49 protein-coding genes (2 of these 49 only partly in view) are annotated in these 57,671 nt (G+C 45.3%); 25 read left to right on the forward strand and 24 right to left on the reverse strand.

The features are described from left to right. The 3 genes from J7623_RS18070 to J7623_RS18080 all read left to right on the forward strand — a co-directional run. Positions 1–1,346: the 3' portion of a glucosaminidase domain-containing protein gene (locus tag J7623_RS18070; RefSeq protein WP_291922911.1), read on the forward strand. It extends 115 nt beyond the left edge of the window; 1,346 of the gene's 1,461 nt are visible here — the last part of the coding sequence; its start codon lies off the left edge, out of view; it ends in the stop codon at positions 1,344–1,346. Positions 1,347–1,398: 52 nt separating this feature from the next. Next, entirely contained in the window at positions 1,399–1,935 is a 537-nt protein-coding gene (gene hpt / locus J7623_RS18075; RefSeq protein WP_291922914.1) for a hypoxanthine phosphoribosyltransferase, read from the forward strand. Positions 1,936–2,043: 108 nt separating this feature from the next. Then, positions 2,044–3,789 carry a von Willebrand factor type A domain-containing protein gene (locus tag J7623_RS18080; RefSeq protein WP_291922916.1) on the forward strand — a complete coding sequence of 582 codons (1,746 nt, stop codon included), beginning with the start codon at positions 2,044–2,046 and terminating at the stop codon, positions 3,787–3,789. Positions 3,790–3,793: 4 nt separating this feature from the next. Here the strand turns inward: J7623_RS18080 and J7623_RS18085 are convergent, their stop codons facing one another. The 3 genes from J7623_RS18085 to J7623_RS18095 form a co-directional block, all read right to left on the reverse strand. Continuing rightward, positions 3,794–4,735 (reverse strand): class I SAM-dependent methyltransferase, encoded by a 942-nt coding sequence (locus J7623_RS18085; RefSeq protein ID WP_291922918.1) that lies wholly within the window; start codon positions 4,733–4,735, stop codon positions 3,794–3,796. 136 nt (positions 4,736–4,871) lie between these two features. Continuing rightward, on the reverse strand, positions 4,872–6,041 hold the full coding sequence (gene dnaJ / locus J7623_RS18090; RefSeq protein WP_291922920.1) for a molecular chaperone DnaJ: 1,170 nt from the start codon (positions 6,039–6,041) through the stop codon (positions 4,872–4,874). 110 nt (positions 6,042–6,151) lie between these two features. Next, entirely contained in the window at positions 6,152–6,727 is a 576-nt protein-coding gene (locus J7623_RS18095; RefSeq protein ID WP_291922922.1) for a nucleotide exchange factor GrpE, read from the reverse strand. Between the two features lie 198 nt (positions 6,728–6,925). Between J7623_RS18095 and J7623_RS18100 the strand changes: the two genes are divergently transcribed. Continuing rightward, positions 6,926–8,098: a class I SAM-dependent rRNA methyltransferase gene (locus tag J7623_RS18100; protein WP_291922924.1), complete on the forward strand. Its 1,173-nt coding sequence runs from the start codon at positions 6,926–6,928 to the stop codon at positions 8,096–8,098. 79 nt (positions 8,099–8,177) lie between these two features. On the opposite strand, the gene J7623_RS31770 is transcribed toward J7623_RS18100, so the two are convergent. From J7623_RS31770 to J7623_RS18115, 4 genes are all read right to left on the reverse strand, one after another. After that, positions 8,178–8,540, reverse strand: coding sequence for a T9SS type A sorting domain-containing protein (locus J7623_RS31770; protein WP_366839307.1), 363 nt, complete (start codon positions 8,538–8,540; stop codon positions 8,178–8,180). A gap of 187 nt (positions 8,541–8,727) precedes the next feature. Beyond that, positions 8,728–9,759 (reverse strand): PorP/SprF family type IX secretion system membrane protein, encoded by a 1,032-nt coding sequence (locus J7623_RS18105; RefSeq protein ID WP_291922927.1) that lies wholly within the window; start codon positions 9,757–9,759, stop codon positions 8,728–8,730. A gap of 18 nt (positions 9,760–9,777) precedes the next feature. Next, on the reverse strand, positions 9,778–12,630 hold the full coding sequence (locus J7623_RS18110; protein ID WP_291922929.1) for a PKD domain-containing protein: 2,853 nt from the start codon (positions 12,628–12,630) through the stop codon (positions 9,778–9,780). Positions 12,631–12,780: 150 nt separating this feature from the next. Next, positions 12,781–17,655 carry a PKD domain-containing protein gene (locus J7623_RS18115; protein WP_291922931.1) on the reverse strand — a complete coding sequence of 1,625 codons (4,875 nt, stop codon included), beginning with the start codon at positions 17,653–17,655 and terminating at the stop codon, positions 12,781–12,783. A gap of 129 nt (positions 17,656–17,784) precedes the next feature. Here J7623_RS18115 and J7623_RS18120 point away from each other — a divergent pair, with 129 nt between their 5' ends. Both J7623_RS18120 and J7623_RS18125 read left to right on the forward strand, forming a co-directional pair. Continuing rightward, positions 17,785–18,369, forward strand: coding sequence for a methyltransferase domain-containing protein (locus J7623_RS18120; RefSeq protein WP_291922933.1), 585 nt, complete (start codon positions 17,785–17,787; stop codon positions 18,367–18,369). Continuing rightward, the gene (locus tag J7623_RS18125; protein WP_291922935.1) at positions 18,366–19,058 is read left to right on the forward strand and encodes a rhodanese-like domain-containing protein; all 693 of its coding nucleotides are present in this window, start codon (positions 18,366–18,368) and stop codon (positions 19,056–19,058) included. Before J7623_RS18120 ends, J7623_RS18125 begins: the two co-directional genes overlap by 4 nt. A gap of 107 nt (positions 19,059–19,165) precedes the next feature. Here J7623_RS18125 and J7623_RS18130 read toward each other — a convergent pair whose 3' ends face one another. After that, the gene (locus J7623_RS18130) at positions 19,166–20,680 is read right to left on the reverse strand and encodes a carboxypeptidase M32 (RefSeq protein WP_291922937.1); all 1,515 of its coding nucleotides are present in this window, start codon (positions 20,678–20,680) and stop codon (positions 19,166–19,168) included. A gap of 60 nt (positions 20,681–20,740) precedes the next feature. Between J7623_RS18130 and J7623_RS18135 the strand changes: the two genes are divergently transcribed. The 5 genes from J7623_RS18135 (at position 20,741) to J7623_RS18155 (ending at position 27,072) form a co-directional block, all read left to right on the forward strand. After that, complete coding sequence (locus J7623_RS18135) at positions 20,741–21,835, forward strand: Nif3-like dinuclear metal center hexameric protein (RefSeq protein ID WP_291922939.1); 1,095 nt, start codon at positions 20,741–20,743, stop codon at positions 21,833–21,835. Between the two features lie 3 nt (positions 21,836–21,838). Beyond that, positions 21,839–22,591, forward strand: coding sequence for a C4-type zinc ribbon domain-containing protein (locus J7623_RS18140; RefSeq protein ID WP_291922941.1), 753 nt, complete (start codon positions 21,839–21,841; stop codon positions 22,589–22,591). A 279-nt stretch (positions 22,592–22,870) separates the two neighbouring features. Continuing rightward, positions 22,871–24,358: a tetratricopeptide repeat protein gene (locus tag J7623_RS18145; RefSeq protein WP_291922943.1), complete on the forward strand. Its 1,488-nt coding sequence runs from the start codon at positions 22,871–22,873 to the stop codon at positions 24,356–24,358. Positions 24,359–24,390: 32 nt separating this feature from the next. Next, positions 24,391–26,043, forward strand: a complete 1,653-nt coding sequence (recN, locus tag J7623_RS18150) for a DNA repair protein RecN (RefSeq protein ID WP_291922945.1) — start codon at positions 24,391–24,393, stop codon at positions 26,041–26,043. A gap of 216 nt (positions 26,044–26,259) precedes the next feature. Continuing rightward, entirely contained in the window at positions 26,260–27,072 is an 813-nt protein-coding gene (locus tag J7623_RS18155; protein WP_291922947.1) for an SDR family oxidoreductase, read from the forward strand. A gap of 286 nt (positions 27,073–27,358) precedes the next feature. Here J7623_RS18155 and J7623_RS18160 read toward each other — a convergent pair whose 3' ends face one another. Beyond that, complete coding sequence (locus J7623_RS18160) at positions 27,359–27,580, reverse strand: DUF2795 domain-containing protein (RefSeq protein ID WP_012794455.1); 222 nt, start codon at positions 27,578–27,580, stop codon at positions 27,359–27,361. Positions 27,581–27,680: 100 nt separating this feature from the next. Between J7623_RS18160 and J7623_RS18165 the strand changes: the two genes are divergently transcribed. Then, positions 27,681–28,331: an ABC transporter ATP-binding protein gene (locus tag J7623_RS18165; protein ID WP_291922949.1), complete on the forward strand. Its 651-nt coding sequence runs from the start codon at positions 27,681–27,683 to the stop codon at positions 28,329–28,331. 45 nt (positions 28,332–28,376) lie between these two features. Here J7623_RS18165 and J7623_RS18170 read toward each other — a convergent pair whose 3' ends face one another. Genes J7623_RS18170 through J7623_RS18180 form a run of 3 tightly spaced genes read right to left on the reverse strand, consistent with a single transcriptional unit; the run spans position 28,377 to position 32,435 of the window. Next, positions 28,377–29,279, reverse strand: a complete 903-nt coding sequence (locus J7623_RS18170) for a histone deacetylase (RefSeq protein ID WP_291922951.1) — start codon at positions 29,277–29,279, stop codon at positions 28,377–28,379. A 17-nt stretch (positions 29,280–29,296) separates the two neighbouring features. Then, the gene (gene pdeM, locus J7623_RS18175) at positions 29,297–29,944 is read right to left on the reverse strand and encodes a ligase-associated DNA damage response endonuclease PdeM (RefSeq protein WP_291922953.1); all 648 of its coding nucleotides are present in this window, start codon (positions 29,942–29,944) and stop codon (positions 29,297–29,299) included. A gap of 40 nt (positions 29,945–29,984) precedes the next feature. Further along, positions 29,985–32,435, reverse strand: coding sequence for a ligase-associated DNA damage response DEXH box helicase (locus J7623_RS18180; RefSeq protein WP_291922955.1), 2,451 nt, complete (start codon positions 32,433–32,435; stop codon positions 29,985–29,987). A 51-nt stretch (positions 32,436–32,486) separates the two neighbouring features. Between J7623_RS18180 and J7623_RS18185 the strand changes: the two genes are divergently transcribed. Next, positions 32,487–33,812, forward strand: coding sequence for an NCS2 family permease (locus tag J7623_RS18185; RefSeq protein ID WP_291922957.1), 1,326 nt, complete (start codon positions 32,487–32,489; stop codon positions 33,810–33,812). Here J7623_RS18185 and J7623_RS18190 read toward each other — a convergent pair whose 3' ends face one another. The 4 genes from J7623_RS18190 to J7623_RS18205 form a co-directional block, all read right to left on the reverse strand. Then, the gene (locus J7623_RS18190; RefSeq protein ID WP_291922959.1) at positions 33,813–34,844 is read right to left on the reverse strand and encodes an LD-carboxypeptidase; all 1,032 of its coding nucleotides are present in this window, start codon (positions 34,842–34,844) and stop codon (positions 33,813–33,815) included. It abuts the gene before it with no gap. Between the two features lie 27 nt (positions 34,845–34,871). Beyond that, complete coding sequence (locus tag J7623_RS18195) at positions 34,872–35,270, reverse strand: ester cyclase (RefSeq protein ID WP_291922961.1); 399 nt, start codon at positions 35,268–35,270, stop codon at positions 34,872–34,874. 61 nt (positions 35,271–35,331) lie between these two features. Further along, positions 35,332–36,192 (reverse strand): AraC family transcriptional regulator, encoded by an 861-nt coding sequence (locus J7623_RS18200; RefSeq protein ID WP_291922963.1) that lies wholly within the window; start codon positions 36,190–36,192, stop codon positions 35,332–35,334. A gap of 100 nt (positions 36,193–36,292) precedes the next feature. Continuing rightward, complete coding sequence (locus J7623_RS18205) at positions 36,293–36,850, reverse strand: porin family protein (RefSeq protein WP_291922965.1); 558 nt, start codon at positions 36,848–36,850, stop codon at positions 36,293–36,295. A 191-nt stretch (positions 36,851–37,041) separates the two neighbouring features. On the opposite strand from J7623_RS18205, the gene J7623_RS18210 reads away from it, so the two are divergent. Further along, complete coding sequence (locus tag J7623_RS18210) at positions 37,042–37,626, forward strand: hypothetical protein (RefSeq protein WP_291922966.1); 585 nt, start codon at positions 37,042–37,044, stop codon at positions 37,624–37,626. A 105-nt stretch (positions 37,627–37,731) separates the two neighbouring features. On the opposite strand, the gene J7623_RS18215 is transcribed toward J7623_RS18210, so the two are convergent. From J7623_RS18215 to J7623_RS18225, 3 genes are all read right to left on the reverse strand, one after another. After that, on the reverse strand, positions 37,732–38,397 hold the full coding sequence (locus J7623_RS18215) for a hypothetical protein (RefSeq protein WP_291922968.1): 666 nt from the start codon (positions 38,395–38,397) through the stop codon (positions 37,732–37,734). A 90-nt stretch (positions 38,398–38,487) separates the two neighbouring features. Beyond that, the gene (locus tag J7623_RS18220; protein WP_291922970.1) at positions 38,488–39,093 is read right to left on the reverse strand and encodes a hypothetical protein; all 606 of its coding nucleotides are present in this window, start codon (positions 39,091–39,093) and stop codon (positions 38,488–38,490) included. Between the two features lie 27 nt (positions 39,094–39,120). Next, positions 39,121–39,615 carry an Lrp/AsnC family transcriptional regulator gene (locus tag J7623_RS18225; protein WP_291922972.1) on the reverse strand — a complete coding sequence of 165 codons (495 nt, stop codon included), beginning with the start codon at positions 39,613–39,615 and terminating at the stop codon, positions 39,121–39,123. 135 nt (positions 39,616–39,750) lie between these two features. Here J7623_RS18225 and J7623_RS18230 point away from each other — a divergent pair, with 135 nt between their 5' ends. Beyond that, complete coding sequence (locus tag J7623_RS18230; RefSeq protein ID WP_291923445.1) at positions 39,751–41,106, forward strand: MFS transporter; 1,356 nt, start codon at positions 39,751–39,753, stop codon at positions 41,104–41,106. Here the strand turns inward: J7623_RS18230 and J7623_RS18235 are convergent. The 4 genes from J7623_RS18235 to guaA form a co-directional block, all read right to left on the reverse strand. Then, entirely contained in the window at positions 41,080–42,684 is a 1,605-nt protein-coding gene (locus J7623_RS18235; protein WP_291922974.1) for an ATP-dependent DNA ligase, read from the reverse strand. The two genes, J7623_RS18230 and J7623_RS18235, sit on opposite strands and share 27 nt — an antisense overlap. A gap of 3 nt (positions 42,685–42,687) precedes the next feature. Beyond that, complete coding sequence (locus tag J7623_RS18240; protein ID WP_291922977.1) at positions 42,688–43,695, reverse strand: ligase-associated DNA damage response exonuclease; 1,008 nt, start codon at positions 43,693–43,695, stop codon at positions 42,688–42,690. Between the two features lie 74 nt (positions 43,696–43,769). After that, entirely contained in the window at positions 43,770–45,080 is a 1,311-nt protein-coding gene (locus J7623_RS18245; protein ID WP_291922979.1) for an ABC transporter substrate-binding protein, read from the reverse strand. Positions 45,081–45,248: 168 nt separating this feature from the next. Continuing rightward, on the reverse strand, positions 45,249–46,787 hold the full coding sequence (guaA, locus tag J7623_RS18250) for a glutamine-hydrolyzing GMP synthase (RefSeq protein WP_291922981.1): 1,539 nt from the start codon (positions 46,785–46,787) through the stop codon (positions 45,249–45,251). Positions 46,788–46,879: 92 nt separating this feature from the next. On the opposite strand from guaA, the gene J7623_RS18255 reads away from it, so the two are divergent. From J7623_RS18255 to J7623_RS18300, 10 genes are all read left to right on the forward strand, one after another. Then, a complete protein-coding gene (locus J7623_RS18255) occupies positions 46,880–47,617 on the forward strand; it encodes a head GIN domain-containing protein (protein WP_291922984.1) in 738 nt (245 codons plus the stop codon). 324 nt (positions 47,618–47,941) lie between these two features. Further along, the gene (locus J7623_RS18260; protein WP_291922986.1) at positions 47,942–48,862 is read left to right on the forward strand and encodes a hypothetical protein; all 921 of its coding nucleotides are present in this window, start codon (positions 47,942–47,944) and stop codon (positions 48,860–48,862) included. Between the two features lie 180 nt (positions 48,863–49,042). Beyond that, positions 49,043–50,179 (forward strand): beta-ketoacyl-ACP synthase III, encoded by a 1,137-nt coding sequence (locus tag J7623_RS18265; protein ID WP_291922987.1) that lies wholly within the window; start codon positions 49,043–49,045, stop codon positions 50,177–50,179. Positions 50,180–50,204: 25 nt separating this feature from the next. Beyond that, a complete protein-coding gene (locus J7623_RS18270) occupies positions 50,205–50,603 on the forward strand; it encodes a hypothetical protein (RefSeq protein WP_291922989.1) in 399 nt (132 codons plus the stop codon). 131 nt (positions 50,604–50,734) lie between these two features. Next, entirely contained in the window at positions 50,735–51,739 is a 1,005-nt protein-coding gene (locus tag J7623_RS18275) for a BtrH N-terminal domain-containing protein (protein ID WP_291922990.1), read from the forward strand. Positions 51,740–51,756: 17 nt separating this feature from the next. Further along, the gene (locus J7623_RS18280; RefSeq protein ID WP_291922992.1) at positions 51,757–52,506 is read left to right on the forward strand and encodes an ABC transporter ATP-binding protein; all 750 of its coding nucleotides are present in this window, start codon (positions 51,757–51,759) and stop codon (positions 52,504–52,506) included. 52 nt (positions 52,507–52,558) lie between these two features. Continuing rightward, on the forward strand, positions 52,559–53,851 hold the full coding sequence (locus J7623_RS18285; protein ID WP_291922994.1) for an ABC transporter permease: 1,293 nt from the start codon (positions 52,559–52,561) through the stop codon (positions 53,849–53,851). Positions 53,852–53,943: 92 nt separating this feature from the next. Continuing rightward, entirely contained in the window at positions 53,944–54,201 is a 258-nt protein-coding gene (locus J7623_RS18290; protein ID WP_291922996.1) for a phosphopantetheine-binding protein, read from the forward strand. A gap of 12 nt (positions 54,202–54,213) precedes the next feature. Then, on the forward strand, positions 54,214–55,428 hold the full coding sequence (locus J7623_RS18295; RefSeq protein ID WP_291922998.1) for a beta-ketoacyl-[acyl-carrier-protein] synthase family protein: 1,215 nt from the start codon (positions 54,214–54,216) through the stop codon (positions 55,426–55,428). Further along, on the forward strand, positions 55,418–56,461 hold the full coding sequence (locus J7623_RS18300) for a beta-ketoacyl synthase chain length factor (RefSeq protein WP_291922999.1): 1,044 nt from the start codon (positions 55,418–55,420) through the stop codon (positions 56,459–56,461). The genes J7623_RS18295 and J7623_RS18300 overlap by 11 nt, the downstream gene beginning before the upstream one ends. Before the next feature lie 184 nt (positions 56,462–56,645). On the opposite strand, the gene J7623_RS18305 is transcribed toward J7623_RS18300, so the two are convergent. Then, positions 56,646–57,671, reverse strand: the 3' portion of a protein-coding gene (locus tag J7623_RS18305; RefSeq protein WP_291923001.1) for a PDDEXK nuclease domain-containing protein. It continues 3 nt past the right edge of the window; the window shows 1,026 of its 1,029 coding nt (coding positions 4–1,029); its start codon lies off the right edge, out of view — the gene reads right to left on this strand; it ends in the stop codon at positions 56,646–56,648.

The raw sequence follows: 57,671 nt of genomic DNA on the forward strand, positions 1-57,671 counted from the left end.
TTGAGGAAATGCGCCGCTCCGGCGTGCCTGCTGCCATTAAACTGGCACAGGGCATTATTGAAACACAGTCCGGCAACGGTACTTTGTGTTTACAATCTAATAACCACTTTGGTATTAAATGTAAAAATACCTGGACAGGAAAAACCATCAAATACGATGATGACGCTGCCCAGGAATGTTTCCGGGTATACGATAGTGCAAAAGATTCCTACCGCGATCACTCCGACTTTTTGCGTAACAATCCCCGTTATGCATTTTTGTTCCAGTTTGATGGAGATGATTATAAATCCTGGGCATTTGGCTTAAAACAAGCCGGATATGCTACCAATAAAACCTATCCGCAGCAGCTGATTAAAGTGATTGAGGACTATAACCTCCAGCAATACACGATGATCGCAATGGGAAAAGCACCTGCTTCTACTGTCGATCAAACAGAATATGCAGAAGTAACACCTAAGCGCGAAGAGAAAGCTCCTTCCGGGAAAAATCATCATAACAACAACTATAATAAACCAGTTGCCGGCAACTATCCCAAAGGGATATTTGAAATCAATGGCCGCAAAGCCGTTTATGTAAAAGCTGGTACCTCCCTGATCCAGGTGGCCGATCAGCGTAATATGCGCCTTCGGAAACTGGTACGCTTCAACGATCTCGAAAATGATAATCCGCCTGCAAAAGACATGATTATCTTCCTGCAAAAGAAAAGTAAACGTGGTAGTAAAGAGTTTCACCCGGTAGTGAATGGCGAAACCATGCACGACGTAGCCCAGGCAGAAGGAATCCAGCTCAGATGGCTGCGCCGCCGAAATAAAATGAATGAAGGGGAAGAGCCGGCCGCCGGACAACGTCTCACCCTGGACGGTTTCGCCAATAACGCTCCCCGCTTAGCTAAAAATACCCGCGTACTGAAGGAAGAAGACCAGGAACCACCGGAAGATTTTTCTCCACGCAAAGCGCTGGACGGTATCAAAGAAGAGGTAGCCAAAAATGCATCCGGCGCCTCCTCCGTACCGGACAACAGGCCGGCACAACCTACCCAGCAACCTAAAGGAGGTGTACCGGTAGCAATGATAGAAGACCTGAAAAAGGCAGGCGACGTAACTACCACAGGTACTGCCACCACACCAAAGGCCTCCATGCCACAGCCAACAACTGCGCCGGCTACTCCAAAGCCCGCACCGGCTCCGGCTCCGAAGGCAGGCACGCAGTATCACGATGTACAGCCAAAGGAAACGCTGTATGGTATTGCTAAAATGTACAACCGGTCAGTGACACAGTTACAGGAATGGAATAATTTGCAGGGCTTCGATATCAAAATCGGTCAGCGTCTGTTGGTAAATAAATAAGCAGCGATCTTTTTGCGCTTATAATTGTTAAATAAGGAAATGTAGATGTATTATGTCAGTAATTAAGGTGCATGACAAGCAGTTTCAGCCCTATATCCCTGCTACAGAATTGCAGCAACGTATTAAGGAAATGGCGGAACAAATTAATAAGGATCTGGAGGGAGAGCGCCCTTTGTTTATTGCCATATTGAATGGCTCTTTTATGTTTGCCGCAGATATGTTCAAGTACCTCACCATTGAGGCGGAAATATCCTTTATTAAACTGGCGTCTTACAAAGGCACCAAATCAACCGGTAATGTAGTACAGGCGATCGGGTTAGACGAAGACCTCTTTGGTCGTACTGTAGTAATCCTGGAAGATATTGTGGATACCGGTAAAACCCTGAGCCAGTTTCTTCCTCAGCTGGAACACCAACAGCCTAAGAAACTAATCGTGGCTTCCCTGCTGACCAAACCGGATGCAATGGTGCATCCTATCAAAATTGATTACCTGGGCTTTTCTGTACCGAATAAGTTCCTGTTGGGATATGGCCTCGACTATGATGGTTTGGGCCGCAATTTACCCGCTATTTATCAGCTGGTAGAGTAGACGTAACACAGAAAGATCACAAAGGAGTAAAGCCGCAATAGAGTCATTAGCACCCTTGCTGCTTTGCTCCTTTGTTGCTTTCTGCAGAAAAAAATAGTATCTTAATACATGCGGAAGTTCCTTTTACTCTTACTTTTCTGGGGTGGAGGGCTGCAAGCGCAAACAATCTGGGTATCGGGAGCGGTCGAAGACAGTATATCGCATCGCCCTGTTTCCGGCGTACAGGTGAAGGTGATAGACGACACAACCAATGTGGTCACAAACGCTTTCGGTCTTTTTAAAATTGTAATCCCCAGGGCAACTGCCACGTTATTGCTGACGCAAAACGGTTATCTGCCTAAAGAGATAACGGTAAGTAAGTACGATAGATTGTTAATAACGTTATCGCCTCTACGAAAAGATACAGATCCCATTGCACTCGCCAAGGCGCGGTCAAAAATGCTGCATAGCAGTAATCCCAATTACGGTAATACCAGTATGGGAATCCACTCTTTTTACAACGAAACCTACGGCACTACCTACGAAAATAAGTTTGTGCGTACCGAAAGCCATCCGTTGTCCACTTTTGCTATTGACGTTGACAGGGCGGCCTACAGCAACATTCGTCGTTTCCTGCGATTGAAGGAACCCGTACCGGTAGATGCTGTGCGGATTGAGGAAATGATTAACTATTTCCACTACGATTATCCGTTGCCGTTGCAAGGACAGGATATGGCGTTGTATAGTCATTATACCACCTGTCCCTGGGAGACCAGCCATCGGCTGTTGCAGATTGCCATCCGCGCCCGTGCATTGGAAACAGACAGCTTTCCCGCCAACAACCTGGTTTTCCTGATAGATGTTTCAGGCTCAATGGGTACCCCTAATAAATTACCTTTATTACAGGCAGCATTCCGCATATTGGTCAATAATCTCCGTCCTGCTGATAAAGTAGCCATTGTAGCCTATGCCGGTGAACCAGGCGTGCTGCTGCCTGCTACCGGAGGAGATCAGAAAGCCAAAATCCTGAATGCGATCGATAACCTCAATGCCGGAGGATCTACAGCCGGTGAAGCTGCTATAAAAATGGCCTATCGTATTGCAGTGGAGCAATATATCCCGGATGGCAACAACCGCGTTATATTGGCCACAGACGGCGATTTTAATGTAGGCCTTAGTAGTGATGAAGAAATGGAACAACTCATCCTCCAGCAAAAGGAAAGTGGTGTACTGCTCACCTGCCTTGGATTCGGGATGAAGAATTATAAAGATTCCAAACTGCAATCCCTTGCCAGTAAAGGGAATGGTAATTTTGCGTATATAGATGATCTGGAAGAAGCCAATAAAATATTTGCCCGTGAATTCGGCAGCACACTGTTTACCATTGCCCGTGATGTGCAATCGGAAGTTTGTTTTAATCCTGCCCTGGTAAAATCGTATAGACTTATTGGTTATGAGAATAAAGTGTTGCCCCCTGATACCACTATTAAAACGGAATACAGTGGAGGCATCATTGGCAGTGGGCATTGCTCCGTAGCTTTATATGAAATTGTACCCACAGCAACAGCCCTCCCGGCAGACACCATACTGGCTCACGTGAAAATCAGTTATCGCGCTCCGCAGGATACGGCTGTCAGGTACCTCTCTGGCGATATTCCGGCGGCATGGAAAAATTTTGACCAGGCTTCTGAAGATTGCCGTTTCGCTACAGCGGTAGCTTTATTGGGAATGGTGTTACGTAAATCCGCTTACTGTGGTAAGGGAGATACCGATATGGTGATGGAGATGGCCCGTAATGCCCTTGGTAAAGACGAGGGGCATTACAGGGAAGAGTTTTTGAAGATGGTGAAAATGGTACGTAAGGTAAAGCGCTAGCACTTTACTTGGTTAACCGGTAACATTTTCTAATCAGCTTCTGTTGAAAATCAAACGGGAGTGTTTGATTAGTGATATCCTTGATACTGGCGGCATTGATCTTTTCTGTATCCATCACAAACCGGCGGTAGTTATTACTGAAATATACTACACCATCTTTTTTCGTTGCCAGCAATACTTTATTGAGCATGTCGGCATGGTCCCGTTGTATGTCCAGGAAATCTTTCATGCGTTTGCTGTTGGAGAAAGTGGGAGGATCAATAATCACCAGGTCAAACGTATTCAGCTTCAAGGTATCCAGGTATTGCAATACATCGGCGTGCACGAAGGTATGTTTTGGACTATCGAAACCGTTGAGGCGCATATTTTCCTCCGCCCAGGCCAGGTAGGTTTTGGAGAGGTCTACAGATGTTACTTCTGCAGCACCGCCCGCAGCTGCATACACGGAAAATGATCCGGTATAGCAGAACAGGTTGAGTACTTTTTTATCTTTCACTTCGTTTCTTACCATACCCCGCGTAATGCGATGGTCGAGAAACAGACCTGTATCGAGGTAATCGGAGAGGTTTACTTTGAACTGGAGTCCTGCTTCGTGAGCCGTCATAATATGACTTTCCAGGCTAAGCTTTTCGTATTGGCTCTGCCGGTTTTCCTTGCGTTGCCGTTGTTTTACCCAGATTTTATTGGGGGCTACATCAAGTACTTTACTGATCAGTTCCAGGCAGGTATCCAGCCATTCTTCGTGGGCATCTTCTTCCATGCCGTGTCTGCGGTTGTATTCAGCAATGTACACGTGGTCTTCATATATTTCAATGCTGAATGGGAATTCAGGAATATCATCATCATATACCCGGTAGCAGGTAATATTTTGCCGTCTGGCCAGTTTGGAAATATGCCGGAATACTTTCGTCAACCGGTTTTCGAACATCTGCAGTTTTGAGTCCATCGTTTCTATTCTATGAAAGCTTGAAGCAAAAAGTGTAAAGCAAAAAGCTATTTTCGGGGATGATCCTGCCGGAGGTGATACTCTCCGGTCATCATCCGCGAAAATAGCTTTTTGCTTTATGCTTTCAGCTTTCCGCTCAACTAAAAATGTCTCTTACTTTCTCAAAAAATCCTTTTTCGGATTTTTCAGGATTAGGTTTAAAGTTATCGGAGGCTTGTAATTTATCGAGCATTGCTTTTTCTTCTGCGCTCACAGTTTGTGGTGTCCAAACATTCACATGAATCAGCTGGTCGCCTTTTTCATAGGAATTCACGGAAGGGAATCCTTTGCCTTTCAGGCGGAATATTTTACCACTTTGTGTACCGGCAGGAATTTTTATTTTGGCTTTACCGTCGATGGTAGGCACTTCCAGGGAGGTACCATATACTGCATCCGGGAAGGAGATGTGCAGATCATATGCTACGTTGAGGCCATCGCGTTGCAGTTCCGGATGTGGCTCTTCCTCGATGAGGATGAGCAGATCGCCGGGGGCGCCACCTCTTTCGCCTGCATTACCTTTTCCACTCATGCTCAGTTGCATGCCTTCCTGTACACCTGCTGGTATGTCGATGCTCACCATTTCTTCACCGTACATACGACCTTCCCCTTTACAGTGGCCGCATTTGCTGGTAATGATCTGGCCTTCACCATGACAGGTAGGGCAGGTAGTAACGGTTTGCATTTGTCCGAGGAAAGTTTGTGTTACTTTCCTTACCTGGCCGGATCCGCCACAGGTATTACAAGACTGGAATGCGTTTTTATCTTTAGCACCCAGGCCACCACAGTGTTGGCAGGGTACATATTTTTTTACTTTGATTTTTTTGTTGGCACCTTTTGCGATTTCTTCGTAGGTGAGACGGATTTTTACCCGGAGGTTAGAGCCACGGGTACCGCGTCCACGGCGATTTCCACCACCTCGTCCGCCACCGCCACCGAAGAAGCTGCCAAAAATATCATCGCTACCGAAAATATCACCGAAGTTGGAGAAGATGTCATCCATATTCATTCCGCCTCCGCCATATCCACCACCACGGTTGCCATTCATGCCGGCATGGCCAAAACGATCGTATTGAGCTCTTTTATCAGGATCACTCAATACTTCATAAGCTTCAGCTGCTTCTTTGAATTTATCTTCTGCCTCTTTGTTATTCGGGTTGCGGTCAGGGTGAAACTGCATGGCTACTTTACGGTAGGCCTTTTTAATTTCATCCTGGGAGGCAGATTTGGCAACAACCAATATTTCGTAATAATCTCTCTTGGTAGACATTATAATAATCACTTAATGCTGGTGCAAGGCACCAGCTTTTGTTCAGTAAAAAAATAGTTTTACGTCAGCTTAGCATAGGCAATCATTAGAAATTATGCCACATCGTCATTTTATTTGCCGACAATTACCTTAGCATGACGGATTAATTTGTCATTCAGGTAATAACCTGGCTGCAATACGTCTACTACCTGTCCAACCAGCTCTGGTGTGGGTGCAGGTATTTCAGTGATCGCTTCCTGTAAATCAGGATCAAATGGGGTATGGATACTCTCCATTGGCTTCAGTCCTTTCGCCTGCAGGGTATTCTTCAGTTTATTGAACACCAGCAGGGTTCCGTCTTTTACTGCGGCGAGATCTGTGGCTGTTTCCAGTTGTTTGGTAGCCCGCTCGCTATCGTCCAGCACATCCAGTAAGGATATAATAAGTTCTTTACTGGCTGTTTGCATCAGTTCAATACGTTCCCTGGCAGTTCTTTTACGATAGTTGTCAAATTCAGCCTGCAGTCTGAGGTATTTATCGCGTATTTCGTTTATTTCCTGTTCTTTCTTCTCCAGTTCTGTTACTTCATCTGACTCATTATTCGTATTTGAACTTTCGTTTATATTTTCTTCTGGCATGCCTTTTTCGTTTTCGCTACCAGCGTTAGCCTGTCCGTTTGTCTGCATGTCTTTTTCGTTTTCTGTCATAATAAGTAATAATTGTCTGCGGGGTTTACCAGTCAATTTCTTTGCCAACCGCGGTTTAGCGGACAAAAAGGCAGAATTGAAACAGCCTTTAGCTTTTAGCAGTTGGCAATTGTCGATTTAACTATATTAACCCGGCTAAAAGCTAAAAGCTAGTAGCTAACTGCTAAATAGCTACCTTTGCCCCTCGAAATACAATAAATGACTAAAGTTTTTTTAAAAAAGCAGATACAAAACAGGGTATTACAAGGGCATCCCTGGATTTTTGGCAATGAAGTAGCCGAAATAAAAGGAGATGTAAATGCCGGTGATATTGTAGATGTATATACGCATAAAGGTTTTTTCCTGGGCCGTGGTTATATCAATCCTCAATCCCAGATACTCGTACGCCTGCTTACCCGTGATAAGAACGAAGAAATAAATCCTGAATTCTTTTACCACCGCCTGTTGAAATGCTGGGAATACCGGCAGAAACTGGGCTATGTGGAAAACTGTCGCCTCGTGTACGGTGAAGCAGATGATCTGCCTGCATTGGTGATCGATAAATTCAACGATTACTTTGTGATCCAAACGTTAGCCCTGGGTATGGAAAAGTGGAAAGACGCTATTGTGGATGCCATTAACCGCATTTTCTCACCTAAAGGCATCTACGAAAGAAATGATGTGCCGGTAAGAGAACTGGAAGGCATGACTCAACAGAAAGGCTTTCTCAGCGCACCTTTTGACACCAACCTGGTAATTAATGAAAACGGATTGAAGTTTCATGTGGACGTGGTAAATGGCCAGAAAACCGGCTATTTCCTGGATCAGCAGGACAACCGTCGTGAAATTAAACATATCGTGAAAGGGGCAGATGTTATGGAAGCATTTTGCTATACCGGTACATTCTCCTGTCATGCCGGATTTTATGGCGCGAAAAGTGTACTGGGACTTGATATTTCAGAAACTGCCGTAGCTACGGCCCGCAGAAATGCGGCGCTGAACAACCTGCAGGACATCTGTAAATTCCAGGCAGTAAATGCTTTTGATCAGCTCAAGCAATGGACGAAAGAAGATAAGAAATTTGATGTAGTGATCCTGGATCCGCCGGCGTTTACCAAAAGCCGCGAGAATATTCAGAAAGCAGTGACTGGTTACAAAGAAATCAATTTGCGTGGGATGAAGCTGCTGAAACCAGGCGGATTCCTCGTTACCGCTTCCTGCACCAACCTGGTATCACCGGATTTATTCCTGCAAACTATTGATGCAGCTGCCAAAGATGCAAAGAAAAGATTGCGCCAGGTGACCTTCCAGACGCAGGCACAAGACCATCCGATTTTAAGAAATATTGAGAATACCACTTATCTGAAATTTCTGATTGTAGAAGTTTCCTGATGAGTATCTCATTAGCATAAAAAGAAAAAGTCACGATGTGAATCGTGACTTTTTCTTTTTATGCTAATGCAGATGTAAACTACTTGACGACGTTGAATTTCCCTGATTCTATCAGATTTCCCCGCTGATCACGTAACTGGAAAATGTAGATACCATTGTAGTAGTTATCTAAATTCATAGTTGTACGTGATCCCACGCTTTTTAACTGATCAATTTTTTTTCCGAGAAAATTATATACAATAAGATCATATACCTGATCGTTATTGTTTTGTTGAATGACGAAATTGATAATAGATGTAGCAGGATTAGGATACAACTTCACTATTTTGCTCGCGTTTTTAACTCCCCCGTCCTGAGGCTGGGATTTTTCGCTTTGAGCCTTGCTAACGAAAGAAAGCAAGCTGAAAACCGTTATGAGAATTAGGGTAGAGGTTTTCCACATAGTATTATAAAAATAAAGTTTTTTTCAAATATTTCCTAATTTTTTGTTTGATAAAATCAGCTCATCGAAGCCTGTCCTTCACACATAAAAATAACAAACGGCCTGCCATTTTGTTATCTTTTTTCCCATTTTTATGTAAATTTTAACGCTTGACAACCTTTTTCTTAAGTGGCTGATTTATAGTCATTTAGAATCTTGGGCAATTCACACTTTCCAGCGTAGTATTCCGGCTGTTCAGGAAACCCTTGAAAACCAATGAAATTTCGAAGCCGCCGAAAGTCTGACTGGCGGTCCGTAATTTCGAAATATTGGCGTCGTAACTCATCCCGATCTCATATTTGTCCATATCTATTTTGATGGTAGGAACAATCGCATCGTTCCATCTGAGGAAGAGCCCGCCATAAATAGCCCGGGTTGACTCCAGTCCCTGATCCATCAATCCATAACCTATTAATGCGCCACCGATATATTCAGAATAGGTTCCCTGATGTAATTGGTTGTAATGCGCAATTACTTTTACCCTGTCGTCTACCGGAATGGTAATACCCGCATTAAAAGTCAGCTTGGGCTGCATTTCTATTTTCTGGTCCCGGTAAAAAGAAATCTTCGCCCGGTTGAAATGGAAGTAGCCGGCGCCGATAAAGTAGTTCACATCTTCCCCAATCACACTGTTATAACTCAATCCTACCCCGGCATCCAGGTAGCTATAGCCTTTAAAAGCCAGCTTGCCTTCTTCTCCGGTAGGTGCTGCCGGATCAAAGCGGCCATTGGTATATTGGTTGTTAAAGGTCATATTGGTAGGATCAAACTGGCGCTGCACAAAGCCGCCCATAAAGCCTAACGAGAGGAAACTGCTTTTATCCTCGTTGAGCGACTTATGGTAGTTAATAGCCGGAAAGATTTGTGTAGACTGTAACCTGGAAGTACCGGCCCGGTCGTAGGTGAGCTGCAGACCTGTAGTCACATAATCGTTGCTGCGGCCTACCGGGAATTTTATTTCCCCACTCACTGTACCGGTTTGGTAAGGAATGGTAACGCTGTTCCACTGATTACGGTAAACAGCCTGCACACGTACATCTCCGTTGAAAATACCTATCAGTGCGGGGTTGCGTAGTATAGGTGTTTCATAAAATTGCGAGAGATGTATATCCTGTGCATACAATGGTGTTGCTCCTGTAATGCAAACGATCGCCAGTAATATGCGGTATACGGTTTTCATGTTAGCCAGGTTAAATAATTATCTGAGTAATGTTACATTTCCTTTTAGCCGGAAAAATTCGTTTGTATCACAATAGGCTTCGATGAAATAAATATATACATCGGCCGCCTGTGGTGTTCCATTGAATGTGCCATTCCATCCTGCACTGATATCATCTATATTGATCATTTCCCGGTGAAATACTTCCTGTCCCCAACGATTGAAAATGCGGAAGGATTTAATAAAGTTGATACCTCTGCCACGGGGATAGAATACATCATTTTGTCCGTCGCCGTTAGGACTGAAGGTATTGGGAATAAATACCACGTCTGTATTGCAGATGAGGTCTATACTCATCACATCCGTTTTTTTGCAGCCATACTGGTTGGTGCCGGTAATGCTGTAGGAAATAGGTTTGCGTATAGCCGCCGTTACATAAGGAGAGCTGGGATTATCCAGGTAATCTTCCGGGCTCCATTTCCAGCTTACAATATCAGGGCTGCCGCTGGCCATTAACTGTACCACATCACCAACTGTTACGGTTTGATCTTTCCCTGCACTAACAGTGGGAACCGGCTTCACGGCCACTTTTACAGATAGCGGGGCACTCATCGGGCAAATGGCATCGTTGGTACCGGTCACCTGGTAAGTAATGTCAGTAGAAGGCGTAGTAAAAGGATCCGCAATGGTATTATTGCTTAACCCGGTTACCGGCGTCCAGTTGTAGATGGTGGCGCCTGTTGCCTTCAATTGGGTAGAAGAGCCATAGCAAACCATGGTATCCGGACTCACGGTGAGATTTACTTTTGGTACCACGGATACATCTGTGGAATCAGACACCGTACAGCCGTACTGGTTAGATGCAGCAACTATGTAGCGTGTATTCGTTACCGGTGAAGCTACCGGGTTATTGCAGGCCGTACAACTTAGTGTATTGGAAGCCATCCACTGTACAGTGCCATCCGATAAGGCGTTCAGGTCAACGCTGCTGCCTTCACATATTTTCGGTTGTTTGGCAGATGCTTTCACGAATGGGGTGGGATGAATGTTAATGGTTTTACTGACAGAGTCCATGCAATTGCGGGCATCCGTTACTACCAGTTTGATGAGTTGGCCGCCGGAGGCAGTATACTTTATAGGAGGCGGCGTTTGGGAAGTGGAATTTTGTCCGTTGCCCAGATCCCAGTTCCAGACAGCAATAGGAATATTCGGAGACGTAATTGTGTTATTGATAAAAGATACCGGCTGGCCGGCACAGGTGGCGGGGCCGGTGGTGAAATCTGCCTGTGGTGCCAGTATATTGATATCGTTGGGCTTAGTTACAATATCATCGCAATAAGCCGGATCATTATAGTGGATAATGAGTTGGTTGTCGTAAGTACCGCTGGTGCTCCACGTTTTTACATATGTTTGATTGGTGGTATTATAAATTTCTCCATCTCCAAATTGCCAGGTATAACCAGACACCAGGCCTAAAGGCACATTTAGTATTTCATAGGTTGCCCTGCTGCCGCGGCAGATAGAGCTTACACCGGCGGTGAAGTCGGCCCTGAAATAATAGATCGTCCGGAAGCTGCTGTGGTGGCAGTTGTTGCCATTTTCTCCGATGGTTAAGCGTACGGTATAATTACCCGGAGTAGTATAATTATGTACGGCGTCCCTGGTATTTACCAGCGAGCTATTATCTCCAAAGTCCCACTCATACGTAGTATTGGCACCAGTGCCGATAGAGCTGTTAGTAAAAATGAATTTGCTTTTGTCGTTGCAATCACGCACCGCGGTGAATTGTGACACGGGGCCGGTTACCACTACGGTTGCCGGAGGTGCTGCAGTGAAGCAGCCATTGCTACCCGCTTTCATTTGCACCGTCAATGTACCATTGGCATTGAAAGCGTGCCTGATATCGTTATTGGTTCCGGCTTCGGTGGTGCCATCGCCGAAATCCCAGCTGTAGGTATCAGCATAGCTGGCGTTGGCCAACAGTCTTACCGGATCGCCTACACAGGTACTCGTGGGTGATACGCTGAAGCTCACATTAGACGGAGGATTGCCGGTATGTACGTATTTATCAAATGATTTGGTAATAACGCATTGACTTTGGGTAATAACGGTAACGCCTATATTGTAAGTACCGGTTTGTGGATAAGCATGGCTGACACTACCTGTTGTAGTGGTTTGTGTATTACCATCGCCGAAGTTCCAGGCCCAGGAAGTGATCGGATCGTTAATACTGTTGGTGGAGCTAGCGGTGAACGCTGCGGTAAAGGGCACGCAGCCAGACAGTGGTGCCGACAGCGTAACGTCTGGTAAAGAGATATCGATATAAGCAGGTTTCTTTAAGGTAGACGTACAGCCGTTGCTGTTAGTAACGGATAAGGTTACATCAAATTTGCCGGCGCGGGTGTAGCTATGAGAAATATAGGCATTGCTGGTAGTGACAACGGTACCATCCCCAAAGTCCCAGGTACGGCTGGTGGCATCCAGGGTAGCATCCGTGAAATTGGCGCTGTATAATTTACAGCTTTTGGTGACGTCCGCAGAAAAGGCTACCTGTGGCGTACTACCTACTACAAAGGTGCGGAAATACGTACTGGTAGTGGTGCCACCAGTTACTTTATAGGTAGCTTCGAGCGTAATTTTTACAGGGCCTCCGCTGCTATAAGTTACTTGAGGATCAGTATCATGTGACGTTCTTCCATCTCCAAAATCCCAGTTATACGCTATGGGAGTTCCGGTGCTGGTATTCTTGATGGTAATGGTGACAGGTGAACACAGGTTGCCCGGAGCAGCTGTATAGGTAAAGTCCGCCTTCTGCGCCAATAAGTTATTTGCCTGCAGCAGAGATATCAGGAGCAGCAATGTACGTAAACACTTTGCCTGTAGGTATTTCATAGGGTACACAGGTTTTCCATTAACTGAATAGCTCCACAAATTAACAAAAATTACATATATAAATTTTTTTGATTTTCAGATTTTTTAACATGGGAGGTGTTTTATGCCGGTGGGAGCATAAAACACCTTATCCAGTGAATTGAAAATCATTTACCTGATCAGGGTCACGTTACCTTTTAAGAGGTTAACGCCACCCTTATCGCATACCACTTCTACATAATACACAAACACATCAGGATTTAGTGGAACACCCTTGAACCGGCCATCCCATCCTTTGGAAGGATCATTGGAATTAACGCCTGCCCGCTCAAACACCAGTTGTCCCCAGCGGTTGAAGATCCTGAATACCCGGATGGTTTGCATCCCATGTCCGCGCACATAGAACACGTCATTTTGCCCATCTCCGTTAGGGGAGAAGCTATTGGGAATGAAGATGCTGCCTTCATCACAAACCAGTTTAATGGAGATATCATCAGAAGCGGTGCATTCATTCCGGTTCTTCACGGTTACATGATAGGTAATATCATCGGTAGGCGTAGCGGAAGGAGTGAGACAGTCGTAGCAACTGAGTCCCTTTACCGGTGTCCATTGAATTTCCGTAATATCTGCACTGCCTTTTACGGGCAGTTGAATAACGGAGCCGGTAGCTGTGATGATATCCGGGCCGGCATTGATCACCGGCTTGCTGTGCACATATACTTTAGCCAATACTGTATCCGTAAAGCAGGTGCTGTTGTTATAGCCTACCACCTGGTAAGTAATATTACCGTCAGGAGTCGCAATTGGATCCGGAATGTCTGAACGATTGAGTCCACGGGATGGAATCCACTGATAACGCAGGGCGCCGCCAGCATTCATCTTCACACTTTCCCCTTCGCATATCTGGAAGTCCTGTGCATAGATATGGAAAGGCTGTGTTACGGTCACCGGTATTTCTCCCTGGTTCGTACAGCCGAACTCGTTAGTTGCGATGACATGATACACGGTATCAACATCCGGCTTTACTTCCGGGGTAAGACTGGTAGCATCTGAGATATTATAGTTGCTCCACTTCACTGTTACATTGGTGGTAGTATTAGCCTGTAATTGCAGGCGCGCGCCACGGCAAATGGACGCAGTAGCCGGAGACGGATTTAATACGGGGGAAGGGTTGACCACCATGGTAGCGTTGGTAGTAGCCGGACAGGAGCCATCGGCATTAGTGATGGTCAATGTTACCGGCACGGTACCCGGACTGTTGAGCGTGATTTCAGGCGGTGTAGGCTGATCAAAGGTTTTATCCGGACCTACCTGCCATAGCCATTTGGTACCAGGTACATTTTTAGTATCGTTTCCCTGCAACTGTATTTTTCCGGATACGCACAGCGGCTGAATAGGCGCTATCACAGGTACCGCCTGCGGAGGAATCACCACCGGCAATTTTTTTTCATCTATGCAACCATAAGCGCTGGTAACAACCAGTTTTACATCCGTGCTGCCTGGCTGTGGATAAGTGAATTTCCCATCTACCGTGCTGGCAGTATTACCCGGGTTACCAGGTACGCCAAAATTCCACGCGCTGGTAAAGTCCAGTGCCAGCGAGTCTTTCGTCAGCGTTTTACTTTTATTGGTAAAGGTGACCAATCCGCCGCCACAAACCTGGAAGTCGTTGGTGCTAAAATCAGCAGTCGCTTTATCCACAATAATTTTATCATTTCCCTGTGCTTTCACTACACAACCTTCGTTGTCCACTAAAGATACCCTTGGGTAATAAATACCTGATTTTACGTAGGTATGCGGCGGAGAAACAGGTGTGGTGGAAGTGAGTACGGTGCCATCATCAAAATCCCACATGTAGCTGTCTGTTTTTACAGAGGTAGCGCTGATGCTTACATCCATAGGCACACAACCTTGTGTAGGCGTAGTTTTCATAGTGCCATCCGGACCTTTGATCGTAATAGGCAAGGTACTCGTGCTGGAGCATCCACCTTCTGAATAGACCGTTAATACCACATTGTAGGTTCTGGCGCGGACATAAATATGAACGTCGGGATCGTTTTTCGTAGAGGTACCATTATCGCCAAAATCCCAGCTGGCGTTTTTATAATCCGTGGAAGTATTGGTAAACAATACTTTTACCGGCGGGCATAGATCCAGCTTGTCCGGAATAGTAAAAGACGCTTTGGGGTTTGGTACTGTTATCACATTTGGTTTAGTGATTTCATCGGTACAACCTGCACCAGTGGTAACTTTCAGGGTGACGTTATAGGTGCCCGGCGCCGTGTATATTTTCACAGGTTTGTTACCGGTACCGGTGGTATTGTCTCCAAAATCCCAGGCATAAGTTTGAATATTACCTTGTGACTGATCTACAAATGTAAACGACTTATCAAGACAGGCGATATTGGTAGGTACCATGAAATCAGCCTTTACACGGTCGAATGGAATCACTTTTTGCGCTTTTGATATACAGCTGAATTTGTCTGTTACGGTTAATGATAACGTATAATCGTTTGCGTTAGTATAGGTGTGTTTGATGCCCAGCGGTTGGGTAGAATACGTTTCTTTAGCGCTGCCATCGCCGAAATCCCATTCCCAGTTGAGTATCTGGTTACCGGTATTGGTAGTGGATTTATCAGTGAAAGTGAATATTTCATCTTTACATCTTTTACCAACATAATCAAAATCCGGATCACTCCCGTTTACATCAATAGATATTACGGGGGCATCTTTCACACAACCATTTTTATCCGTGATGGTGAGTTTAATGGTGAAGGTCCCGGTTTTGTTATATTGATGTGCTATACCCTTTGTTGGATCAAAGTTATAGGCAGGGATAGCTTGTATTGCACTTCCATCTCCCCAATCCCATTTATACTCATTGATGTTATTATTGTTCAGAGGCCCCAGACTGATATTTATTTTCTCTGTTTTACAGATCCGTGGTTTATCGGAGGTAATCAGTGGTTTTTCGTCTATAATATTTACCGACAAAGAATAGGTATTGGTACAGGTACCATTGTCTATGGTCAGTTTCACCTGTTTGATACCCGTGGTTTGATAAGTGAAATCAGGGTTTTGATCGGTAGACGTAGCACCGTTTTCCCCGAACTCCCACAGCCATGTTTTTACGGCAGTAGGAATAGGTCCGAAGGTGGAATTGTCGGTGAACTTACGATGATATGGATCAGTACAATCCGGTGTAGTAGTGAAACGCGCAATGGGTGGAATAATCTGGATATAATTTCTTTTGATCAATTGCTCCCGGCAGCCGTTATTATTTACTTCCAGGATTACATCATGGCTGCCAATTTCATTGAACTGGTGGTTGGGATTTTCAACGGTGCTGTTACTGTTGTCCTGCACAAAGGTCCAGATCCAGGAAGTACCACGGGGTACAGAAAGATTGGTAAACTGCACCGGATCTTTAGCACAGGATTTCAGTGGGGTAGCAATGAAATCCACTACCGGCCGGATACCTGCGGTAATAATCGTTTGGCCGTTGGCAACACAACCGCCTGCTGTGATCACTTTCAGGTTTACAAAGAAGATGCCTTCCTTGGTGAAAATATGTGTGGGTTTTGCAGCAGTAGAAGTGGTACCATCGCCAAAGTCCCACTGGTAGCTGACGATAGGATCCGGTATATTTACTTCTGCATAAAAATCTACCGACAAAGGTACACAACCTTCTGCCACACTGCGATAGATAGAAAGGTCCGGTTTAATGATCTGAATGTAGTTTGCTTTGCTGACAGTTTTGCTACAACCTAATGTATTCGTGGCAGTGAGGCTGATTGAGTAAGTGCCTTCTTTCGTATAGGTGTGAGCGGGGTTTTGAGCAGTTGCCGTAGTACCATCGCCGAAGCTCCAGTTCCATGCGGTTGCATTGGACGACTGTGCATTGAACTGCGTGGTAAACGGTGTGTTACACGCGCTGATGGGAGTAGCTATAGGATCAATATCCGGCGCGGGATTTACGTGAATAGTTTGTTGTATTTCTTCTGTGCAACTACCCAGCGTAGCCTGCATTTTAACGATGTAATCACCAGGGGCTGTGAATTGCTTTACAGCATCGGTGCTGGTTTGCAGCGTACCATCCGGAAAAGCCCAGATCACGTTATCAGGTGTAGGTTGAGTGGTGTTTTTAAACGTAATGTTTTGCCCTACGCAAAGCGCCGAAAAAGTAAACGCCGGCTTTACTTTCGAGATAACAATGTAATCTGTTTTAGTAAGAGGCGCAGTGCAACCGCCACTGGTGGTGGAGGTGAGCTTTACGGTGTATTTTCCTTCCTTGGTATAAGTGTGTTGTGGATTGGTGCCGGTGGTGCCATCGCCGTAGTCCCAGGTATACGTCACTGGATCCGGTGAGTTATTTACGGTGCTGTTGAAAAAGTTGACGGTGAACGGTGTGGTACAACTTTGTGTTCTATCTGCCGTAAAAGCCGGTGTTGGTGCGCTTTGTACTTTTATGGAAACCGGGCCGCCGGTACTGGAACATCCCATGCTGTTGGTAACGGCGCTGATAACATTGTAGGTACCCGCTTGTGTATAGGTATGGGTGGCATTGGCACCGATGGCGCCACCGCCGTCTCCAAAGTCCCAGGTGATGTCTGCAATAGTACCATCGCCAGGTGTGGACTGGTCCTGGAAGGAGGCCATGTACGGCGCACAGCCGTTCACGTTAGGAGTGATGAATTTAGCATTCGGTTTATTATACACCTGTATATCCAATTGCCTGACAATGACATTGGTAGTACTATAGGTGGCCGTCATTTTTACATGATAGATGCCCGGATTCTGAAAAGTTTTAGAAGGGGTCAGATCGTTGGTAACATTGGCCCCCAGTCCGAAATCCCACTCAATTTTCTGATAGCCGGCGTCCAGTGTGGCCGTGAAGTTTACGAGAAACGGAGGACAGGCCGCCAGTTTATCCGCTTTGATGGATACTGATTGTGCATGCGCAGTAAATGCGATTGCCAGTACAGGCAGCAGGCTGCAAAAAGTATATCTGATGGCATTCCGCAATTTATAGTGTAGGCTTTTCATGGCAAAGGGTGGCGTTAAAGCCGTTTCATAGGTATATTCAAAGTATAAAAATAATAATAATGTTTGGAAAACGGATGGTTTTATGTATGTGGCTGAATGGCCGTAACTTAGCAAAAAAGAATTCACCAAATGGATAGTCAGTACTGGAATAACAGGTATATAAATGGAGATACAGGCTGGGATATGGGAGAAGTATCACCGCCATTGAAGGCCTATATTGATCAGCTTTATGACCGGGATATTCGTATACTCATTCCCGGTGGAGGCAATAGTTATGAGGCGGCATATCTCGCCGGGCAGGCATTCAGTGATGTAACGGTATTGGATATTGCGCCGGTGTTGGTGGAAAAATTGCAAAAAACGTTTGCCCGTACCCGTGTCAAAGTATTGGAAGAAGATTTTTTTGCACATACCGGTAGTTATGACCTGGTGTTGGAACAAACTTTCTTTTGTGCGTTACCACCCTCACGCAGAGCGGATTATGTGAAACATATGTATTCGCTGATTAAGTATGGTGGTCATCTGGCAGGTGTATTATTTGACCGTACTTTCCCAAAGGAAGGGCCTCCGTTTGGAGGGGATGAAGCAGAATACCGGGAGTTATTTTCACCATATTTTGATATCAAAACTTTATACCCTTGTTATAATTCACATCCAGCCAGACAAGGAACTGAGTTGTTTATTAACTTTATGCCAAAACTGAGGAAATTATGAGGAAATACGTATTAACCGCCCTGGTGTTGCTGATAGGTAGCTCGTTGATGGCGCAGCAAAAGCAGAGCGAAGATGCAGCGGCGTTTGATAAAGATATACAACAGCCTGGCGTCCAGGTATTTGATGTACGTACTGCTGCTGAATTTAAAACCGGCTATCTGCCACGTGCTTTGCAGGCAGATTATACCAATAAAGAAGAGTTTAATCACCGCGTGCAATACCTGGATAAGCAAAAACCAGTGTACGTGTATTGTTTGAGCGGAGGTCGCAGTCATGCTGCGGCGGAGTGGATGCGAACCAATGGTTTTCAGCAGGTGGTAGAATTGCAGGGTGGTATTAATGCCTGGAAGCAGGCTGGCAAATCATTGGAAGGTGTCGCGGATAATGAGCCGCAGCTTTCCGTTGCTGACTATAATAAAGCGATCAATGCAAAGGGTTTGGTATTAACAGATGTAGGTGCCAAATGGTGCCCGCCCTGCAAGCAGATGGAGCCGGTATTGGAACAGTTTTTCAGCAAACATCCGGCAGTAAAGAAAGTATTGGTAGATGGCGGGAAGGACCAGAACGTTATGAAAGCGATTCAATCCAAAGGACTGCCTACGTTTATCTTTTATAAAGATGGAAAAGAAGTGGGACGCAAGGAAGGTGTGATGACGCTCACGGAGCTGGAGAAATTGTCGGGACTTTAGCAGCGCAAAAAGCAAAAAGCTATTAAAGCGGATGACCAGCATATAAGTAATTTAATTACCAGTGCTGGTCATCCGCTTTAATAGCTTTTTGCTTTATGCTTTTTGCTTTATGCTAAATTATAGATGCCACTGTATTTCTGTTGCGCATATGCCAGGAAATCACCGAATACCAGTTCTTTCCCGGTTACCTTTTTACATAATTCGTTGGAAGTATAAAACCTGCCGAAAGGATGGATGTTAGTCCGCAACCAATCCAACAGGGGCTGATAGTTACCGGCAACTATTTCGTTATCTAATCCCGGCACCTGTTTTTGTGCGGCAGTAAAGAACTGTGCGGCATAGAAGCTGCCAAGGGAATAAGTAGGGAAGTAGCCGAAGCTGCCGTGCGACCAGTGAATATCCTGTAATACGCCCTGTACATCATCGGGTACGGTTACGTGCAGGTATTGACGGTAGTATTCATTCCAGGTATGTTTCAGGTCTTTTACATCAATACTTCCGTCGATCAGTCCTTTTTCAATTTCGTAACGGATCATGATATGAAAGTGGTAAGTGAGTTCATCTGCCTCGGTGCGGATGAGCGAAGGCTGCACTTTATTGATAGCTTTATAGAAATCCGTTAATGACACGCTGGCCAGGTTTTCCGGGAAAAGTTGTTGCAGGCGGGGATAATGGTGTTGCCAGAAGTGGAGGCTACGGCCAACATTATTTTCCCATAGGCGCGACTGTGACTCGTGTATACCCAGGCTGGTAGCTTCTCCGCAGGGAAGGCCGTATTGGTCGGTGGGCAGGCCTTGTTCATACAGGGCATGTCCGCCTTCGTGGATACAGCTCCAGGTCATATTGCCAAAATCATTTTCATCGATGCGGGTGGTTACCCGTACATCCTGTGGGCTGAAGCTGGTAGTAAAAGGGTGTTCTGAGATATCCTGGCGGCCGGCCTGCATATCGTAGCCCATATTTTTCAACAGGTCAATACCGAATTGCCACTGTGTGTCGCGGTTATAGTGGAGATGCAGGAAATCTTTGTTTACGGCAGGTTGTTGTTCTATTTTGCTCAGCAGTGGCGACAGCGCTGTTTTTACTTCATTGAAAATGGTATCCAGCATGTGGGTGGTGGCGCCTTTTTCATATTCGTTGAGCAGGGCGTTGTAGGGGTGCCCTTCGTAGCCAAGGATATCGGTTTCCTGTTTTTTCAGGGCGATCATTTTGGCGAGGGCAGGTGCAAAGAGGCTATAGTCGTTGGCTTTGCGTGCTTTTATCCAGGCATGATAGCTTTCGTTGGTAACGGTGGACATTTCCGCTACGAAGGCGGCCGGGTATTTTTTATTTTTTTCAAAGTCTTCCGTAGAGAGCAGGATATTTTTTTGTGCTACCACATCCACGCTGGTATTGCCTTTGAGTGCCTGGAGTACAGCATCGAGTTCCGGGGCGGTGAATAGTTCGTGGGCGATAGTGCTGAGGGTAGTAATTTGTTGACCGCGGAATGCAGCGCCTTTTTCAGGAAGGTAGGTTTCCTGGTCCCAGCCTAATACGGCCAGGGCGTTTCTCACGTCTGCAATTTTTTGCATTTTTATTTTGTAATCCGCATATTGTTCTGCTGTAGATTTGCTTCCGGGCATAAAACTTATTTTTTTGCAAATTTAGTTGATGCCGGGAATGAACCATTAATTTTTGCAGATATGAAAATAAAAGAGATCATACAGGTAATAGAGCAGTTTGCTCCTTTGCAGTACCAGGAGAGCTATGATAATGCGGGGCTTATTTTTGGGCGGGCCGATTGGGAGGTGACCAATGTGTTGCTGACCCTGGATGCTACGGAGGAGGTGATAGACGAGGCTATTGCATTGGGGTGTAACCTGGTGGTAGCGCATCACCCGATTGTTTTCGGGGGGCTGAAGAAGATTAATGGGAAAAATTATGTAGAGCGGGTGGCTATTAAAGCGATCAAGCATGACATCGCGGTATATGCGGCACATACTAACCTGGACAATGTGCGGAATGGGGTATGTGCACAGATGGCGGCTAAATTAGGGTTGGAGGAATGCCGGGTGTTATCGCCTAAGAGTGGATTATTGAAGAAGTTATACACATTTGTGCCTGCGGCAGATGTGGAAGCTGTGAGGGCAGCGTTGTTTGATGCCGGTGCCGGGCATATTGGTAATTATAGTGAATGCAGCTTTAACGGGGTGGGCCAGGGGACCTTTAAGGGGGCGGAGGGTACCAATCCTTATGTGGGTACGCCGGGAAAAAGACATTTTGAGGCAGAAATAAAGTTGGAAGTAATTTTTCCGGTATATTTGGAAGGTAAAATTTTGCAGGCATTGCGGGGCAGCCACCCTTACGAGGAGGTGGCCTATGATGTGATCAGCCTGGATAATGCTTACCAGGAGGTAGGTTCAGGGTTAGTGGGTGTTTTGCCGGAGGCAATGGAAGAGATGCACTTTTTACAGCATGTGAAGCAGCAATTTGAAGCTGGTTGTGTGAGATATACCGCTTTACGGGGAAAGCCTGTTAAAAAGGTGGCGTTATGTGGAGGGGCGGGTAGTTTCCTGTTAAAGCAGGCGATATCGGCCGGGGCTGATGCCTATATTTCGGCGGATTTCAAATACCATGAATTTTTTGATGCTGATAATCAATTAATTATAGCAGATATTGGACATTTTGAGAGCGAGCAGTTTACAGTAGAATTATTTTATCATATATTGACTGAAAAATTCCGTAATTTTGCGCCTCTTAAATCTACGATTAAAACAAACCCGGTAAATTATTTATAATACATGGCAACCGTAAAAGAATACTCCGTTGAAGAAAAATTAGCGTCTGTACTCAGATTGCAAAAGATTGATTCCAAGCTGGATGGTATCCAGGTGCTGAAAGGGGAGTTGCCGATGGAGGTAAAAGACCTGGAAGACGAGATCGAAGGATTGAACACCCGCCAGTCTCACATTGAAAATGAGATGAAAGGTATACAGGACTTCGTTGCCAGCAAGAAGAACGCCATTAAAGAGGCGGAAGCGCTGATCAAGAAGTACGAGAAGCAGCAGGACAATGTGAAGAACAACCGTGAGTTTGAAGCCATCACCAAAGAAATGGAGATGCAGGCGCTGGAAATCAAGCTGGCTGAAAAGCATATCAAGGATGCAAACGAAGAGATTAAAGAGAAGAGCCGTGTCCTCGAAGTAGCTAAGAAAGCAGTAGCGGATAAAGAAGCGAACCTGAAGCACAAGAAAGGCGAACTGGAAAAGATTATTGCTGAAACAGATAAAGAAGAGAAAGCTTTCCGTAAAGAAAGTGAAGAAGCGAAGGTGAAGGTAGATCCACGTTTACTGCAGGCTTACGAAAAAATCCGTAAGAACTACCGTAACGGTCTGGCTGTAGTAACTGTTGAGCGTGATTCCTGTGGTGGCTGCTTCAATGCTATTCCTCCTCAACGCCAGGCGGAGATCCGTCAGCACAAAAAGATTATTGTTTGTGAGCACTGTGGCCGTATCCTGGTAGACAACGACCTGGAAGCTACTGTGACTATCTAATCAAACATTACTTATTTAATAAAAAAGGGCATCTGCGGATGCCCTTTTTTCGTGTAGGCATAGCCGTAAAAAAATATACTAATTTATTTAGTTTTGTTTTACTAATTATATTAGCTTTGTGTCCGGTGCCGTTGCGCAGGTACCTTGCGTAGTAGTTCTTTTATTTTATGGCAGGGAATTGGATGGGGCAATGCAACTTTTAAAAAATGTGAATTGTTTATTTGGGATTTGGAAGATGATATGTGAGATTTGGCTTTAATTTCTGGAATTTTTCCCCGTATGCGTAGTATTTTTTTGTTGTTGCTTTTATTAGGTGCAGGGTTGAATGTGAGTGCCAGGCAGAAAGTATTTGATTTTAATACCCGGTGTGAACAGGCGTATGATGCTATTATGCAGTTGCGCATTAATACAGGCCGGGCTTTGCTGGAAACAGAAAAGAAAGAGCATCCGGATAACCTGGCGCCTTATTTCCTGGACAACTATGCAGATTTTTTTCCGCTCTTCTTCAATGAAGATGCGGCAGAATATTCGAAGAAAAGGAGTTTACGTTCTTTCCGGCTGAATAAAATGGAAGAGGGATCACCGGATTCTCCTTACTACCTGTACACACAGGCAGCCATTAAGTTCCAGTGGGCACTGATCAAGATAAAGTTTGATGAGAAATGGGATGCCACCTGGGAAATACGGAAAGCCTATATGATGCTGAAAGAAAATCAGCAACGCTTTCCCGGCTTTGTACCCAATAATCTTTTACTGGGAGCGATGCAAACCGTATTTGGAACCATTCCGGAAGGTTATAAATGGATTACCAATATCCTTGGACTGAAAGGAAGCATTAAGGATGGGATGGCCAATGTGAACAAGTTCATTGATAGCAATGCACCCGAAGCAAAAATGTTCAGGGAGGAATCTTACTACTACTATTGCTATCTGACACTTTTTATTGTGAACAAACCGGAAGACACCTGGGAGTTTTTGCAACGGAAACAACTGGATACCAAAAATAACTACCTGTTTGCACTGATGGTGGCTAACCTGTCACTGAATAACCAGAAGGCTGCGGTTGGACTGAAAGTGTTGCAGGAGCGGAACGATACCGCGGAATACGCTGACATACAATATTACAATTATGTAATGGGGTTGTTGAAGCTAACCAGGCTGGATCCCGATGCACATATTTACCTGGAGCGGTTTGTGAATAATTTCAAGGGGAAGTTTTATGTGAAAGAGTGCTTACAGCGACTGAGCTGGTATTATTATCTTGAAGGAAACCAGGCGGCGGCAGATAAATACCGGGCCATGATTTTTACGAAAGGCGGACTGGAAACGGATGCTGACAAACAAGCCCTGAAAGAAGCGAAGAGTGGTAAGTGGCCGAATGCTTTTTTATTGCGGGTACGGCTGCTGAGTGATGGCGGATATTTCCCTAAAGCATTGAGCATGTTGCTGACCAAACATGCTGCCGACTTCCCGGCCATGGAAGATAAACTGGAATATGCTTATCGGTTGGGACGTATTTACGATGAAAGCGGACAAGATGACCAGGCCATTGCCATGTATGATGTAACCATTAAAGTAGGCAGCACCCGGCCGGAATATTATGCCGCCAGGGCTTCTCTTCAAATGGGTTACATTTATGAAAAGAGAAACGACAAAGCAAAAGCACTGGAATGTTATCAACGTTGTTTGAGCATGAAAGGGCATGACTATAAGAATTCCCTTGACCAGCGTGCCAAAGCAGGCATTCAGCGGGTAAATGGAACCTGAGCTTTCAACATCATAAAGGAATTTCCTTACTTATGTTACAGCGATTAACCATCAAGAATTACGCAATTATCGATCACCTGGAAGTAGACTTCTCAGGGAACCTGAATGTGATCACCGGGGAAACCGGTGCAGGTAAATCCATATTACTAGGCGCATTATCCCTCATCCTGGGGGAAAGGGCTGACCCGGGCGTATTGTTCGATAAAACAGGTAAGTGCATTATTGAGGGACTTTTTAAAGTAAAGAAATCCCAGGTGGCTGCCTTTTTTCAGCAGCATGAACTGGACCTGGAAGACCAGTTAATTATCCGGAGAGAAGTAAGTGCCACCGGTAAATCGAGGGCCTTTGTAAATGATACACCGGTGAACATCTCCCAGTTGACCGAATTAAGCGGTTACCTGGTAGACCTGCATCAGCAGTTTGATACCCTGGCACTGGGCAACGCCGACTTTCAGCGGGAAGTGATTGATGCTTTGGTGAATAAGCCTGCCATTATGCAACAATATCACCAGGTATTTGTGCAGTATGTACAGGTGCAGAAAAAATATAAACAACTATTCGATAGCCGCGATAGCGCCAATAAAGAATTGGACTACAACCGTTTCCTGCTGGATGAGCTATCAGACGCGGGTTTTAGCCCCAACGAAATAGAAGACCTGGATACAGAGCTGCAAACGCTGAGTCATGCAGAAGAAATCAAGAACACGCTTAACCGGGTTTATTTTCAGTTGAAAGAAGATGAGCAGCCTGTTTTGCAACAATTGAAACAAATACAGTCTTCTCTGCAGGGATTAGCCGCCTTCCATAAAGAAATGCCGGTAGTAGCACAAAGAATGTTGTCTGCCTACCTGGAACTGCAAGACATCGCCGGAGAAGTAGAAAGCATCAATGACCAGGTGCAATATGACGGACAGCGTATCGAGGTGGTGAACGACCGGATGGCGCTGGGTTACCGCCTGTTTAAAAAGCATGGTGTACAAACTACCGATGAATTGCTGGCTATTAAGGATGCACTGGCAGTGAAAGTAGAAAGTGTGCTGAACCTGGATGAGCAACTGGCCGACCTGGAGCAGGAACAGGCCCGTTTGAAAGAGCATTTGCTGCAAATGGCTGCGGAAATCAGCACTCAACGCCAGGAACAATCCGCTCCGTTTGAAAAACATGTGAATACATTACTGGCACAGGTAGGTATGCCTAATGCCCGTTTGAAAGTGGATATTGTAGCCGGAGAGTTGAACCCATACGGACAAGACACCATAGAGTTTTTATTTGATGCCAATAAGAGCAATCAATTTGCACCGGTAGGAAAAGTAGCTTCCGGTGGTGAGCTGAGTCGTCTCATGCTTTGTATTAAGTCCCTGGTAGCTCAGTCTGTGGCATTACCCACCTTGATTTTCGATGAAATTGATACTGGTATTTCCGGAGAAGCCGCCCGTCAGGTAGGTGTTATCCTGAAAGGCCTGGCCAAATCTCACCAGATCATCTGTATCACGCATCAGCCGCAGATAGCGGGTAAAGCAGATGCACACTACTTTGTATATAAAGACGCCAAAGCGGATAAAGTGACCACCAGCGTACGATTGCTGTCGGAAGAAGAGCGGGTGAATAAGATTGCCCAGATGCTGAGTGGGGAAAAGCCTACCGCCGCTGCCCTGGAGAATGCCCGGGAAATGGTGAGCCATTAGCTTACATGGCTTACACTGCTAGGTGCTGACAAGTATGGCGGAAACCATCCATTTAGCCATTGGCTGTGGCTTTTAGCGCACGACCGTGGATGTTAACAAGTACCGGAAATATGCCCGGTTGGCTAAAAGCGAAGGACTACCTGCTAAAAGCTAAACAGGTAACAACTTTTTTTTTCAACTATAACTGCTATTTTTGCCGAAATTAATTTTGACCAAATGGCTCATAACTTATTAAAAGGGAAGAAAGGTATCATCTTCGGCGCACTGGACGAGAAGTCTATTGCATGGAGAACTGCACTGCGTTGTGTGGAAGAAGGCGCTGAAATTGTGCTTACCAACGCCCCTATTGCCCTGCGTATGGGTGAGATCAACAAACTGGCGGAAACCTGTAAAGCACCTGTAATTCCGGCGGATGTAACCAATATGGATGATCTGGCCAACCTGTTCAACAAATCCATGGAGCATTTTGGTGGTAAGATCGACTTCGTTCTCCACTCAGTAGCAATGGGTATGAATATCCGTAAAGGCAGAAGCTATACTGATCTGGATTACGATTTTAACCACAAAACATTTGATATCTCTGCAATGTCGCTGCACCGCGTACTGCAAACAGCTTACAAGCTGGACGCATTGAACGAGTGGGCGTCTGTAATTGCATTGTCTTATATCGCTGCGCAACGTGTATTCCCTGACTACGGTGAAATGGCAGATGCCAAAGCCCTGTTGGAATCAATTGCCCGCAGCTTCGGTTACCATTACGGTACCGCTAAGAAAGTGCGTGTAAACACCATCTCTCAGTCTCCCGTTAAAACCACTGCAGGTGGCGGCGTGAAAGGCTTTGATGGCTTTATGACCTACGCAGATGCAATGAGCCCGCTGGGTAATGCTACTGCCGACGAATGCGCTAATTACGCAGTGGCCATGTTCTCTGATCTCACCAAAATGGTGACCATGCAGAACCTGTTCCACGATGGCGGCTTCTCCTTCACCGGAGTATCCAAACCTGTAATTGACCAGATGGAGAAATAAGCGGATCGCCGAAAGGCGAACGTAGAAAATAGAAAAAGCGAATGATAAAAGCGGAGATATCTGCTTTATCATTCGCTTTTCTCATGATGGATATCTAAAAAATGATACGCAACATCCCTTAAAACAGGTAAGTTCCTGTTTTAATTTTTCGCAGCAAAAGCACCTGTTTTACCTGTCTCTTAAAAAACAAAAGCGAACGATTAAGGCAGATGTTCTCCGCTTTAATCATTCGCCTGAATAGCTTTTGCTTTATGCTTTCTGCGTTACGCTTTACGCTCTTCGAAAGCTAATATTCATCCTCATTAAAGAAGAAGTCGTCTTGCGACGGATAATCTGACCAGATATCTTCAATCCCCTCATAAATTTCTCCCTCGTCCTCTAATTCCTGAAGGTTCTCGATTACTTCGATCGGTGCACCGGAACGAATGGCGTAGTCGATAAGTTCGTCTTTAGTAGCTGGCCATGGAGCATCCTCCAGGTATGAAGCTAATTCTAATGTCCAGTACATCTTATTAAAATTTTTACTTTTTAATTTTTCGCAAAAGTATTATTTAATTTGAAATAAACAACTTTTACTATTTTATCGGTTAATTACTTTTCTTTGGGTTATGCTAACCGCCCGCAATGTTACCAAAAATTATTCCAATTTACCCATATTAAAAGGGGTAGACATTACTGTCAGTAAAGGAGAGATTGTGACCATCGTTGGTTCCTCCGGCGCTGGCAAAAGCACCTTGCTGCATATTCTCGGAACGCTGGATACGCCCACTGCCGGGGAAGTTTGGCTGAATAATGTCAATCTGACCGGTTTAAAGGGGAATGCCCTGGCCGACTTCAGGAACCGTCATATTGGCTTTATTTTTCAGTTCCATCACCTGCTACCGGAGTTCACTGCACTGGAAAATGTTTGCATACCTGGTTATATAGCAGGCACCCGCAAGGCTGCTGTTAAAGAGAAAGCCCACTTCCTGCTGGAAACCCTGGGCCTCAAAGACCGGCTCGAACATAAGCCTAATCAGCTTTCCGGCGGAGAGCAGCAAAGGGTGGCAGTAGCACGCGCACTCATCAATGATCCGGATGTAGTAATGGCAGACGAGCCCACAGGAAATCTTGACTCCCGCAATGCGAAGGAGTTGCATCACCTGTTCCTTGAATTGCGCGATAAATTACAGCAAACCTTTATTATCGTGACCCACAATGAGGAACTGGCGCCGATGAGCGACCGGCAACTGGTCATGAAAGATGGTAAGATTATTTAGGAAAAAGCAATCACCATATGCCGGCACCCGTTCCGGGTGCCAGGTCTAATATCCATAAATACTGATGCCGGCGCGGAAGGTGTTGCAATGCGCATTTACAATATCACGGATATGCGTGGAATAGCCACCTCCCATGGCCACAGCACAAGGGATATTATGTTGTTTCAATGCCTGAAATACCATCTCGTCGCGCTCACGACAACCCTGTTGTGTTACTTTCAGTTTCCCGAATTTATCAGTGCTCAGGATATCCACGCCCGACAGGTAAAAAACGATATCCGGTTTTACCCGGTTAATCAGCACTGGTAAAGCGGCTTCCAGCAGTTGCAGGTAGGCAGCGGTGTCCGTGCCATCGGCGAGGGGAATGTCCCAGTCAGATACTTCTTTATGAAAAGGATAGTTGTGTGCCCCATGCATGCTGAACGTATATACTTGCGCGTTATTGGCAAACAAGGCTGCAGTGCCATTGCCCTGGTGTACGTCCAGGTCTATCACCAACGCCTGCCGGATGTGCCGGTGATACAGCAGGTAGTTGGCTGCAACACCAAAATCGTTTAACAGGCAAAAGCCTTCTCCATGATCTGCGAAGGCATGGTGCGTACCACCGGCCACATTAAAACCAATGCCATGATCGAGCGCATGCAAGGCAATATCGATAGTGCCTTGCGCAATCACTATTTCCCGTTGGGTCAGTGCCGGCGATTGTGGAAAACCGATTTTTCGTTGCTCGCGTGGCGACAGGGTCTGTTCTGTCAACTGCTGCCAGTAGGCAGGCGTATGGGTAAGCAGAATGGTGTCCGCAGTGGCAGGCGCCGGCGTAAATAGTTGCCCGGCGGTGATCACTCCTTCGCGTAAGAGCTGGGCAGGTATTAGTTCGTATTTGAGCATCGGGAAGCGATGATCTTCCGGCAGCGGATGGATGTATATGTCGTGATAGGCAATCTTCATAAAAAAACAGCTGCGGGTCACTGTGCCCGGATAATCGATTTTCCGGCGATTACAAACACTGCGTCCGTTGAGTAAGGGTCGAGGTTCGCTGAGCCGGTAAAGTGCCCAAAAGCGGGTAAAATGCCGCAATGCCGGCCAAAATAAAAGCAGGGTAAACGTAACCGTTGTTTACCGGCGCCATGCATTACAAATGCCGGGTGTAAATGACCGGAGAAAGTATACTGGTAGCCATTGCTATCTTCACAAGGTTCATGGATAAAATGAATATTGCGGAGCGTAAGGGTATCGTGTACGGTTACCTGTAATTGCCCGTACAGGGCATCTGGCATAATATCATGATTGCCTTTGACCAGGTCTACGCTGATATTTGAAAACTGTTGCCGCCATATCCGGAAATATTGTACTTCGTTATTCTCATGGCTATGGAACATGTCTCCTACAATGATGATCCGGGTAGGCAGATATTGGGTAATCAGTTGTTGCAGGCGGAAAAGATCTTCCTGTACAATGCCGGCCGGCACTGCAATACCCGCCTTGCGGAAATGTGCCGCCTTGCCCAGATGCAGATCTGACAGGATCAATGCTTTTTCTTCTTCCCAAAATATTGCCCGCTGGGGCAGCAAATGCCAATGCTGTTGTTGAAAATGAAATATTTCCCCGACCACTGAATCAACTTTTTTTTATGTCCCGCAAATTATTGAATTCTTAACCGTTCGTGATCAATTTTTTAATCCGGTCTTCCAGTTTTTCGCTGGTCATAGTATCCCGCAGGCTGTCTACCTTGATAGGGAAGCAGAATGGGGTTAGCTTTTGCGGAAACGTGATTACAATTTTGCTCACAGCAATGCGCTCCAGCGTTTCCCGTAAACGGGCTTCTTCCATCTGGTAAAAGAAGACTTCATTAAAGGCTTGTCTGAGCAGCAGGTTTTGCGGATCGTAGTCGCCGAATACGTTGAACAACAAGGAGGCCGACGACTGCAGATGCCGGTTAGCTTTGTGTTTTCCGGGATATCCCTGGAAGATAAGACCGGCAATAACAGCAATGTCGCGGAACTTACGCCGTGCCATTTCAGTAGCGTTCACGCTGGTTTGCAGCTCGGTTAGCAGATTGTCGGTAGAAAAGAGCTGTTTGGCATTGTCCGCTGTTAACGGGATAGGCTGGTCAGAGAGCAGCTCAAAGCCATAGTCGTTCATGGCAATGGAAAAGGTAATAGGACGGATACGACCGATGCGATAAGCCAGCAGCGCTGCCATTACTTCGTGTACCAGCCGGCCTTCAAAGGGATACACGAAGAGATGGTAGCCATCTTCGGTTTGTATTTGTTCTATCAGCAGTTCGTTGGCCTGTGGAATATGCGATAATTCTTCCTGCAGGTTAAACAGGGGTTGCAGGGCAATCAGCTCGGGGTCTTTGGTGTTGCGGGAAAGCGCTTCATTGAATTTCTCCCGCAGCTTGCGGCCCAGGTTAGATGATAAAGGAATACGTCCGCCCTGGTAGCTGGGCACAATGGATTTTTTTGAATTCGATTTACGTACCAGCACTGTCATATCCTTTATCAGTACGTATTCCAGGTTACGGCCTGCCAGCGTAAAGGAATCGCCCACCTGCAAGCGGGAAATGAATCCTTCCTCAATTACGCCCACATAACCGCCACTCATGAACTTTACTTTCAGCATCGCATCGCTGACGATAGTGCCGATGTGCAAGCGGTGGCGCATGGCCATCATGCGGCTGCGACAGATATAGAAATCGCCGGTGCGTTCAATTTTTTTGAATTCATCATAGCTGGCCAGTGCATCGCCGCCAGTGGTGAGAAAGGCCAGCAGCCATTGCCAGTCGTCTTCCGTCAAATGTTGATAACAGAATGTTTGTCGCACTTCCTCCCATATTTCGTTGGCATGAAAGCCATCGGAAACCGCCAGTGTCATCAGGTATTGTAACAATACATCGTATGCCAGTATCACCGGCATTTTACTTTCAATCAGTTCTTCTTCCATAGCGGCCTTCAATGCAGCGGCTTCTACCAGCTCGAGCGCATGAGTGGGCAGAAAAAATATTTTGCTCACAGCGCCGGGCTGATGCCCGCTACGGCCAGCTCTCTGGAGGAACCGGGCTACGCCTTTCGGGCTACCCACCTGTATCACACTGTCTACCGGCCGGAAGTCCACGCCCAAATCAAGGCTGGCTGTGCATACCACGGCTTTCAGGATGCCATTGTGCAGGGCTTCTTCTACCCATATACGTAATTCCATGTCAATGGAACCATGGTGTAAAGCCAATGCCCCTGCCAGCATAGGATCTTCTACCAGTAAGGATTGGTACCACCGCTCCGACTGGGAACGGGTATTGGTAAATATCAAAGTAGTTTGACTATCATGGATAACCGGCAGGGACTGCGGCAACATCTTCAGCCCGAGATGCCCCGCCCATGGATAGTTTTCCATTTCATCGGGGATTACACTTTTAAGGGCAATCTTCTTTTTCAGTTTCGACCTGATAATAATTCCATCATTGTGGTAAGGGCCAAGCAATACTTCCAGTGCTTCGTCCAGGTTGCCAATGGTAGCGGAAATGCCCCATAACCGGAGTTGTTCCCGGCGCAGGCCTTTCAGGCGGCTCAACGCCAGTTCCACCATCACACCGCGTTTGCTGCCCATCAGTTCGTGCCACTCGTCAACTACCACGGTGTGCAGCCGGGTAAATACTTTGGGATATTCTTTCTGAGCAAGCAGCAGGTGCAGGCTTTCAGGCGTAATAATCAGTACTTCGGGCATCTGCTTTTTCTGCGCCGCACGGATAGCTACAGATGTATCCCCACTACGGATACCTACTTCCCAGGGTACATCCAGCTCCTGCAGGGCGCTCTCCATGGCCCGGCCCAGGTCTTTTGCCAAAGCACGGAGGGGAGTTATCCACAGCAGTTGTAAGCCATTTTTTGTTTTGTGGGTATAGTCTTTAGGATGGGCATCTATCCAGGCAATGACGGCGCCAAGGAACAGCGAAAAAGTTTTTCCGAAACCTGTAGGCGCATTCACAATGCCCGATTTGCCCTGTAGATAAGCCTTCCAGGCCTCTTCCTGGAACTTAAAGGGTTTAAGGTCTTTGTCGCCTAACCATTTATTAATCACCTTCCATCCACCCGAACGTTGTTGCATGCCTTGAAATTAGCATAAAATGATAAATCGCGAAACGCTTATTTTTGCAGCATGCTCGCAAAATTTTTCCGGCTCTCCGAACACAACACGACTGTTAAGAAAGAAGTACTGGCAGGGTTAACTACCTTTTCCACGATGGCGTATATACTGGCAGTGAATCCCAGTATCCTTTCCCGCACGGGAATGGATTTCCATGCTCTGATTACGGCTACCGCGCTGGCAGCGGCCATTGGTACGCTTGTGATGGCGCTGTATGCCAGGCTACCTATCGGTGTGGCACCGGGCATGGGGCTGAATGCTTTTTTTGCGTATACCATTGTGGCATCTATGGGATATACCTGGCAGTTTGCGCTGACGGCTGTTTTCCTGGAGGGGATTATTTTTATCATCCTTTCCATGTTCCGTATCCGGGAAGCCATTATTAACAGTATTCCCGAAAATCTGAAGCATGCTATTTCAGTAGGCATTGGATTGTTGATTGCCCTCATTGGCATGGCCAATGCGGGTATTATCGAAACAGGTATGCATCATGTGGGAGATGGAAAACTGGATGGCGTGATCCTGAAAATGGGGGATGTTACCAGCATAGGCCCACTCATTGCTTTAATCGGGTTGATTGTAAGCGCGGTGCTGATGTATAAAAATATCAATGCAGCGTTATTGATAGGCATCCTGGCAGCTACCGTGGTGGGCATTCCGCTGGGCATTACTCATTTCCCCGAAAACGGTCACCTGGTGAGTTTGCCGCCTTCCCTGGCACCGGTAGCTTTTAAGCTCGAATTCAATAAAATATTTTCACTGGATATGCTGATGATCCTTTTTACGTTGCTGATGGTGAACCTGTTTGACACCGTAGGTACGTTAATCGGATTATGTAACAAAGCCGGACTGCTGGATGAGAATGGCCGTTTGCCGAGAGCCAAGCAGGCGCTTATGGCAGATGCTGTGGGTACTACCGCAGCGGGGTTATTAGGCACCAGTGTAGTAACGGCTTATGTAGAAAGCGCCAGCGGTATTGCGGCTGGTGGTAAAACCGGCCTGACGTCCTTTACGGTGGCCATCATGTTTTTATTATCGTTGTTTTTTGCGCCTGTATTTGCCATGATCCCCCAGGCGGCTACTGCGCCTGCTTTAATTATAGTAGGGATGCTGATGATGGGCGCCGTTACCAGGATTAATTTTAATGATGTAACAGAAGCCATTCCGGCGTTTCTGGCGATTGTGATGATGCCTTACAGTTATAGTATCGCAGAGGGAATTGTATTTGGTATGTTGTCTTACGTGTTGTTAAAAGTATTGACCGGGCAATATAAAAGTATTAGCCCGGTGATGTATGTACTGGCAGTATTGTTTATCATTACTTTTTTGGTGAAATAATTATTCTTTCAGGGTCACGGCATCATCAGCTACCGTGAGGGAGTGCATCATACCGCACTTGAAAGCGTAGTTGTTTTTCTGGTGTCCTACGGGGAAGTTAAAGCATACCGGATAACTGAAATCTTTTACTTTCTCCAGTACCATATCATACACGGTTCTGCCAAATTCTTCGCCGGGGTCATCAGGTTTGATGCGATTAAAACCGCCAATGATAAGGCCTGCCAGGTTATCCAGTTTGTGTGAGCGTTGCAGGGAGCCCAGCATACGGTCAAGGCTATACAAATATTCTCCTACTTCTTCTAAAAAGAGAATCTTCCCATTGGTATCTATTTCAGAATTGGTGGCGCACATGCTTTGAATGATAGATAAGTTGCCACCAATCAGTGCGCCACGGGCTTTCCCTTTACGGTTGCGGTTGTCCGGCGTAGTGCTGTATTGCATTTTTTTGCCGGTGAGTGCCTGGTAAATAGACATGATGGTGTCTTGCACTATTGGTTCTGCTTTCCCGAAATCGTCCGGGAAGCTGTTGCACATTTTGGCGTGAAGGGTAGCCATTCCATAATGGCGGTTGATATGACAATGTAATACGGTAACATCGCTGAAGCCAATCACCCATTTAGGGTTTCTTTGAAACCGGGAGAAGTTGAGCTGGTCGATGATGCGCGCTGTTCCATATCCACCGCGCCCGCACATGATGGCTTTTATATTTTCGTCGTTGAGCATGGCCTGCAGATCTGCCAGTCGCTCTGCATCCGTACCGCCAAAGCTATAGTCGCGCGATCCAACGGTTTTGCCTATACGAATATTAAATCCCCAGCTTTCCATAATGCGGATAGCGGGTTGTATTTCATCTCTTTTGATATACCCAGCAGGGCAGGTAATGCCGATGATATCACCAGGTTTCAGATAAGGAGGTACCAATGGTTCCTTCTTATCTGAAACAGCAGGTAATCCTATTCCGGCAAGGGTTTGTAGTGCCGGTAATCCGGCGCCGGCAGTTACAAGAGCAGACAGGAAACGTTTTCGATTCATACGCTTAAAGTAAGCATATTTTATGAATCATCCGTGCGTCACAAAATCACGTACAGACCAGTGAGCGATGTATTTGCCATCTTTCAACTGTACAATATCAATAATACGAAGGGTAGCTGGTTTGCCTGTGGGGGGCTGGTTCATGAAAGGTGCACTGAAGGTGCCTGTAAAAGCTTTATGGGTAACTACTTTATCATCTTCCGCAATCATATCAAAAATTTCCAGCTTTATATCCGGGAATGCGGGGCGTAATAGTTGAGTGATAAAATCGCGGGTAGCGTTGGCATCGTTGTTACCAACAGGTCCGGTATGGTTAATGAAATCGGGAGATACGGTTTCGTTAAATGCCTGCAGGTCGCCTTTGATGATAAATTCTTCGTTGAAGCGTCTTACTACTGCTTTGTTCTTTTCGGATAATGTTTGCATGTTGTTTATTTTATGATACAAAATTACCGGTAGTACTATGTTCGCTGGTAACGGGATTAGCTCAGATCATCGCCTTTTTAGCTCTTTTCTCATTGGGGGTAGTGCCGTAGGTTTGTTTGAAGATGCGGATAAAGTGCGAAGGGCTTTCAAATCCGCATTCAGTGGCTATTTCAGCTACCTGTTTAGTAGTAGTTTGCAGTAATGTTTGTGCATATGATAACCGGTGTTCATTGATCCACCGTTTGGGCGCGGTGTGATATTGTTGCTGGAAATCGCGTTTAAAGGAAGCGAGACTACGCCCGGATAGTTTGGCCAGCTCCGGTAAGGTGAGTGGCTGAAACAAATGTTGCTTCACTACAAAGGCGATATCGGAAGGTTGTGCGTATACAATTTGCTGCATAAAATCCAATACTGCCGCGTGTTGAGGGGTAGCCAGCAAGAGCAGGAATAATTCATATAGTTTCACCGACAGTATGGCTGCCAATGTACTGGGTGTTTGGGTAAAATAAGTGAGGTAGTGTTCCCGGAATGCTTCCAGTAAAGGATTTAAAGGTATGGATAGCTGGGCGCTGGCAGTTGCTTTTATGGGTGTGGTGTAATTGTATTTGTGCAGGAACCTGCGCAGTTGTTCATCAGAAAAATAAATAAGGAGACTTTCAAAACTAATGCCGCTACCCACTACATCAGACATCACATAAAAACCACGTTTCATCAGGAGCAGGGAACCTGCTTCCACTTTTACGGTGGTGTTATCTTCGAAATGCAACAGCTTATGCCCCGACAAAATAAATATCATCACATTGTCGTCGAGGAAAATAGTGCGTTTACTGGCCATGCTGCGCTGTTTTAGCATCGCGAAGTGGATGTTGCCGGCCTTCAGTATTTGTTGTCCGTCTTGGTCTGCGGGGAATTTGAGTAACATGTTATCAAAAATAAAGTATTCACTTTATTATAACATCATAAAAAAGGTTCTTCCGGTACGTTGCCGGAAGAACCTTCTGATCAATGGATGACGGGCCGGATTATTTTTTTCGCTTGAAAGTATAATGAGCACCTACCTGCAAATTGCTGGTATATAAGCTACCGTTTTCGGATTTGTTACTTACCCCAAACATATACCGGGCAGAAAATCCAAGTCCGAATGGAAGATTATAACCAATACCAGCGCCGGCGGAAAGATTGGTATTTCTAAACCGCCCGTTGGTGTTTCTATGGTATTCGCCGTCTTGCTCAATTCCATGGAGATATATGTTTACCTCCGGACCGGCTTCCACATACAGATCCGGTATAATGTAGTATTTTGCCATCACAGGAATATTGAGATAACCCTGATTGGCTTTATACATGTCTTTATAGCGGGAGCCAGACCGGGAGTACACCAGTTCAGGCTGAATAGCGAAATGTTTGCTAAACTTTAGTTCGGCATAGCCACCAGCATAAAATGATGGAAAATAATGGGAAAACCGGGTGATATCATTGGATAAGTTAAGGCCACCTTTTACGCCGAAATTTAAGTTTTGTGCATGGGTTGCCAGGGCCACTGCCGTCACCGGCAGGAGCAATAATAGCGTTTTTTTCATCGGTTAAATTGTATAAAAGTTACAGTTTAATAGGTATGCGTGTAAGGCCTTACGAACGTAAAATTATAAGCACAAATGTTAAGGAAATCCTTACACGTTTTTTTTCGCATCTTTTTAACTTTTATATATAATAAATTTATCTTGTTATAGTGGCAGTATTTTTGTCGCCGTTTTACCTAAATCATTTTTATATGCGTTACCTGATAACAGGAGTACTGATGATGTTGCTTACGTCTGTTGGCTATGCACAAAAAACAGCGTGGCTGATTGTTCCCGGAAAATCTATCGGACAAATAAAGCTGGAAGTACCCGCAGCAGATCTGGCGGTATTGGGTAAGCCGGATGGCGGAGATGCCGCTATGATGAAAGCATGGCGTATCTGGTATAGCCGTAAGAAAGATAAAAGTATTGATTCATCACATATGCTGGCAGTATTTACGGCTATGCGTACACAGGATACACAATATGTAAAACAGATCCGTGTTAATTCGCCACGTTTTAAAACAGCCAAAGGATTGGGCGCTGGCAGCTCTATTGCCGCTATTAAGAAAGCCTACCCCGGTGTACAGCTTACCCAAACTTATGAATCGGCAAACAAAGCCCGGCGTATTGCTGTATATGAAGATACCCGCGCGGGTATTGCCTTTGAAACAGCTAATCCGCGTAGTAAAAAACCAGTTTGTTCCATGGTAGTAGTATTTGATCCCGGAGAATCGGCCGCTGGCTACCTCGATTTTCATACAGGATTTGACCTTATGAATCCGGTGGTGAAATAATTTTTACGGGAGATGATGTGAATCAGGTGGCTTCTTTTCTGTCAGATCATGCCCGTTTTCTTTTGTCTTTTATTGGCGTTTCCGGCGGATTATTTTTTCACCGTATTATTGTTCGTGTTGATACCGTTTTCCCTGGGCTCTTATTTCCCGGTATTCACGATAAGAGGATTTAGGGTAAATTTTCTGACCCAGGTTGTATTGGAGTGAGATAGTAAGAAGACCTGTGATATCCGGATTTTTAGTATCATAGTTAAACATGTAGGAAGGATGCAGGCTCCACGAGGTATTGCGCAAAGGGAAATTAAATTTTGCATCCAATACCAGGCCGCTTACAGTTACCGCGGAGCTATCCTTATATCTCGGATAACCCATGCTTCCGCCAATATGCACGCCATAGCCAATGCCGGCAGAGTATCCAAATTTTTTGAAGGCAACCGGAGTGGCACCATTGCCAAAAGTATAGTTAACGGTAACAGGTATAGAAAGCCTGTAGCCAGCATCCATCTTGCGACTTTCCGCAGATTCACCGTTGTAGCGATATTTATTAGATATGCCAAATCCAGTGGCCAGGGAAGTTCCGACAGACAAACCTGATTGATCTGAAAATTTATAAAGGTTTAGTCTTGGTTCAACATTTAGCATAAAACCATCATAATGGTAAGCGCTGATGCCGCCAACACCAACCGGTAACACGAATCGTTTGTTTTGTGCAACAGCCGGCAAAACGGAAGTGATGCATAGCAGGAACAGATATAGGAATACATACTTCATATAGGTGTAACTTTTGGGCGTAGTAGATTACTCAATGGACTGTAACGGCTGTTGAATAGAAAAGTTACAGTGGCCCCATCTGACCTGTTATTAGCGTTTGTTGAATTTTACCCCGATGTTGTAATCAATCCCGATAGTGGTTATGCCGGCAATATCCGGATTATACTGGTTATTGTTAAACAGATGTGCCACCCGGATGCCAAAAGAGCTATTGGCTATCGGAAAGTTTATTCCGGCACTGAGAACCATACCGGATACATGTATCTGGTTGCTACTTACTTCTTCATCGTCAATAAATTCTACGCCATGGGTGGCATTATGAAATCCATAACCGGCTCCTGTAAAGAAGCCCCATTTCGTATAGGCGCGCCGGGTAGCCGCGTTACCAAAATTCCAGGTAACCAGTACCGGCATATTAGCCATGAAAATACTGGTAGAATTGCCGCCGGTATTGCTGTTGTAGTTATCGTTGATGGTAGTACCTACACCTATGTGTGTACTGAGTGCCAACACCGAATGATCGGAGAAACGCAGGAAGTTGAGGCGGGGAGAATAAACCAGGCCGGCACCCAGGTAGCTGTTGCCGGCAAACAATCCACCACCAATGGCATGCGAGAATAGCCGGGATTGAGCGCTGGCATCTTTCAGGAAAAAAAGTAGGCAACCTGCACACACTAATGTGTATAGTCGGAACATAGGTATTAATCGTGTTTAGGAATAACTTTAAAAAACTACCTGGTGTGTAGTCTTAATAACGGATATCACAAATATACTCTGCGTATGGCTTAGATTATCTAATTCCCCTAATTTATTCACATAAAATTCACGGTATTCGTCCATATCTTTTACCTGTACTTTTATCATAAAGTCGAATTCCCCTGAAATATTGAGACACTCCGTTACCTCTGTAAAGTGGAGGATTTCCTGGATAAACTTTTTCCCATACTTCTTATTGTGTTCTTTTAAAGTAATATAACACAATACTGTCAGGCTTTTATTTATTTTCCTGGGATCTACAATGGCGGCATATTGTTTAATCACGCCCGCCTGTTCCATTTTACGGATACGTTCATACACAGGGGTAGTGCTCAGGTTCAACTGGCTGGCAATATCACGGATAGTCATTTTAGCATCCTGTTGTAATAACTTGAGGATGCCCATATCTTTTTCATCGAGATGAAGGGGAGTGTCCGTATGATGTTCTTTTTTCTGGATCATGGAATGATCTGTTTGGAATAAATAACTATTTTAAGATGTAAAAATAGTGTTTTGTACTAAAATTTGTACAAATAAATGATTGTAGAATTGATTTAATAGGTTTGTGCCGTGAAAAATCAACGGATAATTCTAAGCGTGGCCTGTCTGGCAATTTTTTTTGAGGCATTGGATGTTTCCGTGCTCAATATGGCGATACCGCAAATGGAATCATTTTTCCATTTTGGTGCGGATGGTATTCAGTGGGTGCAAACGGTGTATGTGCTCTTTTATGCTGGCCTGGTTTTGTTAGGTGGGCGTTTGGCCGACACACAAGGCCGAAAGAAAATATTTATTACCGGTGCCACCGCTTTTGTGCTGGCTTCACTCGCCGCCGGCTTTTCGCTTTCTTTCGCATGGCTGCTGGTATGCAGGGCTTTGCAGGGAATTGGCGTGGCGTTGGCTATTCCTGCAGCACTAGCTATTATCACCAATACTTTCACGGCTGCTGCCGACCGAAACCGGGCTTTGGGCATCTTTGGCGCCATGGCAGGAATAGGATTCGCTACTGGGCTGGCTATTGGTGGATTAATCAGCAACTACCTTGGCTGGCAATGGGTATTTTTCATTAATGTACCGGTTATAAGCGGAGCTATCCTGTTGGCCGTGTGGTATATTCCGGCAGATGAAAAGCATGTGGTACGCGCCGCCAATAATGTCTGGAGCGCTATACTCATCACCCTGCTCATGATGCTGGCTGCCTGGCTGATACATGACCTGGGAAATATCAGTAACCACTACATGACCTGGTTATTGCTGCTGTTATTATTTATTGTTGCCGGAGCAATTTTTATACGTCGCGAACGCGTACATGCGTCGCCGTTAGTTGATTTCAAATTATTCCATTTACAGGGAGTGATCACGGGAAACGCAGGTGCGGTGCTGTTAGGCAGTATGTTTCTGAGTTATATATTCATGCTAACCTTATACCTGCAGAATGACCTGCATTTTACCTCATCGCAGGCAGGTTTGTTATTGTTTCCGTTTAGTATCCTGTCTGGTATTATCTCCAAATTTATCCTGCCCAGGATGTTTGAAAAGTGGGGAGTAGTGAGAACAGGTATTGCAGGGAACGTGTGTATGTTAAGCGGGATGCTGTTTTTTATCGCGAGTTATTTTACAGATCATTCCCTGATACTCATTTTATGTGCAGTAGCCAGTATTAATGCATTTGGAATGGCCATTACTTTTCCTTGTGTAACTATCCTGGCGGTGCAGGCAGTTCCTGAGCAACAGCAGGGGTTAGCTTCCGGGATCAATGGCACGGCAGGCTCGCTGGGAGGAGGACTGGGATTGTCATTGGTGGGATTACTGATGCAGTTGGCAGATACCCGCGGATGGAGTGCTTATGGTGCAGGATTGAGTGTATTAGTGCTATTAGCTTTATGCGCCATCGGGCAACTGGTATTATTTTACAGGCGGAGTAAATCACGCGTTGGATTGGCCACTGTTTAACTGTAATAAAGTTTTTAAGTCATCAAGTGTATTTATTTCTGCTACCGGTTTATCTTTCCGCCAGCGGTTAATACGTGGGAAACGTAGTGCAACACCGGATTTATGCCTGTTAGAAGCAGCAATTCCTTCAAACGCGATTTCAAATACCAATTCGGGTTGTACCGTTCTCACGGGTCCAAATTTTTCCAGTGAGTGTCGCTTCACCCAGTTATCTACCTCCGCAATTTCTTTGTCGGTGAGGCCAGAGTAGGCTTTGGTAAAAGGTACCAACTGATCGCCGTCTCTAACTGCAAAGGTGTAATCGGTGTATAAATTGGAGCGGCGTCCATGTCCTTTCTGTGCATAAATCATGACCGCATCAATGGTAAAGGGATCGATTTTCCATTTCCACCAGTCTCCGCGCTTACGGCCCACCTGGTAGGGGGCGCGTTTGCTTTTGAGCATTAGCCCTTCGCTGCCTTTATCGCGTGATTGCAGACGTAGCAAGGTGAGTTGTTCCCAGGCGTCGAATATAATTTCCGGTGATAGCTGCAACAACGGCAGGTTGATTTGTTGCACCAGTTGCTCCAATAGCGCTCTGCGCTCTGCCAGTGGCTTTTCACGGATATCGCTTCCTTCCCATTCGAGTAGGTCGTACGATAAAAAAATAACCGGTGCCTCCTGTAACTGTTTCCGGGTAACGTTTTTTCGTCCAATTCTTGTTTGCAGCGTTTGAAAAGATAAAGGCAGGCCATTGGCAAAAGTCACAATTTCCCCGTCCAGTACGGTGCCATCTGGTAGTGTAGTAAGCAGTGGTGTAAACTCCGGAAATTTTTCGGTGATCAATTCTTCTCCTCTCGACCATACAAACAACTGGTTTTCGCGTTTGATGATTTGTCCGCGTATACCATCCCATTTCCATTCTGCCTGCCAGTCTTTTTCGGCGCCAAGTGATTCCGGTAGTCCTTCCAGTGCATAAGCCAGGTAAAACGGGTAAGGGCGGGAAGCATTGGCGCCAGTGGTATGTTGGTGTAATAAATTGGCTATTGTCACCTCACGGGGATCCCAGTTGCCGCTGATCATATGGGAAAGTATAGCTGCTTCTATATGGTAAGTTTGCGCGAGGGCATTGACCATCATTTTTTGAGATACGCCTATCCTGAATCCGCCGGTGATTAGTTTGTTAAACACGAATCGTTCACCACTGTCCAGTGCATTCCAGGCATCGAGGATAAAAGTCTGCTTGGTCGTTTCTGTCGCTTTCTCCAGTTGTTGCAGTTGTTCCAGCCAGTAATGCAGGGGAGCGGACCTGGGCGTTGCAGGAGGAGGTAATAGCAACGCAATGGTTTCTGCGAGGTCTCCTACGGTATGATAGCATTCGTCAAATAGCCAGTTGGCGAGGCCGGTAACTTGTATACACCATGTTTTCAACTGTGTGCTATTCACCGTTCTTTTAGGCCGGCGGCCGGAAAACAGGGCCAGCACCCAGCTTTTGTCTTTTTCCGGTGCGGTGGCAAAGTAATGACTCAGCGCCTCCAATTTTTCGTTGGTTTTGGTGCTGTTACTTAGTAATTGTACCAGTTGAGCAAATTGTTGCACAGTTTATATTTCAGGTGTAATAATCAGCTCTTCATCTCCATAAGAAGTACTCACTTCTTTGGCGGCTATTCCCTTTTCATTCAGGTACCGGGCAAATACGCTGCTAAAGCCATGCGTTACGTATACCTGTTCTGCGCCGGTGGCGGTGACTGCATCGAGCAGGCCGGGCCAGTCCGCATGATCAGAGAGGGCGAAACCCGCATCTGCATTACGGCGGCGCATATGGCCACGCACCTGCATCCATCCGCTGCATATACCTAAGGCATACGGTTGGAACCGGCGCATCCATACATGATCTTCCGCTGATGGCGGTGCTATAATCACGGCATTTTTAAAAGCTGCTTTGGGCGTATCCGGTGTAATCCTTTCTACCGGTGGCAGTGGCCATCCTTCCTGTAGCAACAGCTCATGCGGAATGGCGATAGCGCCATGTACAAGAAAACGGTCTATTTTGTTCTTCAGGTGATAAAGCAGCCGTTGCGCTTTGCCCAGGCTGTAAGCCAGTATTACGCTGGCTTTTTCGGCTTGTTGATTGGCGTATATCCATTGTACAATGTGATTGAAAATTTGTTGCTGTGGCGCCCAGCGATAAATGGGCAAACCAAAAGTAGATTCAGTAATGAAAGTATGACAACGCAAAGGCTCAAAGGGGGTCGATAAACCGTCATTTTCCAGTTTATAATCACCGCTGACTACCCACACTTCCCCGTTTTGTTCTACGCGTATTTGTGCGGAGCCTATCATATGCCCCGCGGGATGAAGCGATATTTTTACACCGTTAAAAAATAAAGACTCCCCGTAGGCGATGCCCTGTACCTGGATATCATTGCCCAGTCTGAGCCGTAGCAATGGAACAGTAGCATTTTCACAGAGATAATACTGGTTGCCGCTGCGGGCATGATCTGCATGTGCATGTGTGATGACCGCACGGGTAACGGGTTTCCAGGGATCTATGTAGAAGTCGCCTGCAGGGCAGTAAATGCCATTGTCGGTAAATTGCAGCACATTCATATGAGGAATATACGCAAAAAAAATCGTGCCATGGCAGACGCCATGGCACGAAATACGGTGTGTTGCCGGAACAACTATTTATTCATCTTAATATCTGCACTATCTCCTTTCTGGATGATATAGATATTTTTATTTTCGAAGTAGGAAGGGGTTCCTTCTCCTTCTTTCAGATATACCGGCAGGAAATTATAGTTGGTAATTACTTTAGGTGATTCGCTGACCATGCCATTGAAGTACACACCATTGTTGTGTAACAGTTTTACAAAGTAGTAAGTCAGATCGAAGCCTTTGTAAGCCATATCTGAGGGACGTGCTTTGTAAGTTCTACGGAAATAATCATTGATATACCTGCTGTAGGCATCTGTTTTATCGTTGAAGTAAGGCGAAGAATAATATACCTGTAAGCCCTTTAATTCCGGCTCTTTCAGCTTAATTACATCCCAGGTAGGCATACCAAAGATCTGCAGCGGGTAAGTGGCGGCAGAAACGCTGAGTTTGCGCAACAGGCTTTTAGCACCGGCTTCATCCAATGCTGTTACAATGATTACGTTGGTACGATCCGTGAGCAGGTATTTGGAAATTTCCTCTGTAGTAGTGCCTTCGTTCCAGATAACTTCTTTGATTCTGGTTTTCTTTGCATTATCCATTTTTTCATACGACGCTTTGAAGTCGGCAGCCAGCCTGCCTTCGAAGGTAGTGTTCCTACGGAACAGCACGATGTTTTTATTGGCGAAAGCGTTCTGAACATAGTTTTGGATCGCTTCGCAATGTGTTTTCAGGGTGCTGTTGGAAATATATAAAAAAGGATTGTCGGTGATACCGGCGTCATTGGGGAAGGTACCGGACACGAGGTTGATCTCTTTTTCTTTGGCGAAATCGCTGAGTTCTTTCAACTCCGGATTACTGACAGCGCCTATAATGAGGTCGGTGTTATCGAGTGTTTTGCTGCGGATCAGGGCAGGAATACTTTGTTTGGCTTTGCTGTCGTACACAGTTACTTTCAGATCGTAGCCTTGCTGTTGCAGGGAGTCCAATGCCAATTGAGCGCCTTCATAAAATTCCAGTCCGGGTAATACATATTTCGGCATCGTGCGGCCGGGAATATCTGAAGAGGTAGCAAATGCGGAGTCAAGGTAAAGTGGTGCAAAGAAGGCGATGTTGTAGGAGGCTTTCTTAACTTCTTTTCCAAAAGCCGGCACGTTAAAAGGAGCTTTCGCTGCTTCTGATTTCTTTTCTTCAGGTTTTTTGGCCGGGGCAGGTTTGCTTAAAGATGGTGGTGGTCCGTCTACCCGTTTGGTGCTTTTCCTGGTAGAAGAGCAGGAGCTGACTAATACCAGTAGTACCAGGGCGGATAACAGGAGCTTTATGTTGTTCAAATGGTTCATAATGGGCGCTAATTTACAAAAATCGTTCCGTAGAAGCTGAAAGCATAAAGCATAAAGCAAAAAGCTATTGTAGCGGATGATAAAGTGGATAAATGTTAAAATTCCTGCTAATCAATCGCTACAATAGCTTTTTGCTTTATGCTTTATGCTTTCAGCTTTTATAGGGGATTATTCCCACTCAATAGTTGCTGGTGGTTTAGAGCTGATATCGTATACTACACGGTTAATGCCTTTTACCTTGTTGATGATGTCGTTAGACATTTTCGCGAGGAATTCATAAGGCAGGTGTGCCCAGTCTGCTGTCATACCATCTACAGAAGTTACGGCGCGCAGTGCTACGGTGAATTCGTAAGTACGTTCATCGCCCATAACGCCAACGCTTTGTACGGGAAGGAGGATGGTACCTGCCTGCCATACTTTGTCGTATAAACCGGCTTCTTTCAGGCCTTCTACATAAACCGCATCGGCTTCCTGCAGCATGGTCACCTTTTCAGGCGTGATGGCGCCGAGGATACGAATGGCCAGGCCGGGACCCGGGAAGGGGTGGCGACCCAGGAAGGTTTCGCTGATACCAATTTCGCGGCCTACGCGGCGTACTTCGTCTTTAAAGAGGAAACGCAGTGGTTCTACCAGTTGCATGTTCATCTTTTCAGGCAATCCGCCTACGTTATGGTGAGATTTGATGGTAACAGAAGGACCGTTTACAGAAACGGATTCAATCACATCCGGGTAGATGGTACCCTGACCGAGGAAGGAAATATCGGTGAGGCTGGTAGCTTCCTGTTGGAAAACATCGATGAACAGGCCACCAATGATTTTACGTTTTTTCTCCGGATCGGATACGCCGTCCAGTTTGCCGTAGAAGAGGTCTTTTGCATTTACCCCTTTTACGTTCAGGCCCATGTGTTTATAGGATTCCAGTACGGTTTCAAACTCATCTTTTCTCAGCAGGCCGTTGTCTACAAATATGCAGAAGAGGTTTTTGCCGATGGCTTTGTGGATCAGTTCAGCAGCTACGGTAGAATCTACTCCGCCGCTCAATGCCATTACCACGCGTTTGTCGCCCACCTGAGCTTTGATTCTTTCTACTGTTTCGTGTACGAAAGCGGCTGGCGTCCAGTCCTGGCTGCAGTTACAGATATGTAACAGGAAGTTGCGCAGGATTTGTTTGCCTTCAAGGGAGTGTGTTACTTCCGGGTGGAATTGTAAACCGAATATTGGATTAGCAGCTACTGTAGTGCTTTTGAAAGCAGCCACCGGGATATTTTCTGTAGTAGCGATGATATTGAAGCTTTCCGGAATACGTTTAATAGTATCGGAGTGGCTCATCCATACCTGGCTTTTGCCAGAGATGTCATATAATAATTTTTCCTCTTTATCACTGTGCTCCATAAAGGCGCGGCCGTATTCGCGGATATTGCTTTTCGCTACTTCACCTCCAAAAACTTTGGCCATCATCTGGGCGCCGTAGCAGATACCCAGTACCGGAACTTTGGCCGCAATAGCGGCAATGTCAATGATAGGTGCGTTTTCGTCATTTACTGAAAACGGACTACCGGATAATATAACACCTTTGATGGTTTCGTCCCAGGCGATGGGCTGAAGACAAGGCTTAATTTCGCAATAAACATTCAGTTCACGGATGCTGCGTGCAATCAGCTGTGTATACTGTGAACCGAAATCGAGGATAAGTATCTTTTCTGTCATGGTGGTGCAAAGATAAAGTCCTTCCGGCAAATTCGGATTTTGAAATTCAAAATTCAGAAATCTGGCGTACCTTTCTGTTATAATTTAAACCCATGATATCAACAAAATCGCTCCTATGTCTGGCCACCATGGCCATTTCAGCAACTGTACTGTTAAATTCCTGCAACGCAATCGGACAAAATCGGGTAAAGGGTAACGGACATGTTACCAAGGAAGAGCGGCAGGTAGCTGCTTTTCATCGGGTAAAAGCGGAAGGCGTTATGAACGTATACCTGGCGCAAGGCCCGGCCAAAGCGGCTGTAATTGAAGCGGAAGATAATATTATTCCGTTGATAGAACTGGTAGAAGAAGATGGAAGACTGATTGTAAGGGAGAAGAGAGGCTATAATATCAGCACGCATAAAGGGATCAATGTGTATTTAACGACGCCTGAAATAGATGAGGTGGCGTTATCAGGTTCCGGTGATGTACAGTTAACGGATAAGTTTACCAGCAGTACACCTGTGAAGGTAGCCTTGTCTGGCTCCGGCAATGTTAAAGGAGAGCTGACAGCTCCGGCTGTAAAGGCTTCTATTGCCGGTTCCGGTGATATGTACCTGAAAGGGCAAACGAAAGATATAAATGTATCCATTGCAGGTAGTGGTAACTTCCGTAGCGATGCGCTGCTGGCGGAGAATGTGGACGTGTCTATTGCCGGTAGCGGTGATGCGGATGTATATGCCAGTGTAAAACTGAATGCAAAAATTGCCGGTTCCGGTGATGTGCATTATAAAGGTACCCCCGAAGTATCTTCTTCTGTAGCGGGTTCCGGGTCTGTTCAGAAAAAGTAGCTATTAATATTTTGCAAATCTTTAACATTTCTAAAATCATATTTCGTACCGTTTATCTGTTTATAGGAATGTTTTAATAAAGCACAACAAGTCCTTGAGTCCAGGTACAGCATTCGCTAATTGTTCAGAGTTGATGCTGTACCTGGCTGGGGCACAAGCAGTTACCCCTTAATTTCGAACCCCATCTCATCAAGCTTTCGCGTCAAATTATCATTAAATCACATGAATGATTGCTGTTTTTTTGTATGTTTACAGTTTGAATTGCGGATTTTGCCATTTGAATTGTCGAATTACGTTTTGAATTGTTGAACTCCTATTCCTTTTATGAACGAAAGACCGAAGATCCTGGTGGTATATTATACCCAGACCGGGCAACTGAAAAGGATTATTGATCATGTGCTGGCCCCTTTAGAAGGCAAAGCAGATATTACGTTCGAGCAGTTGGTGCCTGTAACGCCGTTCCCATTTCCCTGGGGAAAGCAGCAGTTTTATGATACCATGCCGGAAACTATTCAAGCTACGCCCCGGGCTATACAGCCGCTGAAAGTAGATGTGAATGCGTCATTTGACCTGGTGATACTGGCTTACCAGCCATGGTTCTTATCTCCTTCCCAGCCTACGGCAGCCTTTCTGCAAAGCGAAGCTGGAAAACAGTTATTGCGTGGTAAGAAGGTTGTTACATTGCTGGGTAGCAGGAATATGTGGCTGAATGCACAGGAAAAGGTAAAACAATACCTGCAACAGGCCGGAGCCAGCTTAGTGGGAAACATAGTATTGGTAGATAAGTCACCGAATCTTATTTCCCTGATTACGATTCTGCGTTGGGCATTCAAGGGCAAGAAAGAGGCTACCCGGTTTTTACCTCAGGCGGGTGTGCAGGAAAATGAAATTATTACTGCTGGCCGTTTTGCCGGTCCTATCGCCTCCGCCCTGGCCAGTGGTAAATGGGAAGAGTTGCATCCTCAATTATTAGCGCTGGATTCAGTAGAATTGCTGCCCAACCTGGTAGTGCTGGAAGGCAAAGGAATCAGGGCATTCCGCTTCTGGGCAAAGTTTATTAGCGCCAAAGGTGGTCCCGGTGCTCCTTCCCGGCAAGGACGGGTATCTATGTACAGAGGATTGTTATTGGTTGGGATTTTTGTGTTACAGCCTATCTCCATCATCACTTCTCTTATACAATTAAATCTAAAGAAGCAGCAACTGCGTGGCGAGGTTGATTATTATAAGGGAATTACCCTGCGTTAGCGCCCCAGCCCGAAGTTGACGCTACGGCGTGATAGTTGTAATTCCAATTAGAATTCTATATTTACGTCTGTATACAACGTATATTAAATTAAAATATGTTTATCACCGGGAGCTGACTGGCAAGACAAGGCAGTTCTGATCAGGTTTTACATGTAGCCTTAAAAGTCGAATAATTTTCAAATGAAGGAAGTTTATATTACCAGGCTGTCTAAATTTTTACCTAACAAGCCTGTTGAAAATGATGAAATGGAGAGCATTCTCGGCATGGTAGATGGAAAAGCTTCCCGTGCGCGTTTAAAGATCCTGGGTAACAACAAAATCAAAACACGTTACTACTCTTTAGACAAGGAGGGAAAATCTACGCATTCCAATGCACAGATGACTGCAACGGCAGTAGAACAATTGTTTGATGAGAAATTTCCAATCAGCAACCTGCAGTTACTGGCCTGTGGTACTACCTCTCCTGATCAGTTATTACCCAACCATGCCGCAATGGTACATGGCTTGCTGAAATGTCAGCCGGTAGAACTGATTGCAGCTACGGGTGCCTGTGCCGCCGGGATGCAAGCTTTTAAATATGCCTGGATGTCTGTTCGTTGCGGTAATACTTCCAATGCCGTAAGTACTGGTTCAGAGAAGTTTTCTGCCTGGATGTTGGCACAGAAGTTTCAACCCGAAGCAGAGAACCTGAAAAGCCTGGATGAAAATCCGATCATCGCTTTCGAAAAAGATTTTCTCCGCTGGATGTTATCCGATGGTGCCAGCGCTGCTTTGTTCCAGGATAAACCAAATGAAGACGGCTTGTCGTTACGTGTAGACTGGGTAGAAATCCTGTCATACGCCAACGACCTGGAAACCTGTATGTATGCAGGAGCCATCAAACAACCCGATGGCAGCACTACCGGATGGATTGATATGACACCGGAAGAGTGGGCACAACACAGTGTATTCTCCTTTAAACAAGACACCCGTTTATTGGGTAAAAATATAGTTCCTTCCGGAGCAAAAATGTGGAAAGAGCTGGTAGAGCGTCATAACATCAACCTCGAAGAGCTGGATTTCTTCCTGCCGCATTTATCTTCTGAATTTTTCAGATTGAAGATTGACGAAGAAATTACCCGTTTAGGCGTTCCCGTTAAACTGGAAAAATGGTTCACCAACCTGGCTGAGGTAGGTAACGTAGGTACCGCATCTCCTTACCTGATGCTGGAAGAGCTGATGAATACCGGCCGCTTTAAGAAAGGACAGAAAATAGTGTTAATGGTTCCGGAGAGTGCACGTTTTTCGTACGCTTATGCCCACATCACTGTAGTATAAGCCATCACACTTTAAAACTGGCATCATGAAAAAAGAGGAAGTACCGCAGGATAGCGATAACCTGCATGAAGGTACATTCAAGCAGATTATGTATGCAGTGGATAATTCCGGTAATTATGTGCAGGTGCAGAGTGCAGGCTGGGAACCGGAGAACATTGCAATGGACCAGGCCTGGGAAGAAGTAAATGAGCGTGTGAAATCAGCCCGCGCCCGCGTGGCAGCAGGTGAAATCAGCCCTGTAGCCTATTACATGGAAAAAAGCCTGATGGATTTGCCCTTGCTGGCAAGTTATGTAGGTAAATTTCAGTGGCAGGTAAAAAGGCACATGAAGCCAGCTGTTTTTAAAGGGCTTTCCCAAAAAATGTTGCAGCGCTATGCTGACGCCTTCAAAGTGAGTTTAACAGACCTGATGGAGGCTAAATAGATAATTACGAATTATTAATTACGAATTACGGATTTGTGGGTAGATGGTAAACGAGAATATTACCTACGCTTAGATCTACTCACACATCCGTAATTCGTAATTCATAATTCGTAATTCTTTCAAAAAAAGTTATGAGTAATTCTTTCTTCCAACACACACAAACGGCACATTGCGAGAGTGGTGTGATATCAAATTTGCTGGGCCACTATGGTTTGCAAATTAGTGAGCCTATGGCATTTGGTATTGGTGCAGGCATATTTTTCGGCCATCTTCCCTTTGTAAAGGTCAATGGCGTGCCAGGTACCACCTACCGGATATGGCCAGGCGCTATTTTTCAACGGGTATGCAAACGCCTGGGTGTGAGAATGGAATCTGAAAAATTCTCTACGCCGGAAAAAGGGATGGCGGCACTGGACAGGGTGATAGAAGCAGGAATTCCTGTGGGCCTGCAGTCCAGCGTTTATTATCTTACCTATTTCCCAGCTTCTTATCGTTTTCATTTTAATGCACATAACCTGGTGGTGTATGGTAAGGAAGACGGGCAATACCTGGTGAGCGATCCTATAATGGATTCCGTGACCACTATTGACGCTGAAAGCCTGGCGCAAGCGCGTTTTGCCAAAGGATTTCCTGCCCCTAAAGGGAAAATGTACTACCCGGTACATGTACCGCCTACGGCTTCTTTTGAGAAGCCTATCAAAGCAGGTATTGAACAGGCTTGTCATTTTATGCTGAAAGTACCGTTGCCAATGTTTGGGGTGAAAGGAATCCGTTTCCTTGCAAAACGTGTACGCAATTATGCAGAAAATCCAGGCGACCGCAAGGCCACTTTATACCTGGGAAATATTATCCGGATGCAGGAGGAAATAGGTACCGGCGGTGCTGGTTTCCGTTTTCTATATGCCGCATTTTTACAGGAGGCAGCGGCGTTACTAAAGAAAGATGAGCTGAGTAAGCTGGCCGGAGAACTCACCCAAACCGGTGACCTCTGGCGTAACTTTGCTTTTGCTGCAGGGCGTGTATGTAAAAGCAGATCGGCAGATAACGTGTCCTACCGGGAACTAAGCGAAATGTTGTTGCAATGTGCCGCTGCAGAAGAGATGTTCTTTAAGAAACTGGCCCACGTGAAGTGGTAATTAAACATGAAAGTGAAATGATGACCGGCATATCAGTGAATGAATTATATAAAACCTACAACGGAAGCGCCGAGCCTACGCTCAAAGGACTTACGTTTCAGTTTGAGGAAGGAAAGATTGCCGGTTTGCTGGGCCCTAATGGAGCAGGTAAAACAACTACCATTTCTATTTTGTGTGGTATTGTGCGTAGTGATAGTGGAGAAGTAAGGATTCACGGGCTGAAGCAGGATGCTGCTCACCGCGAATCCATCAAACATATAATTGGCATTGTTCCTCAGCGAATTGCATTATACCCGCAGTTGTCGGCCGTAGAAAACCTCACTTACTTTGGTAACCTGTATGGTTTCAAAGGCAAGGCATTACGGCAAAAAATAATGCATTACCTGGAATTGTTTGGATTAGAGAAAAGCGCGAATAAAGAGATACATAAATATTCAGGCGGTATGAAGCGCCGCGCCAATATCATTGCTGCTATTTTGCACGACCCCAAATTATTGGTACTGGACGAACCTACTGCTGGCGTTGATGTGCAATCCCGCAGCCTGATATTACAGTTCCTCAAAGATTACAATCAACAGGGAGCCAGCATCCTGTATACCTCTCATTTACTGGAAGAGGCGCAGTCGCTCTGTGAAGAAGTGGTAATTATGGATGAAGGAAAAATGGTGGTACAGGGTAATCCACTGACCTTGATCCAACAGCACCCGGCCTGTAAAAACCTGGAAGATGTATTTCTTCATTTTACCGGTCATGCACTGAGAGATTAACAGGAAATAAATTAAACGAACAATAAATGCGATCTGCTAAGAGCTAAAGGCTATGCTAAGATTACTGGCAACAATAAGGAAAGAATGGCAACTGCTGTTACGTGATAAAACAGGATTAATACTCCTGTTTGTGATGCCGGTAGTACTGATTACAGTGATGGCATTGATCCAGGATGCACCATTTAAGGATTACCAGGATATTAAGTTTGACATATTAACCGTCGATAATGATCATGGACGTTTAGGCCGTTATGTGAGAGAAGGGCTGGAGTCTGGCGGACAGTTTAATATTATTGATTCGCTGGATGGTCAGCCGGTGACGGCAGAGCGGGCTAAAGCGCTGGTAAATGAAGGGAAGTATAAGATCAGCATCATTGTTCCTGCAGGTGCTACCGCAGCAATTGTAAGCAATGCAAACCGCATCGTTAACGACATCACCCAACGCATGGGTATGTCGGTATCCTTACCGGTGAAGAAAGGCGCTGATTCACTGAATGTGACCATTTACTTCGACCCTGCCGCCAAGAAAGCATTTAAAGGCGCTATTCATCAGGCCCTGGACAATTTTCTGACGCAGGTGGAAACAGATATGTTGCTGGACCGGATCAAGCATCAGTTACGTGGTAAAGATTCTACAGCCGCCGAAACAGATACTTTGCCGATCCGGTTACAGGCTGTAGGATTAAAAGAACTGAGTACCGGTACGGCAAAACAACTGGATGTGATTTCCAATTCTGTGCAACATAATGTACCAGCCTGGAGCATATTCGCGATGTTTTTTATCGTTATTCCTATTGCCGGTAATATGATCAGGGAACGGGAAGATGGCAGTTTGCTGCGGATGAAGCTGATACCCGGGTCTTACCTGGCGATCCTGACGGGTAAGATGTTGTTTTTTGTAGGTATTTGTGTGCTGCAGTTTTATGCCATGATGCTGGTAGGAATTTATCTGCTGCCACATCTTGACTTACCCAAACTGGTGATGGGGCAACATCATGGGGCTACATTGCTGGTGGCTTCAGGAATAGGACTGGCTGCTACGGCATACGGTATCCTGATTGGTACGATTTTTAAAACACCCAATCAGGCATTGAATTTTGGCGCTATTTCGATTGTGATATTATCGGCTATTGGTGGTATATGGATACCGTTGGAAGTGATGCCGGTTAATATGCGGGTGCTGGGACATTTATCGCCACTTAGCTGGGGGCTGGATGCTATCAACGACATCTACCTGCGCAATGGCGATATTGACTATGTGTGGAAGAATGTATTGAGATTAATACTCACAGGATTGGCTATGCTGGCCATAGCCGGGTGGGTAGAAAAAAGAAGAATGAACTGAGAAATGTTTTCAAAACAATAGTAAAACTGTATTTTTACCCCCCACAAGGGCGTTCGCCTGTTGTGAACAACAGGTGATAAACCTACAACATTATGGAAGAATTAAAAAAGAAACTGAAAGAGCAAATTATTGAAGCGTTGAATCTTCAGGATACTAAACCAGAAGATATTGATGACAACGCACCGTTATTCGGCGAAGGCCTGGGCCTCGATAGTATTGACTCCCTCGAGCTGATGGTGCTGCTGGAAAGACAATATCATATCAAAGTAGAAGATCCGCGGGAAGGTCGTAAGATCTTACAGTCTGTTGAGTCTATGGCAGAATTTATCCAATCCAAACAACCGGCATAAGTAACTGGCTGCATGGCAGAAAGAGTGTTTATAACAGGGATAGGAATGATCACCGCTATTGGTGATAACGTAGCCGGAAATTTGCGTAACCTGAAGGCACAGCAGAGTGGGCTTGGCTATAGTCAATACGTAGATACAATTCATAAAAACGTGTTGCCGGTAGCAGAAGTAAAACATCCCAGCGAATCATTGTTTGCATTGGCCGGCATTCCCGAAAAGGAAGGGTTTACCCGTACTACTTTACTGGGACTGGCAGCTATGCGGGAAGCATTGAAAGATGCCGGTATTACAGATGTACAATCGGCGCCTACCGGTTTTATCAATGCCAGCACGGTGGGCGGCATGTGTGATACGGAAAAGTTATATTTTGATATTATAGACCCTGAAAAAACAGGGTCCTTTTTGCAATATATCGATACCCTGGACTGCGCGGACTGTACGCAACGTATAGCCGACATCGTTGGATTCAATGAACATATTGCTACTATCAGTACGGCCTGTTCTTCTTCTGCTAATGCGTTGATGTTTGGCGCACGCATGATTAAGCAGGGCATGTTGCCGAGAGTAGTATGTGGAGGTACAGAAGCGCTGACCCGTTTTACATTGAACGGATTCAACTCGCTGAAAAATGTGGATAAGCAGTTTTGCCGTCCTTTTGATCAGCAACGTACCGGTTTGAACCTCGGCGAAGGTGCCGCTTACCTGGTATTGGAAAGTGAATCCTTTGCAAAGGCCAACGGCAGCCGTATTCTGGCAGAATTAAGTGGTTATTGCAATACCAACGAAGCTTTCCACCCCACTTCTCCTTCACCGGATGGAGATGGTGCTTATGAAGCGATGAAAGCAGCATTGGCGATGAGTGGAAGGTCTTTGGAAGAAGTATCTTACATCAATGTACATGGCACTGCCACCCTGAACAATGATATTTCGGAAGGTAAAGCACTGGAGCGCCTCTTTGGAGACAAGGTGCCTTTATTCAGCTCTACGAAACCATTCACAGGACATACACTGGCAGCAGCAGGCGCTATAGAAGCCATCTATGCAATACTGGCCATACAACACGGGATGATCTTTCCTAATCTTCATTTCACGGAAAGAATGGAGGAATTAAATATCAGCCCGGTAACGGAACTGATAGCAGACTATCCCGTAAAAAATGTTATTTCAAACTCATTCGGTTTTGGGGGCAACAATGCATCCCTGGTGATCAGCAAATATGAAGGTTAACTGTTACATACAAGGAATGGCGGCTATCTCCCCGCAGCCAACTTTCGATGGGGATATTCTTTCAGCGCCACTGATACATACAGATCGTAACCTGCTTGCCTGTATTGAACCGGATTATAAACCATTTATTCCGGGCAACAGTTTGCGCCGCATGTCACGCGTGCTCAAAATGGGGCTGGCTGCTGCGCTCAAATGTACAGCAGACAGTGGCCTGGATACACCTGGCCCTATTATTACCGGTACCGGTAAAGGGAGCTTACAGGATACAGAAAAGTTCATCAAAGAAATAGTGGAGTATAAAGAAACGGCGTTGAACCCTACACCGTTTATTCAATCTACATACAATTCTGTTAACGGCCTTATTGCGTTGCAACAGAAATGCACCGCTTACAATAATACCTTCGTACATCGTGGTTTCTCTTTCGAAAACGCTTTGCTGGATAGCATCATGCTCATACAGGATGGCGAGCCTCACACATTGACCGGCGCATTCGAAGAAATTACTACAGAGCATTTTTATATTAAGAGCCGCATTGGTTTCTGGAAGAATGAATCCATTAACAGTGCTGATTTATGCCAGCACTTATCACCCGGCTCCATTGCAGGGGAAGGTGCTACTTTTTTTACACTCACTGGTACACCATCGGCTCATAGTTACGCTGCTATTTCCGGCTTCAGAATGTTGTATAAGCCAACGAAGGAGAAGCTCAATGCTGCACTGAAAGCAATGAGCATTCAGCCTGATCTGATTATTTCCGGGCGAAATGGCGATAGTAATTACGAGCATTTTTATAAAGAACTGGATAGCTGTTATCCGGGGATTCCACAATTAGGCTTTAAACATTTATGTGGAGAATATGATACCGCGAGCGCTTTTGGATTGTGGCTGGCAGCGCAGATAATTAAAACACAACAAATAGCTGAGCAGTGGTTTCCGCAGCAACAGCCGTTAACTACGCCTGTCAATTCTATTTTATTCTATAATCATTTTTACGGGGAGCAGCACGTGATGTTGCTGTTGGAGAGGGTTTAACATGATACTTTCCTCGTTTTTCTCAAAAACTTATTTCATTCATTATAAAAGGTATGGGGAATTTATCAATCATTGATTGACGGGTTCTATTTAATTGATTTTTAGTATTTTGTATTTAGCCCGCCAGTGGCGGGCTAAATTATATGTTAAAATAATGTCATTCAAATTCGCCATACATCGTCGCTCATTCCGATAACATTTTTGATAATGTTGCTGCATCAGGTAAAAATTCTTTCATATTATCGGGTGCATCACTAAAATGTTTATAAATACCCACGCTCATCGCTTTATCGATAGATTTAATAGCATAATCCACTACAGTATTATCTTTGGATTTACAGAGCACAATACCAATACTCGGATTCTCGTGTGGTAGTTTTACTTTATCATCTAATACATTCAGATAGAAGTTAAGTTGACCAGCAAATTCTGGCTTAAAGTTTTTCCGTTTTAGTTCAATTGCTACAATGCATTGCAGGTAACGGTTGTAGAAGAGGAGGTCTACAAAGAACTCATTGTCATTGACGATTAGTTTGTATTGATTGCCAATAAAAGAATAGCCTTTCCCCATACTCATAATGAACTTTTTAATATTGTTTACTATTTCACTTTCAAGTATGCCTTCATCATCGTTATCATCAATATTAACAAAGTCCAGCAGGTATTCATCTTTAAATACTTCGAGTGCTTTTGACTTAATATTTTCGGGAAGGGCTGTATTGAAATTGTGGGGCATATTGCCCTGGTGTTTGAAAAGATTGGCGCTAATGTGATATGATAACTCTTTTACTGACCAGAATTGTTCTGCCGCTCGAGATATATAGAAAAGCCGTTCCGAATCTTGTTTACATTTTTCGAGGATAACAATATGATGCGTAAAGCTGATACTATAAAAAGTTTTCTGTAATTGCGCCGTCAGTGACGGCGTAATTGCAGGTGCACTGTAGGCATCGAAAAATTGCCTCATTTTTATAAGATTTCTACCAGAAAAACCTCTCAGCCCAGGAAGTTGTTGCTGTAAATCAGTTGCTATTTGCTCTATTACCTTTGCTCCCCAATTTTCTGCGCTTGTTTTTTCAGAAAGCATTTTCCCCAGTTTGAAGTACAGCTTCAATTGTTCCTGGTTGGCTAATCTCATCGCATGATACCGGCTTCTTATGATATTTTGCTTGATATCTTTGATGAATTGGTTGTACGAAACAGTTGTTTC

Origin of the sequence: Chitinophaga sp. (genome assembly GCF_017745275.1) — a bacterium.
Lineage (GTDB): Bacteria > Bacteroidota > Bacteroidia > Chitinophagales > Chitinophagaceae > Chitinophaga.

Excerpts from the sequence above, each read along its gene's own strand:
- J7623_RS18095 (WP_291922922.1), bottom strand. The coding sequence starts at position 6,727 with ATGACAGAAAACGAAAAAGACATGCAGACAAACGGACAGGCTAACGCT.
- J7623_RS18110 (WP_291922929.1), bottom strand. The coding sequence starts at position 12,630 with ATGAAATACCTACAGGCAAAGTGTTTACGTACATTGCTGCTCCTGATA.
- J7623_RS18180 (WP_291922955.1), bottom strand. The coding sequence starts at position 32,435 with ATGCAACAACGTTCGGGTGGATGGAAGGTGATTAATAAATGGTTAGGC.
- J7623_RS18255 (WP_291922984.1), top strand. The coding sequence starts at position 46,880 with ATGATATCAACAAAATCGCTCCTATGTCTGGCCACCATGGCCATTTCA.
- J7623_RS18120 (WP_291922933.1), top strand. The coding sequence starts at position 17,785 with ATGGATAGTCAGTACTGGAATAACAGGTATATAAATGGAGATACAGGC.
- J7623_RS18140 (WP_291922941.1), top strand. The coding sequence starts at position 21,839 with ATGGCAACCGTAAAAGAATACTCCGTTGAAGAAAAATTAGCGTCTGTA.
- J7623_RS18205 (WP_291922965.1), bottom strand. The coding sequence starts at position 36,850 with ATGAAAAAAACGCTATTATTGCTCCTGCCGGTGACGGCAGTGGCCCTG.
- J7623_RS18290 (WP_291922996.1), top strand. The coding sequence starts at position 53,944 with ATGGAAGAATTAAAAAAGAAACTGAAAGAGCAAATTATTGAAGCGTTG.
- J7623_RS18200 (WP_291922963.1), bottom strand. The coding sequence starts at position 36,192 with ATGTTACTCAAATTCCCCGCAGACCAAGACGGACAACAAATACTGAAG.
- guaA (WP_291922981.1), bottom strand. The coding sequence starts at position 46,787 with ATGACAGAAAAGATACTTATCCTCGATTTCGGTTCACAGTATACACAG.
- J7623_RS18105 (WP_291922927.1), bottom strand. The coding sequence starts at position 9,759 with ATGAAAACCGTATACCGCATATTACTGGCGATCGTTTGCATTACAGGA.
- J7623_RS18155 (WP_291922947.1), top strand. The coding sequence starts at position 26,260 with ATGGCTCATAACTTATTAAAAGGGAAGAAAGGTATCATCTTCGGCGCA.
- J7623_RS31770 (WP_366839307.1), bottom strand. The coding sequence starts at position 8,540 with ATGTGGAAAACCTCTACCCTAATTCTCATAACGGTTTTCAGCTTGCTT.
- J7623_RS18145 (WP_291922943.1), top strand. The coding sequence starts at position 22,871 with ATGCGTAGTATTTTTTTGTTGTTGCTTTTATTAGGTGCAGGGTTGAAT.
- J7623_RS18085 (WP_291922918.1), bottom strand. The coding sequence starts at position 4,735 with ATGGACTCAAAACTGCAGATGTTCGAAAACCGGTTGACGAAAGTATTC.
- J7623_RS18215 (WP_291922968.1), bottom strand. The coding sequence starts at position 38,397 with ATGAAGTATGTATTCCTATATCTGTTCCTGCTATGCATCACTTCCGTT.
- dnaJ (WP_291922920.1), bottom strand. The coding sequence starts at position 6,041 with ATGTCTACCAAGAGAGATTATTACGAAATATTGGTTGTTGCCAAATCT.
- recN (WP_291922945.1), top strand. The coding sequence starts at position 24,391 with ATGTTACAGCGATTAACCATCAAGAATTACGCAATTATCGATCACCTG.
- J7623_RS18280 (WP_291922992.1), top strand. The coding sequence starts at position 51,757 with ATGATGACCGGCATATCAGTGAATGAATTATATAAAACCTACAACGGA.
- J7623_RS18185 (WP_291922957.1), top strand. The coding sequence starts at position 32,487 with ATGCTCGCAAAATTTTTCCGGCTCTCCGAACACAACACGACTGTTAAG.
- J7623_RS18275 (WP_291922990.1), top strand. The coding sequence starts at position 50,735 with ATGAGTAATTCTTTCTTCCAACACACACAAACGGCACATTGCGAGAGT.
- J7623_RS18165 (WP_291922949.1), top strand. The coding sequence starts at position 27,681 with ATGCTAACCGCCCGCAATGTTACCAAAAATTATTCCAATTTACCCATA.
- J7623_RS18270 (WP_291922989.1), top strand. The coding sequence starts at position 50,205 with ATGAAAAAAGAGGAAGTACCGCAGGATAGCGATAACCTGCATGAAGGT.
- hpt (WP_291922914.1), top strand. The coding sequence starts at position 1,399 with ATGTCAGTAATTAAGGTGCATGACAAGCAGTTTCAGCCCTATATCCCT.
- J7623_RS18160 (WP_012794455.1), bottom strand. The coding sequence starts at position 27,580 with ATGTACTGGACATTAGAATTAGCTTCATACCTGGAGGATGCTCCATGG.
- J7623_RS18195 (WP_291922961.1), bottom strand. The coding sequence starts at position 35,270 with ATGCAAACATTATCCGAAAAGAACAAAGCAGTAGTAAGACGCTTCAAC.
- J7623_RS18260 (WP_291922986.1), top strand. The coding sequence starts at position 47,942 with ATGAACGAAAGACCGAAGATCCTGGTGGTATATTATACCCAGACCGGG.
- J7623_RS18100 (WP_291922924.1), top strand. The coding sequence starts at position 6,926 with ATGACTAAAGTTTTTTTAAAAAAGCAGATACAAAACAGGGTATTACAA.
- J7623_RS18115 (WP_291922931.1), bottom strand. The coding sequence starts at position 17,655 with ATGAAAAGCCTACACTATAAATTGCGGAATGCCATCAGATATACTTTT.
- J7623_RS18240 (WP_291922977.1), bottom strand. The coding sequence starts at position 43,695 with ATGAATGTGCTGCAATTTACCGACAATGGCATTTACTGCCCTGCAGGC.
- J7623_RS18225 (WP_291922972.1), bottom strand. The coding sequence starts at position 39,615 with ATGATCCAGAAAAAAGAACATCATACGGACACTCCCCTTCATCTCGAT.
- J7623_RS18210 (WP_291922966.1), top strand. The coding sequence starts at position 37,042 with ATGCGTTACCTGATAACAGGAGTACTGATGATGTTGCTTACGTCTGTT.
- J7623_RS18135 (WP_291922939.1), top strand. The coding sequence starts at position 20,741 with ATGAAAATAAAAGAGATCATACAGGTAATAGAGCAGTTTGCTCCTTTG.
- J7623_RS18265 (WP_291922987.1), top strand. The coding sequence starts at position 49,043 with ATGAAGGAAGTTTATATTACCAGGCTGTCTAAATTTTTACCTAACAAG.
- J7623_RS18285 (WP_291922994.1), top strand. The coding sequence starts at position 52,559 with ATGCTAAGATTACTGGCAACAATAAGGAAAGAATGGCAACTGCTGTTA.
- J7623_RS18245 (WP_291922979.1), bottom strand. The coding sequence starts at position 45,080 with ATGAACCATTTGAACAACATAAAGCTCCTGTTATCCGCCCTGGTACTA.
- J7623_RS18295 (WP_291922998.1), top strand. The coding sequence starts at position 54,214 with ATGGCAGAAAGAGTGTTTATAACAGGGATAGGAATGATCACCGCTATT.
- J7623_RS18130 (WP_291922937.1), bottom strand. The coding sequence starts at position 20,680 with ATGCCCGGAAGCAAATCTACAGCAGAACAATATGCGGATTACAAAATA.
- J7623_RS18220 (WP_291922970.1), bottom strand. The coding sequence starts at position 39,093 with ATGTTCCGACTATACACATTAGTGTGTGCAGGTTGCCTACTTTTTTTC.
- J7623_RS18125 (WP_291922935.1), top strand. The coding sequence starts at position 18,366 with ATGAGGAAATACGTATTAACCGCCCTGGTGTTGCTGATAGGTAGCTCG.
- J7623_RS18170 (WP_291922951.1), bottom strand. The coding sequence starts at position 29,279 with ATGAAGATTGCCTATCACGACATATACATCCATCCGCTGCCGGAAGAT.
- J7623_RS18080 (WP_291922916.1), top strand. The coding sequence starts at position 2,044 with ATGCGGAAGTTCCTTTTACTCTTACTTTTCTGGGGTGGAGGGCTGCAA.
- J7623_RS18190 (WP_291922959.1), bottom strand. The coding sequence starts at position 34,844 with ATGAATCGAAAACGTTTCCTGTCTGCTCTTGTAACTGCCGGCGCCGGA.
- J7623_RS18300 (WP_291922999.1), top strand. The coding sequence starts at position 55,418 with ATGAAGGTTAACTGTTACATACAAGGAATGGCGGCTATCTCCCCGCAG.